At 49.7% G+C, this 57,671-nt stretch carries 39 protein-coding genes (1 of these 39 running past the window's edge); 18 read left to right on the top strand and 21 right to left on the bottom strand.

Features of this window, described 5'->3' with window-relative positions; translation table 11 throughout:
* On the top strand, positions 1-291 hold the end of the coding sequence (locus Enr17x_RS18870) for a TatD family hydrolase (RefSeq protein ID WP_145311274.1). 558 nt of this gene lie to the left of the window's left edge; the window shows 291 of its 849 coding nt (coding positions 559-849); the start codon falls outside the window, past its left edge; its stop codon occupies positions 289-291.
* A gap of 71 nt (positions 292-362) precedes the next feature.
* Here Enr17x_RS18870 and mog read toward each other — a convergent pair whose 3' ends face one another.
* From mog to Enr17x_RS18845, 5 genes are all read right to left on the bottom strand, one after another.
* Positions 363-905: a molybdopterin adenylyltransferase gene (mog, locus tag Enr17x_RS18865; RefSeq protein WP_145311273.1), complete on the bottom strand. Its 543-nt coding sequence runs from the start codon at positions 903-905 to the stop codon at positions 363-365.
* Between the two features lie 179 nt (positions 906-1,084).
* Positions 1,085-2,569, bottom strand: a complete 1,485-nt coding sequence (locus Enr17x_RS18860; protein WP_232100774.1) for a proton-conducting transporter transmembrane domain-containing protein — start codon at positions 2,567-2,569, stop codon at positions 1,085-1,087.
* On the bottom strand, positions 2,566-3,957 hold the full coding sequence (locus tag Enr17x_RS18855; RefSeq protein ID WP_145311272.1) for a proton-conducting transporter transmembrane domain-containing protein: 1,392 nt from the start codon (positions 3,955-3,957) through the stop codon (positions 2,566-2,568). Before Enr17x_RS18855 ends, Enr17x_RS18860 begins: the two co-directional genes overlap by 4 nt.
* Before the next feature lie 49 nt (positions 3,958-4,006).
* Complete coding sequence (locus Enr17x_RS18850; RefSeq protein WP_145311271.1) at positions 4,007-7,120, bottom strand: DUF2309 domain-containing protein; 3,114 nt, start codon at positions 7,118-7,120, stop codon at positions 4,007-4,009.
* A gap of 217 nt (positions 7,121-7,337) precedes the next feature.
* Positions 7,338-7,640 (bottom strand): hypothetical protein, encoded by a 303-nt coding sequence (locus Enr17x_RS18845; RefSeq protein WP_145311270.1) that lies wholly within the window; start codon positions 7,638-7,640, stop codon positions 7,338-7,340.
* A gap of 399 nt (positions 7,641-8,039) precedes the next feature.
* Here Enr17x_RS18845 and Enr17x_RS18840 point away from each other — a divergent pair, with 399 nt between their 5' ends.
* Positions 8,040-8,711 carry a carbonic anhydrase gene (locus tag Enr17x_RS18840; RefSeq protein WP_145311269.1) on the top strand — a complete coding sequence of 224 codons (672 nt, stop codon included), beginning with the start codon at positions 8,040-8,042 and terminating at the stop codon, positions 8,709-8,711.
* A 147-nt stretch (positions 8,712-8,858) separates the two neighbouring features.
* Here Enr17x_RS18840 and Enr17x_RS18835 read toward each other — a convergent pair whose 3' ends face one another.
* From Enr17x_RS18835 to Enr17x_RS18815, 5 genes are all read right to left on the bottom strand, one after another.
* Positions 8,859-10,529, bottom strand: a complete 1,671-nt coding sequence (locus tag Enr17x_RS18835) for a formylmethanofuran dehydrogenase subunit A (protein ID WP_145311268.1) — start codon at positions 10,527-10,529, stop codon at positions 8,859-8,861.
* 63 nt (positions 10,530-10,592) lie between these two features.
* Positions 10,593-10,853 (bottom strand): FmdB family zinc ribbon protein, encoded by a 261-nt coding sequence (locus tag Enr17x_RS18830; protein ID WP_145311267.1) that lies wholly within the window; start codon positions 10,851-10,853, stop codon positions 10,593-10,595.
* A 31-nt stretch (positions 10,854-10,884) separates the two neighbouring features.
* A complete protein-coding gene (locus Enr17x_RS18825; protein WP_198000672.1) occupies positions 10,885-11,877 on the bottom strand; it encodes an ABC transporter permease in 993 nt (330 codons plus the stop codon).
* A 44-nt stretch (positions 11,878-11,921) separates the two neighbouring features.
* Positions 11,922-13,454 (bottom strand): sugar ABC transporter ATP-binding protein, encoded by a 1,533-nt coding sequence (locus Enr17x_RS18820; RefSeq protein ID WP_145311265.1) that lies wholly within the window; start codon positions 13,452-13,454, stop codon positions 11,922-11,924.
* On the bottom strand, positions 13,447-14,604 hold the full coding sequence (locus Enr17x_RS18815; RefSeq protein WP_232100773.1) for a sugar-binding protein: 1,158 nt from the start codon (positions 14,602-14,604) through the stop codon (positions 13,447-13,449). The genes Enr17x_RS18820 and Enr17x_RS18815 overlap by 8 nt, the downstream gene beginning before the upstream one ends.
* 348 nt (positions 14,605-14,952) lie before the next feature.
* On the opposite strand from Enr17x_RS18815, the gene Enr17x_RS18810 reads away from it, so the two are divergent.
* Complete coding sequence (locus tag Enr17x_RS18810; RefSeq protein WP_145311263.1) at positions 14,953-17,880, top strand: c-type cytochrome; 2,928 nt, start codon at positions 14,953-14,955, stop codon at positions 17,878-17,880.
* Between the two features lie 198 nt (positions 17,881-18,078).
* Positions 18,079-19,350, top strand: a complete 1,272-nt coding sequence (locus Enr17x_RS18805; RefSeq protein WP_232100772.1) for a DUF3853 family protein — start codon at positions 18,079-18,081, stop codon at positions 19,348-19,350.
* A 43-nt stretch (positions 19,351-19,393) separates the two neighbouring features.
* Here Enr17x_RS18805 and Enr17x_RS18800 read toward each other — a convergent pair whose 3' ends face one another.
* The 3 genes from Enr17x_RS18800 to Enr17x_RS18790 all read right to left on the bottom strand — a co-directional run bounded on the left by Enr17x_RS18800 (position 19,394) and on the right by Enr17x_RS18790 (position 26,393).
* Positions 19,394-22,288, bottom strand: a complete 2,895-nt coding sequence (locus tag Enr17x_RS18800) for a c-type cytochrome domain-containing protein (protein WP_145311262.1) — start codon at positions 22,286-22,288, stop codon at positions 19,394-19,396.
* A gap of 61 nt (positions 22,289-22,349) precedes the next feature.
* Positions 22,350-24,866 carry a DUF1553 domain-containing protein gene (locus Enr17x_RS18795; RefSeq protein WP_145311261.1) on the bottom strand — a complete coding sequence of 839 codons (2,517 nt, stop codon included), beginning with the start codon at positions 24,864-24,866 and terminating at the stop codon, positions 22,350-22,352.
* Between the two features lie 150 nt (positions 24,867-25,016).
* On the bottom strand, positions 25,017-26,393 hold the full coding sequence (locus Enr17x_RS18790; protein WP_145311260.1) for a DUF1501 domain-containing protein: 1,377 nt from the start codon (positions 26,391-26,393) through the stop codon (positions 25,017-25,019).
* 201 nt (positions 26,394-26,594) lie between these two features.
* On the opposite strand from Enr17x_RS18790, the gene Enr17x_RS18785 reads away from it, so the two are divergent.
* Positions 26,595-27,356 carry an AraC family transcriptional regulator gene (locus Enr17x_RS18785; RefSeq protein ID WP_145311259.1) on the top strand — a complete coding sequence of 254 codons (762 nt, stop codon included), beginning with the start codon at positions 26,595-26,597 and terminating at the stop codon, positions 27,354-27,356.
* Here Enr17x_RS18785 and Enr17x_RS18780 read toward each other — a convergent pair.
* The 4 genes from Enr17x_RS18780 to Enr17x_RS18765 form a co-directional block, all read right to left on the bottom strand.
* Positions 27,353-28,840 carry a DUF1501 domain-containing protein gene (locus Enr17x_RS18780; protein WP_145311258.1) on the bottom strand — a complete coding sequence of 496 codons (1,488 nt, stop codon included), beginning with the start codon at positions 28,838-28,840 and terminating at the stop codon, positions 27,353-27,355. The genes Enr17x_RS18785 and Enr17x_RS18780 overlap by 4 nt on opposite strands.
* 68 nt (positions 28,841-28,908) lie before the next feature.
* The gene (locus Enr17x_RS29685) at positions 28,909-32,031 is read right to left on the bottom strand and encodes a DUF1549 and DUF1553 domain-containing protein (RefSeq protein ID WP_198000671.1); all 3,123 of its coding nucleotides are present in this window, start codon (positions 32,029-32,031) and stop codon (positions 28,909-28,911) included.
* 94 nt (positions 32,032-32,125) lie between these two features.
* On the bottom strand, positions 32,126-33,769 hold the full coding sequence (locus Enr17x_RS18770) for a LamG-like jellyroll fold domain-containing protein (RefSeq protein WP_145311257.1): 1,644 nt from the start codon (positions 33,767-33,769) through the stop codon (positions 32,126-32,128).
* Positions 33,766-34,335 (bottom strand): sigma-70 family RNA polymerase sigma factor, encoded by a 570-nt coding sequence (locus tag Enr17x_RS18765; protein WP_145311256.1) that lies wholly within the window; start codon positions 34,333-34,335, stop codon positions 33,766-33,768. Before Enr17x_RS18765 ends, Enr17x_RS18770 begins: the two co-directional genes overlap by 4 nt.
* A 477-nt stretch (positions 34,336-34,812) precedes the next feature.
* On the opposite strand from Enr17x_RS18765, the gene Enr17x_RS18760 reads away from it, so the two are divergent.
* From Enr17x_RS18760 to Enr17x_RS18740, 5 genes are all read left to right on the top strand, one after another.
* Entirely contained in the window at positions 34,813-36,063 is a 1,251-nt protein-coding gene (locus tag Enr17x_RS18760) for a beta-ketoacyl-[acyl-carrier-protein] synthase family protein (RefSeq protein WP_145311255.1), read from the top strand.
* Positions 36,064-36,372: 309 nt separating this feature from the next.
* A complete protein-coding gene (locus Enr17x_RS18755; protein ID WP_145111109.1) occupies positions 36,373-36,636 on the top strand; it encodes an acyl carrier protein in 264 nt (87 codons plus the stop codon).
* 21 nt (positions 36,637-36,657) lie between these two features.
* Entirely contained in the window at positions 36,658-38,043 is a 1,386-nt protein-coding gene (locus Enr17x_RS18750) for a phytoene desaturase family protein (protein WP_145311254.1), read from the top strand.
* Between the two features lie 248 nt (positions 38,044-38,291).
* Positions 38,292-39,719 carry a phytoene desaturase family protein gene (locus tag Enr17x_RS18745; protein ID WP_145311253.1) on the top strand — a complete coding sequence of 476 codons (1,428 nt, stop codon included), beginning with the start codon at positions 38,292-38,294 and terminating at the stop codon, positions 39,717-39,719.
* Positions 39,720-39,757: 38 nt separating this feature from the next.
* Positions 39,758-40,183 (top strand): 3-hydroxyacyl-ACP dehydratase FabZ family protein, encoded by a 426-nt coding sequence (locus tag Enr17x_RS18740; protein ID WP_145311252.1) that lies wholly within the window; start codon positions 39,758-39,760, stop codon positions 40,181-40,183.
* A gap of 15 nt (positions 40,184-40,198) precedes the next feature.
* On the opposite strand, the gene Enr17x_RS18735 is transcribed toward Enr17x_RS18740, so the two are convergent.
* From Enr17x_RS18735 to Enr17x_RS18720, 4 genes are all read right to left on the bottom strand, one after another.
* On the bottom strand, positions 40,199-41,485 hold the full coding sequence (locus Enr17x_RS18735; RefSeq protein ID WP_145311251.1) for an outer membrane protein assembly factor BamB family protein: 1,287 nt from the start codon (positions 41,483-41,485) through the stop codon (positions 40,199-40,201).
* A gap of 175 nt (positions 41,486-41,660) precedes the next feature.
* Positions 41,661-42,161, bottom strand: a complete 501-nt coding sequence (locus Enr17x_RS18730; RefSeq protein WP_198000670.1) for an FxsA family protein — start codon at positions 42,159-42,161, stop codon at positions 41,661-41,663.
* A 1,001-nt stretch (positions 42,162-43,162) separates the two neighbouring features.
* The gene (locus tag Enr17x_RS18725) at positions 43,163-45,547 is read right to left on the bottom strand and encodes a serine hydrolase (protein WP_145311249.1); all 2,385 of its coding nucleotides are present in this window, start codon (positions 45,545-45,547) and stop codon (positions 43,163-43,165) included.
* A 430-nt stretch (positions 45,548-45,977) separates the two neighbouring features.
* Complete coding sequence (locus Enr17x_RS18720; protein ID WP_261343521.1) at positions 45,978-46,445, bottom strand: DUF4184 family protein; 468 nt, start codon at positions 46,443-46,445, stop codon at positions 45,978-45,980.
* Positions 46,446-46,664: 219 nt separating this feature from the next.
* Between Enr17x_RS18720 and Enr17x_RS30100 the strand changes: the two genes are divergently transcribed.
* The 8 genes from Enr17x_RS30100 to Enr17x_RS18680 all read left to right on the top strand — a co-directional run bounded on the left by Enr17x_RS30100 (position 46,665) and on the right by Enr17x_RS18680 (position 57,577).
* Entirely contained in the window at positions 46,665-48,665 is a 2,001-nt protein-coding gene (locus Enr17x_RS30100) for a GDSL-type esterase/lipase family protein (RefSeq protein ID WP_232100771.1), read from the top strand.
* Between the two features lie 52 nt (positions 48,666-48,717).
* Positions 48,718-49,443, top strand: coding sequence for an NAD(P)-dependent oxidoreductase (locus Enr17x_RS18710; protein WP_145311247.1), 726 nt, complete (start codon positions 48,718-48,720; stop codon positions 49,441-49,443).
* A 407-nt stretch (positions 49,444-49,850) separates the two neighbouring features.
* Positions 49,851-50,975, top strand: coding sequence for a LolA-like protein (locus Enr17x_RS18705; RefSeq protein WP_145311246.1), 1,125 nt, complete (start codon positions 49,851-49,853; stop codon positions 50,973-50,975).
* A gap of 349 nt (positions 50,976-51,324) precedes the next feature.
* On the top strand, positions 51,325-52,467 hold the full coding sequence (locus Enr17x_RS18700; protein WP_145311245.1) for a LolA-like protein: 1,143 nt from the start codon (positions 51,325-51,327) through the stop codon (positions 52,465-52,467).
* Between the two features lie 61 nt (positions 52,468-52,528).
* The gene (locus Enr17x_RS18695; protein WP_145311244.1) at positions 52,529-53,326 is read left to right on the top strand and encodes a hypothetical protein; all 798 of its coding nucleotides are present in this window, start codon (positions 52,529-52,531) and stop codon (positions 53,324-53,326) included.
* Between the two features lie 200 nt (positions 53,327-53,526).
* Entirely contained in the window at positions 53,527-55,233 is a 1,707-nt protein-coding gene (locus Enr17x_RS18690) for a DUF1559 domain-containing protein (RefSeq protein WP_198000668.1), read from the top strand.
* Between the two features lie 50 nt (positions 55,234-55,283).
* Positions 55,284-55,721 (top strand): hypothetical protein, encoded by a 438-nt coding sequence (locus tag Enr17x_RS18685; protein WP_145311242.1) that lies wholly within the window; start codon positions 55,284-55,286, stop codon positions 55,719-55,721.
* A gap of 431 nt (positions 55,722-56,152) precedes the next feature.
* Positions 56,153-57,577 (top strand): cytochrome B6, encoded by a 1,425-nt coding sequence (locus Enr17x_RS18680; RefSeq protein WP_232100770.1) that lies wholly within the window; start codon positions 56,153-56,155, stop codon positions 57,575-57,577.
* The last annotated feature ends 94 nt before the right edge of the window (positions 57,578-57,671 follow it).

Raw genomic sequence — 57,671 nt, 5'->3', positions numbered from 1 at the left:
TTTACTCTGTACCCCGTCACCAAGTGTTCTCCCAAACGAGCCGTGGATATGCTCGAAATGTATGGGCATGAGCGAATCCTGGTGAATTCCTCTGCTGACTGGGGGCCCAGCGATCCCTTTACGCTGCAGCAGTGTGTGGTTCAATTCCGAGCCCGAGGATATTCGGTTCAGGATGCGATCGAAATCTTCCATAACAACCCCGCTCGTTTCCTGGGACAGAATCCGAAATTCGATATTAAACCCATTCAACTGGAAACGATTGAAGACGAGATCAGTTCGAATCTGGTTTAGCTTCGAGCGTTTTGGGGTAAATAATATAACAGGAGCCGCGATGTGAATAGCGGCTCCTGTTTTTTATGCGCTCATTTCTTTTTCGGACGAAATGCAACGAGCCGCGATTCATTAGTTTCCAGGTAAGGGCCTTCAAGCAGATCGATACAATAGGGGACAGCCGGGAACACCGCGTCTAGACATTCCTGAATCGCCTTGGGTTGGCCTGGCAGATTGATAATCAGTGAACCACCCCGAATGACTGCCGTTTGACGGGAGAGAATGGCCGTGGGAACTTTTTCCAGCGAGACTTTCCGCATTAGTTCCCCGAAGCCCGGCATCTCCTTTTCAGCCACAGCCAAGGTTGCTTCCGGCGTGATGTCTCGTTTCGCCGGACCTGTGCCTCCAGTTGTGACGATCAAACAGCACTGTTCCAGATCGGTGAGCTCTTGCAGGGTTTCGGTGATGGTATAAAGTTCGTCGGGAATGACGCGTGCGACAGGAGTCCACTCGCTGCTGAGAACTTCGGACAGATAGTCCACAATCGCAGGGCCACCCCGGTCTTCGTATTCACCTCGACTGGCGCGGTCGGAAACTGTCACGATTCCAATTTTGACATGATCTTTTTTAGACACGAAAGTCCTTTCCCAAAACAGGGTATGATTTGGGGTAATAATAATAAAATTGAATACAACTCAATAGAGTCACTGGAATTAAATTATCAGATTGTCTTCCATACCAGCGTTTGTTGCGATGAGAAATTCTCTGATTCAGCAGAGAGTTTAAAACCGGTGAAATTGAAATAGTGTCGCTGTCATTGATCTTCGTGTAATTTCATCAATGGTTGGGAAGTTTCTGTAAGATCTGTTACACCAATATTGGGATCGGAAGGATGAGTTGAGTCATTGAGTACAGCGCCACGCAGCCGAATCAGTTCCATGGCGGCATGTTGCCTGGATGTCACACCGGGTTGTGGGTAGAGTCCTCCTCCCAGAATGAGGGCTACCAGAATCAGAATTGCTACATGTTCTGACGTGCGTGCACGGAGCGAAATCGTTGCGGTATGCCGTGCTCCGGTAAAGACCCGAAAGTAGGCCTGTAAAATAGCAATACTATTCAACGCGGCGGCAATCACAACGGCTGTTCCGACCAGTGGATAGACTTCAATTGCCCCCTCTATAAGCAGTTCGGTTCCGATAAATCCGACCGTTCCGGGAAAACCGATTGATGCGAGTCCTGTCACCAGGAACAATGCCGCCAGTGTGGGGGTGTGATCGTAGAGTCCGTGGTATTTCACCAGAGAAATTCGTCCAATTCTCGCTTCGATAGAACGGAACGTCAAAGCGAATCCGGCCAGAGAAATTCCGACTGAAATCCAGACACATAATCCTCCTGTCAACCCGAGGGGAGTCGCCATTTCTAATCCGACCAGCACAAGAGAAGAATGGCTTAAAAACAGATAACAGAAGAATCGACGGGCTTCCCGTTGTACGAGTGCCATACCGGCCGCATAGACGGCTGTTGTCAAAGAAACGAGAGCGATTCCCTGTAGTGCCCAGTCGGGGGCTATGGGGAAAACCAGTCTGACCATAGCGTAGGCACCCGTCATCGGAGTTACAAACAGTAAGGCTGTTCCGAAGGTCACTTTTTCAAACAGATCTGTCATCCAGCAGTGTAGCGGAATGATGCCGCTGCGCAGCAGGGCGGCAGTGGTTAAAAGGGCTCCGGCAGTCAGTGAAATTGAATCACCGGCTTCACCGAAATGGGAAAGTGCTCCTCCGACAACCAGCAGAGCAATAAACAGTCCCATGTGCAATACATAGACGCGAGTTGAGAGATGATGGGCCTTTATTTCAAGATATGGTAGTATGGTTGCGACAGAAAGTAATGCGATGATCCCCCACGGCTCCTTACAACTCAAAGTAGCCAACAGGATGGCTTCGGATAGCAGCGCGCTGCTGAAAGGAAAGCGGTGCCCTTTGGTTTTCAGTGTTGAAAGAACTGTAAGCAGGTAAAGCAATGCCGCCAGAGGAAGTAAGGGAGCGCTCAGTTCGTCTATAATGAAGAAATCATTATTGAAGACCCAGTCAAAAATATTAAAGTGATCTCGAGCTTCAAATGTATTTAAGCTTTCAAAGTCAATCCATTCACAGACTGTAGTGAGGAATACGAGTCCGCAGATCAGGAGGCAACGCCGATAGGCAGTGTCACGGTCATGTGTCATTCTGATCCAAATTGCGCCAAACAGCAGAATCAGGATGGATAATTCCATCCAGGGCAGATGGAGTTCAGATATCATAAATATTCCTCCAGAGATTCCGTATGCGGTTTGATTTGATCCGATTTTCTGGATTCACCTTCTGAGAGAAAATTGGTCCAGCGGCGTTCCAGGCCATCACACATGCGGAACAGGGAAAGAAACGGATGCACGATTAATTGATTGCAGAGTATGTCCAGGTAGCCGCGTTCGAGCTCAAATCGATAAAGCCGAATCCGATAACGCCTGGGCATCACGCGAACCCATAAAGAGGGCTTTTGCGACAGGTGTGATCCAATGGCATTTTCCAGTGTATGATAATCATGCAATAATGTGGGAGCTCGGAGAAGTTGCAACGTTCGAAGGCACGCATGACCGATGATATGAATCAGCGCAATGTATCGAAATCCACAGCCAATCTCGACTACGATAATGCCGACTTGAGTCAGAGAGGCAAACGCCAGCGCACTTTTAATATCCGTTTGAACGCGGGCTACAAGGGTTCCAAAAATCGCTGAGATCAAACCCAGAAAAATAACCGCCAGTCGCAGTGTCAGCGAAAGTTCAAGAATCGGACTGACACGCAATAGTAAATAGGCTCCAAGATGGACGGAAAGTGAGCCATAAAACACGGCACTGGATGGGGTCGGTCCTTCCATCGCGCGGGGAAGCCAGCCGGAAAATGGTACCAATGCTGATTTTCCGGCTGCGGCAACGAGTAATAATAACCCGACTAACAGGGCATGTTGTTCGGAAATCGTAGCGTGCCCATCCGGCCATGAGCCCGTTCCCATCAGTCCATCAAAATCACCTGCCCCGGTCAAATGATGTAACATCAACGCCGCGATCAGAAATGCAGCATCTGAAATGCGGTAAATCGACCAGATCCGCAGACCATTGCGAACAGGATTGAGTCGCTCGTGAAAAAAAGCGACCAGTAACGCCGAAGACAAACCGACGAGTTCCCAGCCGAAAAAAAGTGTTTCGATTGTACCGGCCAGTGATGAAACAATCATACCCAACAGAAAAATAGCGTAGCAGACAAAGAAGCGATTATAACCTGATTCACGATGCAAATAGCGACTGGCAAAAGCACCGATCGTTCCGCAGAGAATAAATGATAGAATACAAAAAGGAATTGACAATCGATCAAAAATAAACTTCAGGTGGAAATGAAAGTGTTGTTCGGGGATGACTACCCAGTTTCCGAGTTCGATTGGAACATACCGGATATCGAGTGTAAGCATCAGTCCCAGAATGGCAATCGAAGAAAACAGTCCGATCATCACCATCGTTTGAGTGGCACGCGCCATCAGGCGTTCCCCAATTGGCCGATCAATCAGCGAAGTTACGCCGAACAGCGCTAAGAGTAAAGCAGGGCTGAGCACGACACAGACGCCAAGAAAATGAAATACTGCTTCAGAATTCATCGTTATTCAGTCATTTTGTTAAAGATTAAGAGGAACAGGAGGGCATTCATCAAGACGAAATCTCATGCGTTCGAATGGACGCAAATCCGAGGTGATCGCGCCAGCCTCGATACCAGGCGATGGATGAGTCTACTACAGGAAGTTCTTTTGTTTGCGGTTTGTAGACTTCAAATTCTCCGTTACGGAAAAGATGAATTTGCGATGTTTCAGTATTGAGGACCGCCAGTTGAACCCAGTTTCCGTTTACGAGCTGAGCAATGGCAGGGTTGTTTGCGATAATCCGCTGCATGGCTTCTTTTGTCGTTTCAATCACAAAGAGCAAGCGGACCGGTTCATGGATTTCGACCATTTGCCAGGGCAGGCCGGGACGCAGGTCGCTGGCAGCTCCATCCATTACGCCCAGTAATGAAGTGATATTGTGAGCGAGTTTTGTTCCGCAACCGTATCCCGTCGAATCTACATAGGAAAAATAGTATTCAAGGTTAATACCGGCACAAACAGGGATGACGGCCTGCAGTAATCGTTCCAGAATCGAACTGTTGGAATCATCCAGCGTCGGGTCATAAGATGTCAAAAACGCACGGCGATCCAGATACAGTCCACGACTCCACTCTCTGCGGCCTACGAAGCACAATGAATTTGTAGCATGACCATACTCCGGTCGTGTCTGTGAAAGATCTTCTGCACGACCTTCGACGTGCCGCAGTGCATCGGTTACAGAGAGCTGAAGTTCTGCAGATTCAAAACGTCGACAACGTTCATGAGCGCTGTGAGCTCGGGCTTCATTGAGATCCTTTTCAGCGCTTTCGAACAATGCACGTTGTGAAAGGGGAAGACGATCCAGATCATACCAGGTGATGCTGTCATCGCATGTGTTATGATAGCATCCGACAAAGCTGGTGTCGTCGGGTATGACCAGACTCTGATCCGAAAGAATACGCCTCACGCGGGGATCATTTGCCATTTGTGCAAAAGCCCGTGCGTTAGGACCCCCACGACCCCCACCGCATGCTCCACAATCATGAGCGGCTTCGTGAGGGTTGTTGAGACTGGCAGAACCATGCCCGCAAATGATAACCAGCGGCGAGAACCGTTCCGGTTTCGATAGCCCCAGAGCTCTTAACCCACCTTCAACGATTTTGACCATTTCGTCAATCGAATAACCAAGTTGGTCTTTTTTCGGTCCCGGTTCGAGACCGATCCGTTCCAGACGCAATTGTGTACTGGGAGGCTCAACAATCCGATCAAACATACGACGGATTTGAGCTGTTGTTCGTGGGAAAAGAATTCTGGCGACAAGCGGAAAGGCTGCGAGTGAACCCAGCAGCCCCGTCAACAATCCTCCGATGAATGTTCGGGTTCCTATGTGCGCCTGATGCGTTGCCCGTCCAATCCGCCGCCGTGTCTCGGCGCGCCGCTTGCTGACTTGTGTGAGAGAATAGAGCGTTTCTTCCTGGACGTAGTGAATCGGTTTGATGTTCACCGGACAGAGCGGAGTGTAGTGTGCATCGGCGGCACCACGGTAGTACATGGCGACGCCGAAGAAACCTGCGATTCCGAAGGTCTCACATTCAGGGGCAATTTCTTCCAGATGTCTGCGGAACGATTCTTCGCGTTCGTCAATACAGCAGACAACCTGATAGGCAGGATGCTCTGATTTCAGGGAATCGGTATCAGCTTGTTGTGTGCGATTCCGGGCAGAGTGAACAGCGACTGCGTCCAGAGTTTCATTGCGATATTTTCGTTCGAATGCCAGTTGATAAATGCGCCGGCGTTCCAGGCTTGAAAACAATTCAATCTCTTGAATGAGAGTTGTCCACTGTTCACAGGAAAGATGCAGAAGATCCTCAGGATTCCAGCCACGGACCTGAGCGAGTTGGAAAATCGTAAACGCGCGCTGATTGGTCTGGCAAATTTTCTGTTTACTGATTCGATCGAGTAACTCATTTCGTATAGTATTCAGTGGTCCTTCTGAGTCTAACGAATTCTGCATCAGATATTCGACAGCCAGTCGATCAAGAATCAGCCGTACTGCAAGAAATTCAATCAGGCTGCCTGGAGGAGCAGTATGTGGCATCCATTCGGCATTAGTTTCCATCTGCCAGACCATACCGGCCCAACCCCGCAAGGCAAGGAGTGTCTGAGAGAGGAAGTCTTCCTGGTCTTCGTCGGCGACTCCCAGCAAGGAAAGCGATTCAGCGATCGATTCCAGCGGACCGATGCCGGAAGCATCCAGTCGTTGAAGTTCGCGTCTCAAGCCGGATAGTTCGATAGCCGGGCTGATCTTTGTTTCAGAATACAGTTGGAAAAATGAGCGATAGAACCCCAGATCGCGCTCGGGCAATGACCAGCTGCCAACTCCTTGATCAAGAAAAGCCGCACAAAAACGGATCAAAACATCATGAACAACCAGGTCCGTATCCTCGCCGGTCGCTTGCAACAATAGATTGCGATGTCTGAGAAGTTTCTGTGGATTCTTTGTCTCTACTTTTGAACCTTGTACACCATTGTAGCAGACTCGCCATAAAAAATGTAAAACAAAGGATTCCCACTTCGAATCATTCCACGCTTCAATTGTATCTTTACCAAACTGGCAGAACAGGCTTTCCAGGATGTGCTGTGCTTTCTGTTCACGCCGGTCATTACCATTCAGAAAGTCGCGCATGATCCAGTGACGTGTCGCGCTGATAGTTTGTTCTCTGATTACCGGTTCGACTTCCTTCCGAAAATGACGTAAGGCATCAGTTTCTGCGATGAACCAGCGTAATTCAGAGTCTGGTCCCGAATGCAGAGGGAACTGCAACATTGCTAATCGGAGTGCATACCGGGTTCCGAATCTGCCAATCAGTATGTCAGCGGTTTCCTCCAGATCATCCAGCAAAACAGCTTCAATGTCCTCCACACGAATTCGGTCGTTTAAAAACTTTTTTCGATAACGGTCTTCCGATAAAAATGGATGGCATCCAAATGTCCGCCCTCCTTCGACGACCCCTTTTTCGAATGGCCGATCTTCGAATGCATGCAGTGTATTATGATGCACAAAGACTGTGATGGGGCCCTGAGCGGGCAAGAGGTGAGCGGCATGTTCGATTGCATGACGAAGTTGGGAGTACTTTTCCTGATCAGTCGGTTTTGAAGTCTGAGTATGAGCAGATTCGTTCATTGTTATTCACAGAAATGGAGATCCAGATGTCCGAAATGATCCGCGGTTGAAACCCATCAGTTGAGCGCACGATCTGTAGCAGCAAAAAAAAGAAAATGCCTAACTTTATTTCACGGAACGAAATATTTTTAGGAGCTTCAACTGTGGCAGATACAGAGTGATCAAGTCGAGGCATCATGACGTTGTTAAAATCACGATGGAGAGAGCGGCTGTGGAATTAGCAGAGAGAAGCGGGAGGGGCACGTGAGCTATCTGGGCTTAGCGTGACCACCTTAGAGACAAATGAGGTTTCATGAATCAAAGAATCGATCGATTTTACGAGGACAAAATCGATACTCAGTGTGCGGAAGAGATGAGTTACTGACTCCCATTTTTTCAGTTCTTCCTTAGATTCATTCTCTTCGAGTTTTTCGAAAGGCTGGTTGACGGGAATTTCTTTGCCGTCTTCTCTTGTTACCAGAGACAGCGCTGTGCCAAACAACACCCCCCAAAAGAGAACGAATAAAACAAAGAATTCCATCAAATGTCCCAGCAGCATTATTTGTTTCAGCAGCATTCTTTAACTGAAAATGGTTCAAGACCATTCATTCTAATTAATGCTGGCAAGTTAAGTAGCAACTTGAAGATTGGCGCCAATATAATACTTTTGAAGGGCAACAGCAAGTTCGCTTTCGGAATTGTCGGAGAGCATTCTTGTATATATAGAGCTGTCGCACTGTCTGATCTTTTTTGAGGTTCGGCAAATCATCATTATTTTTGAGAGTGATGTCCTAGAGTCGGAAATTAATCTCGTTTTGGAAGAGATACTCACTAGAATAGAGACAGGGTTAAGTTGAGGGATTTCGAGGCAGTCCACATGTGTGTTCACCTGTTCCGTTCTTCAAGAGTTGACATAGTCTTATAAAGTGGGAGAAAGAGGATGCAAAAGCTCGTCGATGGGATTCACGAGTTTCAAAGAAACTATTTTAGCCAGGATCAAAAACTATTTGAAACTTTGACTGAAGGCCAAAAGCCGCTTGCTTTATTCATTACCTGTTCTGATTCAAGAATCAATCCCAATTATTTGACTCAGACAAAACCAGGTGAGTTATTCATTCAGCGGACTGCTGGAAATATTGTCCCCCCGTATGGAACCGTCCATGGTGGCGAGGCAGCGACAATTGAGTATGCAGTGAGTGCATTGAAAGTGAAAGACATTATCATTTGCGGGCATTCTCACTGTGGGGCGATGTCTGGTCTGCTGGATCCTGCCCTCATTGAAAAAATGCCTGCTGTCAAATCTTATCTGGAACACGCTGAATCAACTCGCAGGATCGTTGACGAAAATTATACCCACATTCAGGAGGCGGATAGACGCCTGATACTTACCGTACAGGAAAACGTTCTCGTTCAAATTAAAAACTTAAAAACTCACCCCTCCGTTGCTGCTGCTGTTGGTCGTGGAGAGTTAAAACTACATGGCTGGGTATACAAATTTGAAACCGGCGAGGTATTCAATTTTCATCCGGACGAAGGCCAGTTTCTCCCGATCCAAGCTGAAGATATTGTCTTGTCAGACTTAGAATTGGATCGGACATTACCTCCCATTTAGAAACTGCGAGTCAGTTCCTGGTAGAAGCCCGTTTCCTGCAGATGCTGTTGAGAACATTTCGTCTGGATTGACTTTCATCTGTGTCAGTCATGCATCAACATGCTGCTCCCTCATTCAGACAACAGAGGGTGCAGCATTTTCTTTGGATCAGTCCGAATTCATACCGCAAGTGACTTCTTCCGCTTGTGGAATTTCCTGTTTCGCAATCTGATAGTTTCGGAACCGGATCGAGTAATTCTCATCGAACCAGTTCTTGATATGCGGCAGAAATTCCTGATCAAATTCGGGCGCTGTATAATATGTTCGGCCGAACTGATGTTCCTGGATTTCTCCATCTGCGACAACAAGTTGACCATCTTTAAAGACCCAGCGCGGGCGTTCGAACATTTCCTGGCGGTTCTGTTGAGGCGCATAGATGGTAATGTCAGCATGCGCTCCCACGCCGAGATGCCCCTTATCCTTCATACCCAAGACACGGGCGGGGGCGGCACGTGTGATGATGGCGATTTCGTAGAGCGAGTATTCACGCTCCAGATCAGCCAATACACTTCGTTCGCGAATATCTTCCGGCATCTGAGACAGAAATTCCTGACGGAAACTACGATCCATTAACAGATAAATGATTTCCGGATAATGGTAAAACGCGCCTCCATTCGGGTGATCGCTGGTCATGATGACTCGCCAGGGATCTTCCATTAGAAGATACCATTCCAGTGCGATGGCCCATTGGACCGCATTAATCAAACTGCGTTGCGGGCGGTATTCAATTGGAATCACGCCACAACTGCTTTCCAGTTCACAGTCGGCGGTATACCATTTGTTGCGGTTAATGTTATGCAAAAATTGACTGAAGGGAGTGTCCCCGGTCATTGAGAGCGTCAATCCGGGGTTGATATGACCGACATCGACAGTGATGTTTTCATGGGTGTTGACATAGTCGACCAGCTTCTGTGTCGCCGAGCAAAAACTGGTCGGGTCATTCGGATCACCGTCATACGAATGAAACTGAACATGTGCCAGATGACCGCGGTGACCTTCCAGCGACTCCATTGTATTCAACGTGGTTTCCCAGTTGCCTGGGATTCCCAGATTATTACAGTGAATATGCACCGAGTGCGGCAGTTGTAATCGGTCGGCAGTTCCCGCCAGGCCGCGTACAATCTGTCGGGGAGTGACACCGAAATTCTGAACGGGAGAATCCAGTTCTTTAATCGATTTGCGGCTGATTTGTTTCCAGTCTTCAACACCGCCTGGATTGACAATTTTGATCGTATAACCTTTGGCCGATTCCAATAGCCAGCTGCAATACGAGTCCAGGGCTTTCTCATCCTGATTTCGCAAATGCTTCATTACGAAATGGTTGTTGCCGAACAGGAGATAAAACCCCTTGTCCAGAATGGGTGTGTCCTGTAGTTCTTCGTGTGCATGTCGTGCGTGCAGACCGGGGATCGCGGCATCCATGGCTGTGGTATAGCCGATACTGGCGAACAGATATCCGGTCGCGAACGTGCTGGGAACCACGCCTCCCGTGCCGGAACGCGTATGTTCGCTACGAAAAATAGGGGGGGCGTTGCGTTTCATCTCGGGCGTCATTTTGCGCCCGGCGTTGACTTTCGGACCGGCGATATGACAGTGCATATCAATGCCACCCGGCATCACCACATAGCCTGTCGCGTCCAGAGTTTTTCCCGAAAAAGTATCTGGATTGGGTGGGGCGGGGATGATCTTGCCGTCCTGAATCCACAAGTCACGTACTTCGCCGTTGACGCCGTTCGCAGGATCGTAGATCGTTCCATTTTTAATTCGGGAAACAGACACAATAAACCTTTAACAGCGACAGAAGAAAAATTCAGGAGCGCAATGACGTGGCGGGGCAGTTAGTTAGTGTTGGTGACGGCAGCAATTGGAACGGCCACATCCGGGATCGGCCATCGGGAGCTGTGACTTTTTGTTGGAACTCTCCCCTTTAAACAGGAGTCCGCCCGAAATCAGGCGTTCGACGGGAGTTGTTTTAGGAGTTTTTGCCAGGGGAATTCCGGCTCTCTCACAGAGTTCTCCCCAGGTCTGGAGCGATTCCGACATGCGATGGCTGACTTCGACAGTTATGCCATTGGCCTCGCAATAATATTCATAAGTAATCATGCTGATTCATCCACGATGTAACGGAGAGAAACTATCCGGAGGTTTGCCTTGCCTGTAGAATCGCTCTGCGTTTCTGGGCATAGCGTTTTACCAGCTCATCTGTGATCACTCCGACTAATATCACTGCTCCAATGATAGCAAATTCCAGTTGGGAGGGAATCCCCAGCATGGTAATCGAATTGCGAAGAACCCGCATCAGGGCTGCACCAATCACCACCCCCAGAATGGTGCCTTCGCCCCCACGAATGCTACAGCCTCCTAAAACAGCAGCTGCTATGGCGTACAGTTCATAGAAATTGCCGATGCCTTCCGGTTGAACAGAGTTAATATCCAATGCGAACAAGACGCCACCCACGCCTGCTAAAAAGGAGCAGATCACGTATGACATGATCACCACCTGGTCCGTTTTAATGCCGGAATAGCGAGCGGCTGCTTCGTTATTGCCGATCGCTTTCAGATAGCGACCAAAAATCGTTTTGTTTAAAAAGAAGGCCGCCACAATGGCCAGACCGAGCATGATCAGAAAGGGAACAGGTAATTTGAAACCTTCCCAAAACGGGATTTCGACTTTTCCGGTTGCTAAATAGCGTAAGCTGGTATATCCCGTTCCAAAGCCTTGCGTCTGATCCTCGGTAATACCCCGGGCAATACCACGGTATATCAGCAGGCCACACAGGGTAACAATAAAAGGTTGTAATTTGAGCTTTGTAATTAATAAACCATGGAACAGTCCGATGGCAATTGAGATTGTTCCTGCGAGTAAAAGAGCACTCGCGATAGAAAATTGTTTTTCTACGATCATATAAGGCAATAAACTACCGACCAGACAGATGACCGAACCAATCGAAAGATCGATACCGCCGGAAATGATCACAAATGCCACACCAATACTAATGATGCCGAACAACGACGTTAACCGGATCACATTTTGCATGTTGTATGCGGAGACAAAATTTTCATTTGAGACCGCCGTCACCACACATACGACAATTAACAAAATTAAAATGCCCAGGATTTTCTTCATGATTCAAACTCTTAAGCGCTGTTCTGTCTTTGAAAAAATTTAGTTCAAGCAGTCACTGCTTTATCTGTTTGTCCTGTCGCCAGTTGCATGATCGCTTCTTCACTCAGTTTGTCTCGCGACAGTTCTCCTGTCAGCCGCCCTTCATGCATGACAAGAACACGATCTGAAATGCCGCGAATTTCTTCCAGGTCACTACTGACGAATAATACTGCCATCCCTGTGGAAGCCAGCTCATTCATCAGATTATAAATTTCTTCCTTGGCCCCCACGTCCACGCCTCGTGTGGGCTCATCCAGCAGCAGAACTTTCGGTTTCATGGCTAACCATTTTCCCAAAACTACTTTTTGCTGGTTTCCCCCTGACAAAAACTGAACGATCTGGTGATCACTGGGAGTCTTGATTTTCATAGCAGCGATCATCTCTTCTGAAATATCTCGCTCTTTTGAAAAATTAATCATCCCCAGTAGTTTCCGGTCACGGGAGAGACTGGCCAGACTCATATTCTCCCGAACGGCCATTTCCAGTACGAGTCCCTGCAGTTTGCGGTCTTCGGGAACCAGTGCCAGACCGGCTTGGATTGCATCCCGGGGAGAATGAATTCGCGTTTCTTGACCATTTACGAAAATCGCTCCCCCTTGAGGGGCATCGATTCCAAACAGAACCTGCATCAATTCTGTTCGCCCTGCGCCAACCAGCCCCGCAATCCCAACGATCTCATTCTTCTTCAGTGAAAAGTTAATTTCGTGTGTTGGGTTTACCGGAGTCCGCAGATCTTTTACTTCCAGAATCACTTCACCTGGTTGATGAGGAGTGTGTGTAAAAAACTGGGACACATTTCGGCCCACCATCAATTGCACCATTTGCTCGTGCGAAATTGAATCACGATCCAGATCGCCTGCATTTTCACCATCGCGCAGTACAACGACCCGGTCAGCCAGATCGTTCACTTCTCCCAGGCGGTGAGAGATATAGATAATACTGACACCTTGTGCTTTTAACTCTCGGATAACAGAAAACAAAGCTTCGGATTCATGAAGCGAGAGAGATGAGGTAGGCTCATCCATGATCAGAATTCGGGCATTGATCGAAAGCGCTTTGGCGATTTCGACCATCTGTTGCTGTCCGACCGTGAGGTTTCCCACCAGTGTATGAGGTGAAACATTTAAACCCACACGTTTTAGCAGCTTTTCCGATTCGAGGTACGTTTGCTTCTGGCGTATGACGCCTGCCGAGTTGGGCTCACGCCCCAAAAATATATTCGCCGCAATATCCAGATTCTCACAGAGATTCAGTTCCTGATGAATTAATGCGATCCCACAGTCAAGCGCATCCTCTACATTGGAATTCGAGATGCGTTTTCCGTCGATCAACAGGTTTCCAGAATCCGGGGGCTGGACGCCCGCCAGAATCTTCATCAAGGTGCTTTTACCGGCCCCATTTTCCCCAATCACTGCCAGCACTTCCCCATGACCTAAAGTCAAGCTAACCTGACTCAAAGCTTTCACACCAGGGAACTGCTTGGTAATCTTCTGCACTTCCAGAAGCGGAGCGGAGTGAGCCGAACTGGAATTACTCATCCGCCTTCGCGTCTTTCTGTTTTTCGGGAGAATTTTCTGTTTCTGCTGGCTTAAGATCGAGTTTGAGATTTTCCGCATTATCCTTCTTGAGTTGATCGGTGTCACTGGTCAGGGATTTCAACTCAGCCCAGTACTCTTTCACATTGTCCTTCGTAATTTTGCGAGCAGGAATATGAATGATTTTATTCTCCGGTACAACAGATTTATCGCCGTTGGCAAGTGCGTTCAGAACACGAACCGATTCATATCCATACTTGTAAGGATTCTGAACAACCGTTCCTTCGACGGTCCCGTCAACGATTCCTTGCAGGCTGGATTCATCTTCATCAAATGAAACCACTTTAATCTCGTTCAGTTTCCCTGCATCACGAATCGCTTCTAAGCATAAGGGGGGATTGTAGGCAAACAGCCCAACCATACATTTCAGGTCAGGGTTATTGGCTATCGCATCCTGAGCATTGGCTTTTGCCTGTGGGAAATCAAAGTCATCCAGACGCGTATCCAGGATCGTGTATTTCTTATTTTTGATGACTTTGCCCGGTTCGTCGTAACGTGTGTTGTCGTGAGAACGCTCCATCAATTCATCAATCACTCCCTGTCGTCGAAGTTTTGCATTAGCCTGTCCCAGACGTCCGACAAACAGCATGATTTCACCGCCATCGGGCAGCGCTTCCTTGACCAGTTCACCACACATGCGGCCCGCTTTGTAGTTGTCCATGCCGATATAACATTGGCGCGGGCTTTCGGGCGCATCGGAATCCTGTGTGACCAGAATGGAGTTGTCAGCGATTTCCTGTAAGAGATCATTCTGATTATCAGGGTCGATCGGGCTAATGGCGATTCCATCAATGCCTTGCGCTAAAAGTTCCTGGACCATTCTTTTTTGATCAGTGACACCTTTAGGAGGCATGCGAACTTCTACATTCACATCCAGATCCTCTCCCGCTTTTTCTGCGCCTTTCTGTGCAATCACCCAGAACGAAGCGATCCCATTTGTGACAAAGGCAACATCATTTTTTTCTGCAGAGTTTGCATCTGTTGCATCAGAATTTTCATTGCCTTTTTGCTGATTGCAACCAGCAAAAAAGAGTGAAATACTTAATAATGTTGCTAAAAAGCGGCCATTCCGAATCAGTTCACGACAAGTCATCAAGTGAGGCTCCTTGTTTGTATGTTGTGCAGAAGATCAGATGTGATTGGAAATAATATGATGATTGACTTCATTATATGATGCAATGATTTCGTAGAAATATCGAGCTTACCTGATAGAAATCAAATAAATAAAAATGAATACAGTCCAGTTTTCAATGCATCAACCAACTGTTATTATGCAAGATAGCGATATTTGGTGATTCGGGTTCCGGCACCAGGAATCCCTTCTTGTTTTCGGATTGAAACGAAATGAGGTTTTCCCGTTTCGAGAGAACGATCAGGCAAACCCTACACCATACTCGGTATTATTTTATTTTCCATTTGACATCGGAGCAGGGGCAGCAACGTGATTCAAGCACTCAGAACTTTATCTATTGCCGTTAGCGCGGTACTGGTCTCGCAGTCGTTAATGGCAGACGACGCCAGTCAGTCGCAGTCAACCCAGAAGTGGACGTTCACTGACAGCGACCATGGCTGGACAGCCTATAAAGATTGTACTTTGGATGTGCAGGATAACGCACTCCAAATTCACAGCACCGGCAAAGATCCTCACTTTGGTCGCGATCTGAAATCTCCTGCCGGCTGGAAAAAAGTCAAACTGCGTGTGCGGTCGACTCAGAGATTGAAGGGGGAAATTTACTGGAAAACTCAAAAGCAAAACGGCTATTCCGACAGCCTCTCGCAAAAGTTTCAGACTAGAAACAACAATAATAACAAATGGCAGGATCTGGCATTTGTCTTTTATGCAGACTCGGAAATAACGGGCCTGCGGATTGATCCTGCCAGTCGAAAGGGACTGGTCGAAATCGAATCGATCTCACTGGAAGATACCGAAGCCCCCGCTTCAGCATCAGCGACGCCTGTCGATCAAATCAAACTGCTCAAGGGGTTCAAAATCGAACTGTTGTATTCTGTTCCTACTGATGTGCAAGGGTCTTGGGTTAGTATGACCATTGATCCCAAAGGACGCTTGATTGCCTCGGATCAGTATGGTGCATTATATCGGATTACTCCTGCCAAAATTGGTTCTCAAGACAACGATACAAAGGTCGAAAAGCTTCCCGTCGATATGGGAATGGCACACGGCTTACTGTATGCGTTTGACAGTCTGTATGCAGTCGTAAATGGCGGCAAGGAACGTCCATCCGGATTATATCGTCTGAAAGATACGAATGGTGACGATCAGTTTGATGACATCAAATTTCTGAGAGAAATCAAAGGAGCTGGTGAACACGGACCTCATGCGATTATTCTTTCGCCTGATAAAAAGTCACTGTATATTGCCGCCGGTAATCATACTGATTTGCCAGCTCCGGAGAAATCGGTCGTGCCTCAAAATTGGGACGAAGACTTACTCTTGCCTCGACTATGGGATGCCCGCGGTCATGCCGCCGGTAAACTGGCACCAGGTGGTTGGATCTGTCGTACCGATCCTGAAGGAAAAGAATTTGAAGTCGTCAGCATTGGGTTCCGTAACGAGTATGACATTGCCTTCAATCCGGAAGGAGAACTGTTTACTTATGATGCTGACATGGAGTGGGATGTGGGTTCGCCCTGGTATCGTCCGACGCGTGTGAATCATGTCACCAGTGGCAGTGAATTCGGCTGGCGCTCCGGTACCGGAAAATGGCCCGATTACTATCCTGACAGTCTGCCCGCGATTGTGAATATCGGTCAGGGATCACCAACGGGGATTGTCTTCGGAACGGGAACTAAATTCCCTGCGAAATATCAGGAAGCTCTGTTTATTTCAGACTGGAGCTACGGAATCATATACGCCGTGCACATGAAGCCACAAGGTGCTTCTTATGTCGCGACCTACGAAAAATTTGCTTCAGCTACTCCGCTTCCCGTAACGGATCTGGTTGTCAATCCCGTGGATGGCGCGTTTTACTTTACCATCGGTGGTCGAAAGACACAGTCCGGCTTATACCGGATTACTTATGTTGGAGATGAGTCCACGGCTCCGGTTGAACCGAAGCCGGATCAGTTGGCAGCCCTGCGGGAATTGCGTCGTGATATCGAAGCATTTCATAGTCAACAGGATGAATCCATTGTCTATTCCGTCTGGCCTTACCTGGGCCACGATGATCGGCACATTCGCTATGCTGCTCGTATCGCATTGGAACATCAACCTGTTGAACAATGGCAGAACTGTGTTCTGTTAGAAAAGGATCCTGCTACGCTGATTAACGCCGGCATCGCCTTGGCGCGAAATGGTAAACCGGGATTTAAAACGCCTTTAATTAACCGGCTGAAGAGCCTGGACTGGAAGGCGTTAAGCCAGACTCAGAAAATGGATTTACTGCGGCTGTATCAGCTCGTATTCATCCGATTGGGAGAACCAACGGAAAAAGAACGCAAAGAAGTGCTCGCACAAATTAACGGCGCTTATCCGGCAAAGAATTCATTCATGAATCGCGAACTGAGTCAGGTTCTGGTTTACTTGAATGTGCCCAAGGTGATTGAACGTACTCTGGAACTGCAGGATAAAGCACTGACTCAGGAAGAGCAGATCCATTATGCCAAAGTGCTCAGCAGTCTGACGACTGGCTGGAACGATGATCTGCGTAAGAAGTATTTCAAATGGTACTTGAAATCGACGGCTCATAAAGGGGGCATGTCATTTAATAAATTCCTCGTCAATATTCGCGCGGAAGCAATTAAAACACTGACAGATGCCGAGAAAGAAACTCTCAAGTCCGTTCTGGAAGTGAATCTGGAAAAAGCGGAGCCCATTGCACAAGGACCGCCACGACCCTTTGTCAAAAAGTGGACCGTCGATGAGCTCTTGAATGCAGCCAATACCGATAAGGTTCAGCGAAGCTTTGATCGGGGACGAGAAATGTTTGCAGCCGCGACCTGTTTCAAATGTCATCGTTTTGCTGGTGAAGGGGGAACGATTGGACCGGATCTTACCGGAGCAGGCGGACGCTTCAATGCACAGAACCTGTTGGAGTCAATCATTGAACCTTCCAAAGTGATTTCCGATCAATACGCTTCAACCATGTTTCTTCTCGATGATGGTCGAGTGGTGAATGGTCGCGTGATCAATCTACACGGTAAGAATTTGATGGTGCTGACTGATATGGCCAACCCCAGCAATTTGACCAGCGTCAATCGGGATATGGTAGAAGAAATGCTGCCTTCCAAGTCGTCTATGATGCCTACTGGTCTCGTTGATACATTGACCAAAGAAGAAGCGCTGGACTTGTTGGCCTATTTGCGATCTGGGGGGAACCCAGATCATGAGCTGTTTAAGAAGAAGGACTAGTTCTGGATAGAACCGTTTTCAGGCCGAATCTTAAAGTCGGTCTGAAAACGGAGAGAAATATGTCTGTTTGCATGTGATCGAACATGCTGCGGCAAAGTATTGAATCTGACTCAAAACGGTCCTGTTTTCTGCGCAAAAATGGGAGCACCCCGGTCTTTGAGTTAATAACTTGAATCTGAAAAGGGCCAAAGTGAAACGATGAAGACTTCCGAACTGATGTCTCGCAGAGACTGGCTGGCCGGCGCAGCTGCCATCGCCTGTGGCGCTACTGTTCAACCTGCAAGAGCAAACACAGCAAAGTCTGTCAAAGTGAAGTCGGTTGCTGCGGTAGTCTCCATCTATGAACCCAAAACTCACGCCGATGTCCTGGTCGGGAAAATCCTGCAAGGTTGGAAACAGGACGGTGGAACAGGTCCGGCTCTTACGTTGTCTTCACTCTACGTGGATCAGATTTCCGATCGGGATCTGTCTCGTCAGATGGCGGCAAAATATAACGTGCCGATTTTCGATACGATTGAAAAGGCAGTTACTGCAGGAATGGACCGAATTCCCGTGGATGGCGTCATCAGTATCGGCGAACATGGGGACTACCCCGTAAATTTCAAAGGGCAGCAGCTTTATCCACGTCGGCGTTTTTTCAAAGAGATTACTGATACCTTTCAGAAATACCACCGCGTGGTGCCGGTGTTTAATGACAAACATCCGGGCCCCGTCTGGACTGATGCAAAATGGATGTATGATCGTGCTCAGGAAATGAAGGTGCCCTTCATGGCCGGTTCGTCACTTCCTTTAACGTATCGAAAACCCGAACTTGATCTACCGCTGGGATCTGAAATCGAGGCCGCGGTGGGAATCGGTTACTCTAATCTCGACCGGTATGGCTTTCATGCACTCGAGTGTTATCAGTGTCTGGTCGAGCGACGCAGGGGGGCAGAAAGTGGCGTGGAATGGGTGCAATATTTAGAAGGCGACTCGATGTGGAATGTCCTTGATGAAGGCCTCGTTTCCCAGAATGTGTTCAATGCCGCGCTGGCGGCGGTACCGAAAGTCAGGCAGGGCGATGTTCGTGACGATCCAGACGCCGGGCTGTTTCTGTTCAGGTACAATGACGGATTTCTGGGAGCCCTGTTCATGCTGCAGTCCGTGAATCGAACTTCAGTGGCGCTGAAACTCAAAGGGCAAGCGAAACCTGTGGCCACTCAGTTTGAAGAGCGAACCGAGCCCGCCCATCCGCATTTTGCATATCTGTTAAAAGGCATCGAACGTATGATTCACACGGGCCGTCCGAGCTATCCCGTAGAGCGGACTATCTTAACCAGTGGCATTCTCGACCGGGCTTTAACCTCACGTTTTCAGGACGGCAAGAAACTGAAAACGCCAGAGCTGGCGATTCGTTATCAACCCGTAGACTATCCCCACGCACCTCAGCCGGATTTGTCTTCGAATCCGTCGCAGCCGTTAGTCAAGTAAAGCATTCCAATCACGTATTTGCCTGACTCGCCTGGCATGCGTTTTACTTCGAACTCGCTGCCAGCTTATCTCTCCGTTTGACATGCAGTAACACGGGAATGGAAGTCTGTTTTCCATCCTGGGCGGCTTGCAGATGGAACAGTCGTGTGGTTTCGGGCACCCACTTGGCAGCGGTCAGATAAAAGGTTCGTTCCTTCATGTTGTCTAAGAGGAGCAGACCGTTCAGGCCGATATTGTCTACGTAGACTCCGTGCGGCAGATTGCGTCCCGCGTACTCACGACCAAAGCTAACCACGCCATTGTAGCCGTTCCGTAACAGCAACACCTTTGCAGCGATGGTTTCACCAGGATGAATCGTCAGCTCCAGTGGTTTGTCTGGGATTTGCTCCAGGTTGTCACCGGCTACGGTTAATGGATTGGTCTTCAGCGATACCATGCGGATGATTAACTTCGGTTTCGGGAGCTGTTGAGCGATTCCCAGGGGATTCACTGCATGGGTTAGTTTCACACCTGCGATGGTGGCGGATGCGGTTGCCTTAATCGGAGTATAGCGGGCATCGTCGGGACGGGATGCGACCAGTGGACCCTCAGACGCTGGAATCGGATCAGCAGAAATTACGCCGTAAGCACGGTCATGGCCGGCTTGAATGATTATTGGAGTGGTCACATGAAAACCGGGTGGGATATCGAAAAGATCAACTTGAATCGGCCCATCAAAGCCATCCAGTCGCTGGGCGACCAGTTCAAACTCTTTACCGCTGCCCGCGTTGACCTTGGGATTGGCGCCTTTCAAGGTGACTTTAAAGTCTGGTCTTCGAGGTCGGACCGTCAACTCGTAATGGAAGTCTTTTCCCTGAAAGCCGCGGACATCGGAAACTCGCACGTAATAGACGCCGTCTTTCGGGGCTTTGAAGATCAATCGCGAATCATCACCTAGCTCGCGGCGGCCGTCATCGTTGTTCTCGTAATAAACAGTGAAAACAGGCAGACCGTTGGGAGGTAACTCGGTTCCCACCGGATGTGGCTCTACGATATAGCACGGTTCGTGTAGTGCATGCGTGATCGGGCTGGTCCCAAAATAAGTATAGCGCTTACCGCCGCTACCGGGATAAACGTTGAAGCCTGAATCGGGACCACGGGGATAGAGCCAGAGCTTGACGATTTCGCCGTTGGCATACAGGTATTCGTTTAATTCCATTTCCTGCCAGTTATGGATTCGAAAATCATTCAGGATATTCGAGTCTTTTCCTCGGAAGGTAAAATAGGAATCACGGACGGCCTGCAGTAAGACGCGTGGAATTTGCTTTCCGTCTGCATCGAGCACTTCAATTTTCGAGTCGAGTTTTGATTTTTTGCGTGCGGCGTTGGTTTCAATGAGCCATTCTTCACCCGCCTTGGATTCAAAGCGATACAGGTCCAGGTCTGTTTGGTTTTGTTGCGTGGGCTGAATTACACCGCTGGCAACAACGGAGGGTGAAGTCAACACAGTCGCCTGATTGGTGTGGTTATTGGGTTCCGCTTCTTTGATCTGAATTGCTTTGGGGATGTCTTTTCGAAGTGAGGAGGCTGTAGAATCGGATTTCGCGACTTGCTGCTTTCCCGTTCGAGCAGCCAGCGTGGCTGGTAGCGGAAACCGTTTTAAGAGTCCGTTACTGAATCCAACAATTGCCGTTTTAGAATCAGGAGCAAACGCAACCGAGGTCGGAATGGTAGGCAGATTTTCGATCACATGTAAGAGCTGAAGCTGATTCGCATCCCAGATCTTTAGAGAAAGGTCATCGGAAATGGATCCCAGCAGTTTTCCATCAGGAGAATGTACAATTTGAATCACTGGATTTTCATGGGCAAACCGGGCATAAGTCAGCGGATTGATTTTTGCTGATTTACGAGAAATAAATTTCCATTTACGGATTCGGTTGTCGGCACCAGCAGCCAGAATCGAGTTGCCATCCGGGCTGAAAGCAACTGTGACCTGTTCCTTGAGTGGTTGGCTGAGTGTATCCAGGCGATTGCCGGTCGCAATCTGCCAGACTTTAACTGTGGAGTCGGCAGACGCACTGGCCAGTGTGGAACTGTCCGGGCTGAATGCCAGATCAAAGACGGCCCCATTGTGGCCAGTCAACAATCGAATTTGTTTCCCTGTTGCCACATCCCACAGAATAATATTTTGATCGTAGCTGCCCGTCGCCAGCGTTTTTTTATCTGGACTGATCTGGGCAGCATACAATACGTCTCGATGTCCAACAAATTCTTTCAGTTTCTTGCCGGTGGCTACATCCCAGATATCAGCCTGTCCGAATAAACCGGTCGTTCCCGATGATGTGATCAGCCATTTTCCATCCGAGCTGAAACGAACGGAATTGACTTTGCCGGGGAGGCCTTTAATCGTACGGACAATTTTGTTCGAGGCTCCCGAGAGCAGATCGACTTCAGAATAACGGGCAATCGCAATCAAATCGTTGGTCGGTGACCACGCCAGCGAGGCAATGGGTTTGGGAACCGTTTTTGACGGTGCGATTTCAGGCACCGTCAGTTCTCTGCGAGCAGGAGTCTTCCCGGAAGGCCCTTTCGCTCCCTGCTTAACCCACTCCGTCAGTAATGTAATTTCCCGGGAAGTAAGTTTCTCTCCACTGTCTTCCGGCGGCATCACCGGTTTGGCTTCACCCGTGATCATGCGAATCAGGCGGCTGCTTTTGCTGTCGCCCGGGAGAACTGCAGGTCCGTGCTTGCCCCCTTTGAGCAGACCGGCATAGGAATCGATGGCGAATTTTCCTTCCGCATCATCGACACTGTGACAGCCTTCGCAATATTTTCGAAACAGGGGGGCGATCTGTTTTGAGTAATCAATCTGCGTTTCGGCGGACTGCAGAGAATCTGCCGGAACGATCAACAAAATGAGCGAGCAAAGCAGGGTGGTTTTTGACAGGAGTTGTAACATCGATGACCTCAAGTCAGTTATATAAAGTGTGTATGATAATTGATGAGTCTGTCTGAAAGCGTTAGTGGTTAAACAGAAACTCGCGGCTGCTCAGGATGCCCCAGAATAAATCTTCTACAGCTTGGCGTTTTTCTGCTTGCGGCGTTTCTGCCAGCAGTTTCGTCAATTCGGTTTCTTCTTTTTTCGTCGGCTTGCGGGACAGACAGAGCATATAAATATCCGCAATCAATTCCTTGTCTGATTTTTGGGCATCCAGTAGTTCCGTAACACGACTCTCTTTGGCTTTGAGCTTGTTGTTGATCGTATCACCGTTCGAAAGGTGCAGGACTTGCACCATTGTGGGTTCTTCCGTCCGTTCGCATTCACAGGTAATCATCCGCTCATTCCGCCCGAAGGTTTTCAGGAAGTAGGAGATCACAGAGGAGTCATATAGCTGAATCGCCCGGGTCCCTTTGGGGTAAAAGTCCGTTTTTTGCGGGTTCGGTTCAAAATACTTTGTGAACTCGTCGGGGACATCGGTGACTTGCGAAATGGCATCGAGCAGTACCTCAGCCATCATGCGGCGGGGATAATACCGCGAGTAAAATCGCTTTTCATCTTTATTCTCCGGTAGGGGCTGACTGCTGCGTTGGTAAGCCGCTGATTGCAGTATGGCTTTCATCAGTGCTTTCAAATCAAACTGCTGCTGAACCAGATAATCAGACGTCGCCGCCAGTAGTTCTTCATTGCTGGCCGGGTTTGATTCCCGCATGTCATCGACAGACTCGACCAGTCCTACGCCGAAGAAGTTAGCCCAGATCCGGTTGGTAATCGAACGGCTGAATAAGTGATTCTCTTTCGAAGTCAGCCAGTTGGCCAGATAAACGCGGCGGTCTTCCGGGGCATTGATGTCAATCGGCGTTCCATCCAGTGGAGTCGGTGGCTGCGGTTTGCCCGTCAATGGTTGTACCAGATCTCCTTCGGTCGCCACGAACAGGGTCCGGATGCCATCGCCTGAACTTTTACTGCCACCCCAACCTTTGGCACGAACACGAGAAAAGAAATTCGCCATCGCGTAATATTGATTATTCGTCCATTTCTCCAACGGATGGTTATGGCATTTCGCACATCCGATTGCCAGCCCCAGAAAGGCCTGGCTGACATTTTCGGTCATCGATTCCGGATCCTGGTGGATCGCGTAAAAATTGGTAGCGCCGTTTTCGACACTGCTTCCCTGCGCGGTGATCAATTCACGCACCATCTGATCCCAGGGAGTATTCTGCTTCACATGCGAGTGAATCCATTCGTGATAGGCTTTTACAGCCTGAGGGCGAATGAGGGCTCCGTTAACCAGTAGCAGATCCGACCATTTGTAGGTCCAGTAGTCTACAAATTCCGGACGATCCAGTAGTTGGTCAATCAGTTTATTTCGTTTTTCGGAACTGTTGTCGGTAACAAACGCCTTCACTTCTTCTGGTTTGGGTAGCGTGCCGATGGTGTCGATGAAGGCTCTGCGGATAAAGTCGGCGTCATTCGATTGAGGAGAAGGGGGGAGGTTTAACCGTTTTAATTGTTTAATCACCAGCTCATCGATGAAGTTGTATTTCGGCGACTGAGCATACAGTGCGGGATCGATTTTCTGTTCGTAAGGCGATGTGATTTTGGAGATCGCGATTTTACTGGAGAAATTACAGACAATCGCCCCTTCTCCAAAACCGGTGACTTTAACTGTTCCCAGTGCGTCAACGGATGCCACGCTTTCATTGACCGAGGAAAACGCGGTCCACTGTGTTACATCGCGTACTGACTGATCGGAATAGTGTGCCTGCACGAGCAGGTTTTGCGTTTGGCCTTTCGTCAGGATGGAGCGGGCCGGCAGGACTTCCAGGCGTTCGATGACCGGATCGGTTTCAGCGGGAGCAGGGGCACCTTGCGCAATCCATTCCGACAGAATACGGTATTCGGGTGAATCGGTTTCGAAACGCACGCCCCCTTTGTGAGGCACAGCGCCCGTCGGTTTGATCAGAAACAGGCTGCGTGCCGGGTCGGACAGTTCAATTCGGCGTCCGCGTGACTGTTTCACGATGGTATGAAAGTCTCCCTTAACATCATAGGCTTTCAATGACAAACGAAAACCGCCTTTGCCGGCGAGGGCCCCATGGCAGGGACCGGAATTACAGGCTGCTTTGGTTAAGACGGGCTGCACATCGTTACGGAAACTCCATTGATGCGGTTTGTCGATTCCTGTAACAGTGACCTGACTGCTCGTCTTCAATTTTCCCAGCGTTGCTGTTACGATCGCCGTTCCATTCCCAACGGGAACAACGGTCTGACTGTCAATCTTAACCACCGCAGGATTGCTGGAGACGAGTTGGGATTCCGCCGTGACTGGCCCTGCAATTTCGTTGTCCTGGTTGATTTTCTGAACCGAAACGCCATGCCGTGCTTCTTTGCCGGAGAGGTGAATCGTTTCTGGAAGCAGGACGGTTTTCTCAACAGCATCCGCAGCACGGAGAGAGCCCGAGTGTAAGCCGGGCGTTAGCAGTCCGGTCAGAATCAAAAACAGTGTGAAACGTGTGACTCGTCTGGCAGGAAACATAGAGCACTTCTCTTTGGAGTAGGGATAGTTTGCTTTGAGTGATGACGTAACGGGAGTGTTTACAGGAGTATGGGGCAGACTCCCGGTACGATTTGGTGAAATCGTAATTTATATTAACATCAGCCGTTCAACAGGTCTGATGGTCTGTTGCTAAAACAGCTCGCGGATTTCATGCTTGCCCACATCAACCAGTGGGAAGGGGCGGCCTGAAGGACCGGGCAGCACAGTATGCAAATCGAAGCCGAGGCTATGATAAACGGTTGCTGCCAGATCACCGGGAGAAACAGGATGATCTGCGGGAACACCACCGATCGGGTCACTGCTGCCGACAACACGTCCGCCTTGCACGCCGCCACCGGCAAAGTAGGTGGTGAAACATTGAGGCCAGTGATCTCGCCCACCGGCGGGATTGACTTTCGGGGTGCGACCAAACTCAGCCACGTTGCAGACCAGTGTTTCGTCCAGCATGCCTCGATCATAAAGATCTTCAATCAATGCGCTATAGGCCTGATCATACATCGGAGCCACAATATTTTTCATGCCTTCAATGGAAGTGAAGGGCTTGGAACCGTGAATGTCCCAGGTGACTTCGTTGAAGACTGTCAGGAATGTATTGATAGTCACAAAACGCACGCCCGATTCTACCAGCCGACGGGCCAGCAGACAGCACTGACCGAAACGGTTCATGCCGTACCGTTCCCGGACCTTGTTCGGTTCTTTAGCCAGATCAAATGCTTCGCGCGCTTCTTTACTGGTCATCAGACGGTAGGCGGAATGGAAATTTCCGTTCAGCAGCTTGGCGTCTTCGGTAGATTCAAAATAGTCGATTGTATTATCCACAACATCACGGATTTTCTTGCGACGTTCCAGACGGGCCGTGCCGATCTCTTTGGGAGGCAGCATGTCGGGAACCTTGAAGTTGGGCTTAGACGGGTCTGCCATCAAGGCGAATGGATCATGGGCTTTTCCCAGAAAGCCACCTGCTTGACCATTGGGAAGATTTCCGCCACCCCGGCCCATGGTTTCAGGCAGAACCACATTCGCAGGGAGATCGGTTTTACGGCCACGGAGATAATCAACGACAGAACCGATATGCGGGGTATTGACTCCGCCGGTAAACAGGCGACCGGTCTGCATCATCTGCCAGCCAGCATCATGGACGGCGGCGGCGTTATGGTAACAGGAACGGACCAGCGAAAATTTATCAGCAACTTTCGCATGCAGAGGCAGAATTTCAGAAATATTGATGTCAGGGGATGCGGTGTCAATTGGTTTGAAAGGGCCTCGGATTTCCGCCGGGGCATCCGGTTTCATATCGAAGGTATCCAACTGGCTGGGGGCACCCAGATTGAAGATCATGATTGCCGACCGGTTATCGTTCTTTTTGTCGACCAGCCCCTGGTCTTTGGCTTCCAGATATTGGGGGAGAGAAAGTCCCATCGCACCCAGTGTGCCGACTTGCAGGAAGTCTCTGCGTGTAACTCCGCTACAGGTATGTGCTGTGCCCTGACCAGTAAACTTCAGCATAATGCACCCCAAGATATTAAATTTAAAAACAGAATCAGACGGTTTAAAGTCGATTCTGTAGTGTGATTCCGAAGAAAGAATTCAAAAGCATCGATTTCGATGATGCGCAAGAAATTCCTTATTCGTTTATTTTTGCATATAGTAGACGGCCAGATCAACGTCGTCTTGTAGAAAACACGCATAAATTTGTATTATTTACGCATGACTGATTCGCAGCAATTTCGGAACGATTTTATCAAACGGCTGGATAACAAGCTCCATCTGGAAGAGTTATTCAATTATATTCCGGACGCGTATTTCTTTGCGAAGGATTCTGAAGGCCGGTTTATCAAAATCAGTCGCACCTGGATGGACGTTCGCGCGATCCCCAGAGAAGAAGATATCATCGGTAAGACCGATTTTGATATTCATCCGAAAGATTTAGCGCAACAATATGTCGCTGAAGATCAACGCGTGATGGAATCGGCGGCTCCCCTCGCCAATCAGGTCTGGCTAATTCCCGATCGAAGTGGAAACTTAAAATGGTATCTCTGTAGTAAAATTCCTCTGTTCGGGGATGGTGGTAAGGTAATCGGCGTCGCGGGAGTCTTACGTGATATTAAAGTCGCGGGTGCTGAATTCCAGTCTTATCAGGAATTGGATAAAGTCATTGCCTATGTTCTCGAACATTATCATGAACGGATACAGATTTCGGATCTGGCCGATTTGATCTATTTATCCGTCAGCCAGTTGGATCGTAAATTCAAAAAGCTGTATCAGATCACGCCACAAAAATATATTTTGCGTGTGCGAATCAACGCCGCCTGCCAGTCGTTGACACGGACAGAAAAAAGGATTTCTGAAATCGCACTCGAATCCGGTTTTTATGATCAGAGCTATTTTACCAAACAGTTTGTAAACCTGATGGGTGTTTCGCCTTCCGAGTATCGTCGCAGATTCAAACAGTCGGAAACAGATTCCTAAGCGATGATTTTATCGATCACATGTCCGCCGACATCGGTTAGCCGGAATCGTCGTCCGCTGTAAAGATAGGTCAGCTTTTCGTGATCCATTCCCAGCAGTCTTAAGATGGTGGCGTGCAGGTCATTCACGTGGACCTTATCCTCGGCGGCTTTGAAGCCGATTTCATCGGTGGCCCCATAGGTGGTGCCCGCTTTCACTCCGCCGCCTGCCATCCAGGTGGTGAAGGCATGCGGGTTGTGATCGCGTCCGGGAGTCGCTCCTTTCTGGGCGATCGGCAGGCGGCCAAATTCTCCGCCCCAGATCACCAGCGTTTCATTGAGTAATCCGCGCGATTCCAGGTCAGCCAGCAAAGCAGCGATCGGTTGGTCTGTTTCCGCGGCGAATCCACTGTGATTGCCTTTGATATCCGAGTGTCCGTCCCAACTCCGCTGGTTTTCCATACCGCCTGAATAAATCTGTACGAAGCGGGTGCCGCGCTCCACCATTCGTCGAGCGATCAGGCATTGTTTCGCGAAGTGCTCACACTTTTTTGTACCAATGCCGTATTGTTCCTGCAGATGTTTGGGCTCTCGCGAAATATCTAGTGCTTCCGGGGCAGCGCTCTGCATCCGATAAGCGAGCTCAAAACTTTCAATTCGCGCGGCCAGTTCCTGGTCGCCTTCATTCTGCTGTAGGTGTTGACGATTCAAAGACTTGAGCAGGTCAAGCTGTGAACGTTGTCGCCCTTTTTCTGTCAGAACGGAGGGGGGCTGCAGATTATCAATGGGTTCGCCTGTAGGACGTAAATAAGTGCCTTGGAAAACACTGGGAAGAAATCCGGCGCCCCAGTTCAAGCTGTGTCCTTTGGGAAGTCCTCTGCCGAGCGGGTCCGACATCACAACGAAGGCCGGCAGGCTGTTGCTTTCGGAACCTAAGCCATATGTCACCCACGAACCAACACAGGGGTGACCCATTTTGGGAACACCGCAATTCATCATGAATAACGCGGGGCTGTGATTGTTCGATTCCGTATGACCGGAATGGATAAACGCCATTTTGTCCACGTGCTGCGAGAGGTTGGGGAAGATATCAGAAACCCATTTCCCTGATTCGCCATGCTGTTTAAATTTAAACGGACTTTTCATCAAAGGCCCGACGGCATTCTGGAAGAACCCGGTTTTATTATCGAAGCCTTCCAGTGCGACGCCATCCCGTTTTTCGAGTTCTGGTTTGTAGTCCCAGGTATCGACGTGGCTGGGACCGCCGTTAATAAACAGCCAGATGACGGCTTTCGCTTTTGCCGGCATGTGAGTCGGCTTCGGCGCCAGGGGATTGGTGGCTTTGATTGATGGAGCAGCATCGGCGGATTCCAGCATGCCTTCCTGTTTTAACAGGCTGAGCAGACCCAGCGTACCCAAGCCCCCGCCGGCTCGTTTGAGTAACTGCCGTCGTGCCAGGAGTTGGTTCAAGGAGATTGCCGGTAGTTCTGAATAAGATTGTGTCATTTTACTTCCCCAATGAAAAATGTTGGGCGATTTATTTTGTTGTTATGCTTTGGATTCAAATATTGGTATCAGTTTGGGTATACAAATTCGTTGGTGCTTAATAACGCGTGTGTGAAATCGGTCAGCGCCAGCAAGGTTGGCTCAGGCAGCTTTTCGGCTGTATATGACTTTTGATGTTGTTGAATGAACGCCAGTGAAACCGCGGATTCATTAGCACTGGGAGCACGTCCCAGAGCGATTTGATAGGCGGCTTCAATCGATTTCTCCAGGGAATCCGGATGCTGCTTTTGAACTCGTTTTGCAAATGACCTGGCACTTTCACGAATGAATTTGGCATTCATGAACAGCAGTGCCTGCGGTGCAATCGTGGTGCTGGAACGCTGCCCGATGCTGACTAACGCTTCGGGGGCATCAAACAGCTGCATCATGGGAATAAGTTTGCTGCGTTTGATTTTGAAATAGATGCTGCGACGCTGGCTGTCTTGCTGCAGAGTTCCCGGCCCGTACATCGTTGTATCAAGCCGATTGCCAATGTAGAGAATCGAATCGCGAATGGCTTCCCCTTCCAGTCTCTGAGGCGAACGGCGCCAGTGCAGCCTGTTTTCCGGATCCAGTTTTGATTTTTCCTCATCGAAGTCGGTGGACTGCCGGTAGGTCGCACTCAGCATGATCTGCTTATGTAACGGTTTCAGATGCCAGCCGTGCTGAATGAGCTGATTGGCTAAATAATCGAGCAGTTCCGGATGAGTCGGTCGCTCTCCCTGCAGGCCGAAGTCGTTGGGAGTCGCGACAATTCCACTGCCGATATGGTGCTGCCAGACCCGGTTGACCATCACACGGGCCAGTAATGCACCCGCACCCTGTTTGGTGTCTGTCATCCAGTTCGCCAGTGACGTGCGGCGGTACGAGGTCGTCGCCGATTTGGGAGGGGCTTCGATCCACGCTTTTTCCTGTTGGGGAGCACGCATCAATACCTGCAGGAAGCCTTGTTGGGCAACGTCCCCTTTTTGCTCCGTGTCTCCGCGAGTAAGAAAATACGTTTCGTCAAAGAAATCTTTGCCTTGCGTATGATGCCGCACCGGTTTGATGTCCGGTCCTTCGCTGCAGATCATGACTTTCGTCAAAGCCGGCTGAGGTTCCGTTTTGAGATGCTGATTGACTTTTGTAGACAAGGCGACCCATTGGGAATCTTGCTCACGAAAGCGGCGTTCGAGAATCTGTTTCTGAGCGTCAGTTAGTTTTTCCGGGTGCCCCTGTTCTACTAATTGCAGGGCCTGTGAAAGTTGCTCGGGACTGCCGGCTCCTGTTTTGATGGAAGGAGAACTTGAGTTGCTCACCGAAAAACGCGGGCGACCGATGCTGTGATTCACATTGTTTGTGAACGACATGGTAATGGTCAGCTCGGTCTCACCTTCTATTTCCAGAGGTGTTTCCAGGTCGAACACAATTGCCTGATCTTTCCCGATGCCTCCAAAATCGACGGCCCAACCGGAACCGTATTGTCCGTCAATGGCACTCGCGGCTGAGAGAGTGGTCTTGTTCTGCTCATGCGTCGCCCGGGCGTTGGTCAGTTTAACGTCTTTCGCGGCTCCTTTTTTCTCTGTAACAGATTTCGCTTTGACTTTAAATGCGGTGAGAGAGAAGTTACCGTTCACGGCCCGGCCCGGCCCCTGTTTCGGTAAAGAGCGATGGCTTAACGTTTCGAGACGAATCGAACGGATCGGCGTGACATTGGTTCGCAGCTTAAACGTGTACTGATCCTGATTGATATTGGGGCCACTAACCAGCACCGAACCATCTTCCAGTGTTTCGAAACGGGCTTTCCCTTTTGAACTGTGGCTCATAACGTGGGGCACAATCCATTCATCAAGTTGCGACGCATCAACCTTTCCCTGTTTCAGCCAGTCAGCAAACTTCGGTTTGATCTGGCTGGTTTCATATTCCTGTAATGCTTTGACCAGCGGTGCGTGTGCCTGATCAAATTTGGCTTTGTCCTGTTTGTATTTTTCGGGGTCCAGATCGATTTCGATTTCCGTGCGGACGGTCGTTGTGAATGTGGACAGCATGCGGTAATAGTCTTCGCTGCCAATCGGATCAAACTTGTGATCGTGACACCGCGCACATCCCACGCTCAGTCCCAGCATCGCCAGGCCGGTCGTATTCAACATGTCGTCGAGTGCATCATAGCGGGTACGCTCGACTTCGTTGGCGGTGATCTGTGTGGGGAACACGCCTGCGCCGAGGAATCCGGTTGCCATCAGAGCCAGCGGATCATCGGGGGCGATCTCATCTCCGGCCAACTGCCATTTTACAAATTGATCGTAGGGCATATCCTGGTTCAACGCTTTGATGACAAAGTCCCGATAGTGATAGGCAAAGTTGCGATCGTAGTCGTGTTCAAAGCCATGACTCTCTGCAAAGCGGGCGATGTCCAGCCAGTGCCGGGCCCAGCGTTCGCCGTAACGGGGGCTGGCCAGTAACCGGTCAATCAGATTTTCATAAGCATCGGGGGACTGGTCGGCAAGAAATTCATCAACTTCGGCCGGAGTCGGGGGGAGGCCAATCAAATCGAAATACGCGCGGCGGATATAGGACCGCTTGCTGACGGGATCGTTCGGCGTCAGTCCTTTTTCTTCCTGCTTTGCCAGAATAAAAGAATCGATGTCATTCTGACGCCAGCTTTGATTTTTGACTTTCGGGACGGAAGGAGAGCTCAGAGGTTGAAATGACCAGAATTTACGGTCGTCGTCTGTGACGACCAGTTTACCTGAGTCCGCTTTATCCGATGTTGCAAGAGGTTTGTCATAAGGGGCGCCCAGATCAATCCACTTGGACAGATTGGCGATTTCCTTCTCCGAGAGTTTCTTTTCCTTGAGCGGCATATTGGGTTCTTCGCGGTGCTCAACCAGCGCCATCAGGTAGCTCGCTTTCCCCGTCTTTTCGATCATGCCACTGTCGAGCAGGAATTTGCGGTTGGAAAGATCGAAGTCCCCTTTGACCGATTTGCCGCCATGACATTTCAGACATTTTTCAACTAACAGCGGCCGCACTTCTTTTTTGAAGAGCTCCAGTCCCTGTTGCATGCGTTTCGCATGATCGGGTGGAAGGGCTGGTTTCTTTTCTGCCGCAGAGAGAGAAACGGGTAACAGGATACCGACCAACAGTATGAGCGCGCTTGTCGAATTCCGCATCAAAGCCTCGTCGTCTTGAATGTAAAGTCAGGTGAGATTTCAGGGAGTGAGTATGGTTAATCTATATGTCACAACAAATTCGTTGAGAAATCAATCAGGAATTGGGTTTTCCGGACTGATACAGCTTCAAAATTTCGTCTGCCGATAAGGCCCGTCCAAATAACGCAAATTCATCCAGGCGGCCGTTTAAACTTCGGATGGAATGTTCGCCCGTGTGCTCCTGCGGTCGCCAGTTGCCGATTTCGGCAGGGCCAATCACCAGTGGAATCGGGTTTTCAATTTTATGATGGCTGACGGGAACACCATCCAGATAGTGCACGACTTCTTTGTTCTGGTGATCATATACGGTCGCCAGATGAATCCAGCGGCCCAGGTCGGTGGGCTGTAAAACGACGGGTGAGAAAAAGTTCTTCCCGGGGCCGGTTTTGACGCCCAGAATGATTTCGCCTTTATCACTGAGCTGCCAGTGCGGGTTGCCCGCATTGTATCCATCGGTGAGCATGAGCGAGCTGAGCCAGCGATCGAAACCTTCAATACGGACCCAGGCCATCAAGGTCAGTGACTCATATTCGCCCGGAACATGCAGACGAACGCGGTCGCTGGTGCGTTTAAATTCTAACGCTCGTTTTTGTGGCCAGCGGCCTGACGTCCATTGGCAGCCCACAATGGCGCCATCGGCAGAGGACGCTTCCAGTTTTTTATTCTTGAGTGTGCGTAACCAGTTCGAGGATTCTTCGAAATCGTAATAGGCGATCAAAGATGGATCCGCTTTGAGGGCGGCATTCTGTTCCTGCCAGCGGGTGAATTGCTGTGCCTGCTGTTGTTCTGCCAGGTGCGAGAGTTCTTCTGGATTGATGAGCGGCATCATTGCTTCGGTTAAACGGTTGATCGAACCCCGTTGATCAAACTGAACGCCTTCTCCGGTTTTTAGACTTTGAATCCCGGAACGCGTTGTCTGTTGATCGGGCGAATGCAGTTCCACTTCGCCGTCAATGACCTGTACCTGTCCGTTGCCGGTCGCATCAAGAGAGAGCGTGAATTCGGTTCCCAGATCGACGACGTTCAATCGCGACGTTTGAATCGTAAAGCCATGCGCCTGTTCGGGGACCGATGCCCGGACTTTGCCGTATTGACAAAAGGCTTTGAGTGGCGAAATCAATTCGAATGCAGCGGGCCCTTCAATGAGGACCGTGGCACCGCTGATCAGTTCCACCTGAATCGTGCCGCGTTTCAGTTTCAACCACCCCGCGGATAAGCCGGCGCCGGTCTGTAGATTACGAGGCGTATCCCACACCACACCGACGGCTTGCGTTAACAGTGCGATGTGATCCGTTTTAGGCACATTCGTTTCGGGTTCCGGTATATTTTCAGGAGAATCTGCGATCAACGGCTCATGGCCTGAACCGGTATTCCAGCCGGCATAATACGCCAGTGAAAGTAAGAGTGTCGCCGCTACGAGTGACGTCACCAATAAGAGCAGAAAGCGGGGAGTCCCTAATTTTGTATGTTGTTCTGGCTGCGTGGGATGGGGAATCCAGTCTTCAGACTCATTCGTTTCCGTCGCCCAGGTTGAGAGCCCCGAATGCACGCGCATATAATCGACGTAAAGCTGTCGCTGCTGTGGATCTTCTTTCAGACGCCGTTCCAATGCGACATGATCTTGCGGGCTGATATCTCCCTGCAGGAATGCGTCGATCAGTTGGATGAGTTCGTGATTGTGAGGAGTTGTATTTTTCATGAGCCCGCCTCCGCTGAATGGAGCGACTGTTGCATGCAGTCCATCAGTCGCAGTCGTAAGCGAGAGAGCTTTTTGTAAATCGCATCGCTGGACCGTCCCAGATGTTCGGCGACTTCTTTGATCGTACGTTGACTGTGATAACAATCCCGGATGAGCTGTCTGTTCTCGCCTTCCAGTTTCTGGATACAGTTTTCGAGTGCCTGTTTTTCTCGATCCGTTTCGGGAAGCGTGCTTGTCTGGTGTTCTGCAATCAGTGACAGCACTTCGTCAGAAAAATAGAGCCGATCCCGACTCTGCACCCGTTGAAAATTTTTGACCTCGTAAAAGGCAACTCCACAGGCCCAGGAAGAAAAACTCTGTTTTGAGTCAAAAGTATTCCATTTTCTCCACAAAACCAGACACGTTTGCTGAAAGACATCTTCGGCATCGGTCTGGTGAGGCAGCAGGGTTCCTATAAAACCACGAATCAGGCTGTGATGCCGCGCCAGCAATGAGACAAATTGCTCATTAGGGACCGGTCCCGGGTCTGCTGCTGTGTCTGGTTGTGATTCCAATGAATTGTCCATATCAGTAATCGTACGCAAATGCACAAAACGGACGGAAAGAAACCGCGTTTTTTTCTTAAACCGAGGGCTGCTATGATCAGGACTCGATGTAAGTCCCTGAATTTGCGGAATTTATGCTCTGGATTTGGATTCGTGTTTTTTCGAGGAAATTGTTTACTTCACTCGAAAATGAGTGATGGTTGTATTACTTTGAGATTGTTCCAATTGTCATCCTTTATCTTACCCGGCTTCTGAGGAAATGGGAGATCCATTTCCTCGGTTCCACAAAGTGCGAATTACCTATACAGAAAGTTTTTTGGTACTGTCGTCTATTCTACCGGTAATCGCAAATCTCATTTGCCGCGCCACTTGCGAGTTTATTGTAGAACGGGTAATCTCCTTGGGTTATTATTTATCATTTCCCCTGCTCGGCTGAACCGGCTGAGTGGCCTATGAATATTCACCGCATTAGTAAATCGATCAGAGTGGTATAAATCCATGCAGGAATCAGTGGACCCTCAAAGCCGCATTGTCATTACTGGAATTGGCTTGACGGCTCCGAATGGAAACAATCTGGAGGAATTTCGGCAAAACCTGCTGGAAGGTCGTTCGGGTGTCGTTGATTATAACATTCGCTATATGGGCGATGTTCTCGCCGGTGTTTGCGATTTCGATGAATTACGCTATCAGAAACGCAAAGAAGTTCGTCGGGGAACACGGGCCGGCTCAATCGCCATTTATTGTGCAAATGAAGCCGTCAATCAATCGAAGCTGGATTGGGAAAATGTCGCCCGCGATCGGGTAGGCGTTTATCTTGGAATTACCGAACATGGAAACGTAGAAACCGAGAATGAAGTCTACGAAATTTCTCAGTTCGACTACGATACCAAAGTCTGGTCGCATCATCACAATCCCCGAACCGTTGCAAATAATTCCGCCGGTGAAGTCACGCTGAATATGGGAATTACCGGTCCGCATCTGACATTGGGAGCGGCTTGTGCAGCAGGGAACGCCGGTTTTATTCAAGGCGTGCAAATGCTCCGGCTGAATGAAGTCGATATCGCATTGTGCGGCGGTGTGTCTGAAAGTATCCATACATTCGGTATTTTTGCCAGCTTCCAGAGTCAGGGCGCACTGGCAACCAACGCAGATCCTGCGAAAGCCTGTCGGCCCTTTGATGTGAATCGCAATGGGATTGTCGTTGCTGAAGGGGGTGCGGTTTGCACGCTGGAACGTCTGCCCGATGCACTGGCACGCGGAGCAACGATTTACGGGGAAATCGTGGGTTACGCCATGAATTCCGATGCCAGCGATTTCGTACTTCCAAATTCGAATCGACAGGCAGAATGTATTCGCCTCGCACTCAAACGCGCCGGATTACAACCGGAAGATATTGATATTGTCAGCAGTCATGCCACCGCGACGACACAGGGAGATATCGAAGAAGCCAAAGCTTTGGCGAGCGTCTTTGCTGATTGCCCTGATCTGGCGATTAACAATACCAAAAGCTTTATCGGGCACGCGATGGGAGCCGCTGGTGCGTTGGAAATGCTGGGGAATCTGCCTGCACTCGAAGATGGCATCGCTCATGCGACTCTGAATCTGGATGAGCTCGATCCGGAATGTCATTTACCACAACTGGTTGCCAACCAGCCACGGCAGATGGATCGGGTCGAATGTATTTTGAATAACTCGTTTGGGATGCTGGGAATTAATTCTGTTCTGATCATCAAAAAATATTCTGCCTGAACAGATTGCTTAACGGAATTCGTTTGAGGAGGAATCGCTGCGCTCAGCATGATTTCCCTCATGAGATATGACGCTTCTGTGTAGATTTTCTGAAAAACTCTGATTTCTCAAGGGTTCAGTCGGTTTAAATCGTTTCGTACGCGCTATAGTATTCCATATAAGGGGCGGGTTTTTATCTCCCGGCTTCTGGCGGGGGTTTTGTTTCTTTGGTATAAGAGGCTTCCCCTCACTAAAATTCGCAGTGAAAGCCGTGAGATTCACTGATCGAAATCGATGTTATAGGATTTTTAGAAAGTTTGGAGTTTCTGCATGGCGCCGGAACAAATCAGATCGGTTATCTTGGATATTTTAGCGCGAATTGCTCCTGATGAGGATCTTTCGGAGCTTGACGATAGTGTTCCTTTTCGTGAACAGATGGAATTAGACAGCATGGATTTTCTGGATATCGTCATGGAGTTGAGAAAACTCTATCGCGTTCAGATTCCAGAAGAAGACTACGGTGAACTGGTAACAATGGACAGCACTGTTACTTATCTCACACCTCTCCTGAAGGATGCGGAAAGCACCGTCTGATTCCCGTAGATTCCCTCCGCCATGAGCTACGATTCAATCATCATTGGTGCCGGTCTCTCCGGCTTGGCTGCGGGAATCCGCCTGGCTTATTACGGAAAGAATGTGTGCATTCTCGAAAGGCACACGACCATTGGTGGTTTGAATTCCTTCTATCGCTTGCGCGGTCGGAATCATGATGTCGGCTTGCATGCGATTACGAACTATTCGCCGCCCGGCGGTAAACGGGGGCCACTCAATAAAATTCTCCGGCAGCTTCGCTTTCAATGGGAAGACTTTGACCTGAGCCCGCAATGCGGCTCCTCTGTCGTTTTTCCCGGTCATACACTCCGATTCAATAATCAGTTCGATTATTTTGAAGCCCAAATCGCAGAGCAGTTTCCTCAGCAGGTTGACGGTTTCCGGCAACTGGTTGCGGAAATCGATACGCACAATATCGGCGACCTGGGGCAGATCAGAATCTCGGCCCGTGAGCGCACGGCCGCTCATATTTCTGATCCACTGCTGATCAATATGTTGCTGTGTCCGCTGATGTTTTACGGTAGCCCAACCGAGCACGATATGGACTTCAATCAGTTCGTGATCATGTTTCGCAGCATCTACCAGGAAGGCTTTGCCCGCCCATATAAAGGCGTGCGACTGATCCTGAAAAATCTGGTTCGCAAGTTCAAATCGCTGGGGGGAGAACTCAAACTCCGTGCCGGCGTCAAGGAGTTGCTTACTGACGGCAATCATGTCTCGGGCGTGATGCTCGATGATGGTTCGATTCTCGAAGGAAAACAGGTGCTTTCCTCAGCCGGTTCCGCAGAGACACTACAGATGTGCGGCGCAGAAGTACCACAAGATGATCGCTTCACCCCCGGCGAAATTTCCTTCGTCGAGACCATCTCTGTACTCGATCAAGAACCAAAATCATTCGGGCACGACGAGACCATCGTGTTCTATAACGATTCGGAAGACTTTTACTACGAACAGTCTAAAGAGCCGTGTGACGTCCGTAGCGGTATTATCTGCTCGCCGAATAATTTTGAATACGATCAACCGCTGGAAGAAGGTTCGATTCGCATTACGGCGCTCGCAAATCCACAATACTGGATGAACCTGTCCGAAGAGAAATACATTGCGGAAAAGAAATACTGGTACGACCAGATTCTGGAATCCTCGATGCGATTCATCCCCGACTTCCGACCGCATGTCATCGACGTCGATACCTTTACGCCGCGAACCATCAAAAAATTCACAGGTCACATCAACGGTTGTGTGTACGGGGCGCCGCAAAAAATTCTGGATGGAACGACGCCATTCAACAATTTATTCTTGTGTGGCACTGATCAGGGGTTTCTTGGAATTATCGGTTCGATGCTCTCCGGAATCAGCATCGCCAACCTGCATCTGCTGAATCCCAAATAGCCGCTCAAAGTGACTTGATTCATGCTGTACTCTTGCATCATCGCTTGGGAAAACGTTCATTTTATTCCGTTGCTGCGTGCTGAATTGTCACACTTTTGTCATAGAAACCTGAATTACTTCGGTTTAGTAGACAAAGTCTCGTAATTTCGATAAACAAGAGAAGAAATGTAATGTCATTAATACAGGATTTGTGAGGTTTCACTGTCCTTTTATCTTCTCTGCTGAACTGTATACGACGCTGAATTATCATGGCCAAAGATTTTCTGAAAGACGCAAAAGACGAATATGATGTCATTGTCATCGGCAGTGGTTTAGCCGGAATGACATCGGCCAACATCCTGGCCCGTCAAGGATATTCCGTACTGCTCCTCGAACATCATTACCAGCTCGGCGGCATGGCCACCTGGTTCAAACGCCAGAACGGTCACATCTTCGATATCTCGCTGCACGGCTTCCCCTATGGAATGCTTAAGAGCTGTCGTAAATACTGGACGCAGGAAATCGCCGACAATATCGTTCCGCTCCGAGGCGTCCGTTTCGAAAATCCGCAGTTCTCGCTCGAAACGACATTTACGCGAGACGACTTTACTCGTCTATTGATCGAGAAGTTTAATATCGAACCGGAGACGGTCAAAAACTTCTTTGACACCGCCCGCAAAATGAACTTCTTCGATGATCAGGGAAAAACCACCCGCGAACTGTTCGAAGAATTCTTTCCCGGTCGCGATGATGTCGTGCGTCTGCTGATGGAACCGATTTCCTACGCCAACGGTTCGACGCTGGAAGACCCCGCGATTACCTATGGCATCGTCTTCTCCAATTTCATGCAGAAAGGCGTCTACACCTTCCGTGGCGGAACGGATCATCTGGTCAAACTCATCAAAGCAGAATTGGAACATAACGGCGTTGACGTTCGCATTCGAACGCAGGTCGAGAAAATCGAAGTCACTCCCGATCGCAGAGTCACCGGTGTGGTTGTTAATGGCAAACGTATCGGCTGTAAAGCCATCATGTCGAACTCCAACATCAAAGGCACAATTCTGAATCTCGTCGGCGAAGAGCACTTCGATCCGGACTTCGTCGAAGAAACCAAGGCCGTGCGGCTCAATAACAGCAGCACGCAGGTTTATATCGCTTTGAAGCCCAACGACGAACTCAATTTCTGTGGCGATCTGCTGTTTCACTCTGAGCATAAAGGCTTTGATATCGAAGCCATGCTCAGTAAAAATGTCAGCAGCCGCACTTTTTCATTCTACTATCCAGAAACACGGCCCGGCAGTAATCGTTCTTTAATTGTTTCGTCCACCAACGCGAACTTCCGCGACTGGGCTGATCTCCCTGAAGAACAGTATGAAGCCGATAAAAATCATCTGATCGAAACGACCCTCGATTGCCTCGAACAGTATGTGCCCAATATTAGGGATCGCGTGGATCATCTGGAAGCCTCGACGCCGCGCACATTCCAGCGCTACACGCAGCATCTGCAAGGTGCTTCGTTTGGTACCAAGTTTGAAGGTCTCAAAGTCAGCAAGGAACTACCCGAACAGATCCAGGGATTGTATCATGCCGGTTCGGTCGGCATCATCATGTCCGGCTGGCTCGGTGCCGTCAATTACGGCGTGATTGTCAGCAATGATGTCGATAAATATCTGACTCCCGCAGCCGCCCGCATCTGATTTCCAATCTCAAACGATAAAAGAAACGGATCAATCTCGTGAATCTGGATGAGATCAAAGCCTGTATTCCGCACCGGGAACCTTTTTTGTGGCTCGATGAAATCGTCGCGCTGGAAGAAAACAGCATCCATGCCCGCAAATTCGTCTCCCCCAATCTGGATCTGTTTCAGGGACATTATCCCGATCATCCGGTATTACCCGGCGTGATTCTGTGTGAAGCTGCCATGCAGGCTGCTGCCGTCTTCATCGCCAAGACCGATGCCCCCGATGCCGGCAAAGTCCCCGTCGCCACGCGCCTGAATAACACCAAGTTTCGCCGTATGGTCAAGCCGGGAGAAACCCTCGACATCCATGTGACGCTCACCGAAAAACTGGGCGGCGCTTACTTCTTTACCGGCAAGATCACTGTTGGTAAAGAAACCGCCGTGCGACTCGAATTCGCCGTCACTACCGCCGACGGTTAATTGTACTTGGCTCACTTACTTCTGCTGTGACGGGGCTTCGATCCGATACAGGAAATGCTCGGTTCGCAGAATGATCGATTTCCCTGCAATCGCCAGCGATGCAACGCAGCCTTCCTCGAGTTTATTAGCGGCCAGTTCCTTGTATTCTTTTCCGGGAACAAACACCCGCGTCACACCTTCCCGATCGGGGGCGTAAATCTTGCCATCTGCAAAAATAGGCGAAGCAGAAAACGAACTGCGGTCCATCCGTTCTTTCCAGATCAGCTTACCGGTCTTTGAATCCAGGCAGGATGCGATGCCTTTATCATCTACCATAAACAGCAGACCGTCGATCAACAGCTGTGAAGGCTTCGAAGGGATTCCCTTCTGTTCGATCCATTTCACGTGTGTTTTCGTTACGTCCCCTTTGCCGTCCGGAGATACTGCATACAGATGCGCTTTTCCAAAGCCGGTGCCGACGTAGATCTTTTCACCATCATACAAGGGGCGATTCGCGGCCGAATGTTGTGGGTAATAAAACTTCCAGTATTCATCCCCCGTTAGCGGATTGTAGGAAACGGTGGCTTTTGCCGCCGGGCTGATTAACTGCACGCGGCCGTCATGTTCGATAATGCGAGGCGTCGCAAACGCTTTCTTGAAATCGCCGTTCTTGGTTCCGTATTCGATGTTACGATCTTTCTTCCAGACTTCCTTGCCCGTTGCCTTATCTAGCGCAACGACGTACTGATAGTCGTAGCCATCAAACTGCAGGATCAATAGATTCTGATAAATGATGGGCGACGAGCCCGCGCCCCGCCAGTGATTGCACGGATAATCGCGGCGGCTCCAGAGGACGTCTCCCGTTTTCGTATCCAGGCAGGCGGTTCCATATGCACCGTAATGCACATAGATCCGACCCTCTTCAATGATCGGCGTGCTGGAGGCGTGCGAGTTGCTCGGGTCAATATACTGAGGCTTCTCGACGTCGAAGATTTTCTTGTCTATCAGAATCTTGCCGGTGTTGAAATCGACACAGACCACACCCAGCTCTTTACCGTCTTTCGTCGATGTTGTCACCCAGACCTGATCTTTCCAGACCACCGGCGAGGACCAGGCCCGACCATGAACGGGGGTTTTCCAGACGATATTCTCTTTCTCGCTCCATTTCACCGGAAGTCCCGTCGCTTTCGAGGACCCATCGGCGTGAGGTCCGCGGAATTGATTCCAATAGGGTTCGTCTGCCGTAGCGAAGGACGCTGTAAAAATCATCGCTGCAAACAAGCAGAACGCGGAGAACAGACTTCGGATTTTGATCGCAGCCATGACGGATTCCTGAGTTGAATAAAACTGAGCGGGAAGGCTATCGGGAATTGATCTAACGGCTCCACGCGCCGCAGAATCAGAGGGTAATAACTAAAGGAAGTTAATTAGCAACGCACATTTCCGTCGCTATTCTGATTATAAGAGCCGGCACCCCTGATGCAATTGTAAAGCCGCTTCAATCTGTTTCTGAAGATTCTTTACGAACGAACTCCACATCGATGATCTCTTCTTCGGGCGTGGACGTAGTCGTCTGTTGAAACTCCTGATAGGTTCCATCGCTGGAGCGAAAACTGGTGTGAGATTGAAATTGCATCATCGCCCGCTGTTTCAGCCATTCCCCCACGCGAAGCTTTAAAACCTCGCGTACCATGGGGATCAGTAAGGCAAAACCGACCATGTCGGTCATGATCCCGGGAGTAATCAGAAACGCTCCGGCGATCAGAATCATCAAGCCATCCAGAAGCACGCCGGTGGGGGGCTGTCCCTGCACCATATGCTGTTGAATTTTCTTCCAGGCCTGCGATCCCTGTTTCCGCGCCAGCCAGGCACCCAGAATCCCCGTCACCACCACCAGGCCGAACGTAACGGTCGGGCTGGTCAGCGAACTGAACCACAGCAGCAGCCACAGCTCGGCGAGCGGAATGATCGTGAATAAAAGAAACAGGCGTAGCAGCACAGTCAGTCACCATCGTGAAAACAGAAAAAGGAACGCTGACTCTCATTCTATACCAAACCGACGTGGCTGAACATCCCCACTCTCGGATTCGCTAGTCACGAATTTGCCAGAATTTCACAGACTTCTTACGCGTATGTAATCGACGAAACAGGTTGATATTCGTGCTCCTTTACAGAATATTAACTGAAAAAAACGATCTAGACAGCAATGCGACGTTCACGAGAATGCGGAGATAACGTCGCGCGCGCGAGCAAAACCACTTTATGCACTGGAAACCGGCACCCCTGAGAATCTGCTCCCCATAAAACTGCCTCGTTTGAGAGCGATTTTTCCCGCGTCGCTCTGACTGGTTCCAGTTGAGCACCTCGCATCAAACGACATCGAAACGCTATCATGGGATATCCCCTGGAGATCATAGAACATGAGAGGTATTTCATAAGTGGTTTGCAGAACAAAAAACGAATTCCCTGTTGACGTCCCCACGCCTCGAGCGATGATAGCAAATATCAAAACAACACAAAGCAGAAACCAAAACCAACAGAAGAAACATATCAGTAACTATCCCATACATCATTCAGTAACCCCCCCCCAATAAAATAAGCGGCACGCTGCCAACTGCCGTTTCCGAACGGGAAACAAAATACAAACCCGCAATCCAGATCCTACCCGATATCCTCCAACATCCCACAGATGAAAATCCCACAACTGAAGTAAAAGCAGGGGAGCAGAAAAGCAGCGAAAAGATAAGTAGGGTGCGGCCCCATGTGTCAGCCCGCCTGATGAGGTTCGAACGGAATTCACTCCAGCTATGGAACCAGATTCACCATTCAAGCGGTACCTCTCTAATCACGTTGACCCCACGGGGAGACACATGGGTCTCCCCCTACTTTTTCAGTTGATCGGGACGTTTTCTTATTCACTGTTGGCAAGCCAACGGTGTCACACATGCGAAGAAACTATTTTGTGTTTTTTCGTGTCTTTCGTGGTATTAAAAATCAGAATCAGCGTGCTTGATCGATCTCTTCAAAGGTCTGGTTGCCGATGCGGTATTGTTTCCAGTCTTTGAAATCGAAGTGCCACCATTCGTATTGGAAGACGGTGAAGCCTGCGGATTCCATCGTTTGCCGCAGTAGCTGGCGGTACCAGCGCTGGCGGGAGGTGCCGCCGGGGTAGAGTGGAAAGGAGCGGGGGGAGAATTCGTCGTAGCCGGCGACCATCTGAATCGGTTCGCCGGTTTCAAGATCGTACAGTGTCAGATCGACGGCGCAGCCGCGGTTGTGTCGTGAGCCGTTGGCGGGGTTGGCGACGAAGTCTTTGAACTCACCCGGCGTCGCGTCCCAGAACATTTTGGTCACATGCCAGGGGCGATAGGCATCGTGGATTAACAGACCGAGACCACGCTCTTTGAGACGGGCGTTCGCACGGACGACCGCTTCGGCTGCAGGGCGCTGCATGAACGCACGCGCCTGTTTGTAGAAGACGGCGCCGGTGAAATTATTCTCGGACGCGTAACGGATATCGAGTTTGATTGTCGGGTCCAGCGTTGTCAGGTCCACCAGTTCCGGCTTCCGATATTGGCCCGGCTCAGGCGGGGGAGACGCGGCGAGTGCTGCAGCGCGGAGATCATCGACCGGTTTGACAGGCGTGATGCGAAACGTCTCGCCATCTTTGGTGCCGACTTCGCGGCGGTCAAACTTTACCTCGGCGGCGACAACTGCGGTGGCGGTGTCATCACTGCCGCGTGTGAATTTCAGACCTTCACCGTGATACAGGCCGTAATCGGGAAACTCAAATGTATTGCGGTCGATTTGCTTCAGTGGGTAGTAATAAAACCATTCGATCAATGCGTACAACCGACCTTCATTTTCCAGAATATACAGCGTATTATGATCCCAGCCGTATTCGCCGATCAGGCCTTTCCAGTCGGCCGGAATTGGCGGCGGTGGTGTGTCTATGGCGCGCTGAAAATTCATCGAGCCAACCTGAAGGACGTCTTTGCCTTCCAGCTTGACTTCGGTACCAAAGCCGATGGCGTCGTCGGTCAAAATGGTGCCGTCATCAGCGGAGGAGCGGAGATCATAGCGAAAAGTGCCGCGATGTAAAAATAAGTTGCCGTTGAGTTCAGTGATACGGGCCAGTTTGTTTTCCTCTTTGTTGCGGTACAGCCCGACCAGTTCTTTTGCGCGTTCTGTGGGAACCGAACCGGTCATGCGATACTCGGGAAGCGTCTTGCCGTCCTGAGTCGCCAGCATCAGACGTAACGCATAATCAGCCAGCCGACCGACGACGCCGTTTGTGCCATCCAGCGACGCGACGGCGGCAACCCCCAGCTTGCGTTCGGGCAGTGCTTCCAGTTGTGTCGAGAATCCGTAGACGGCACCCCCGTGACCGACTTTGGTGAAACCGTCAAAGTCCTGAATATGAAACCCGATCCCAAAACGTTGCGGCTTGCCATCTGCGTCTTTCTGAGGTGTGAGCATCGACTGAAAGGTCTCTCGTTTCAGAATCTGACCGTTTTTGAATTGTCCTTCATTGAACAGACAGGTCAGGAACTTTGCGAGATCGATGACGTTCGAGTACAGATTACCGGCAGGACCTGTGCCCAGAAGAAACGTCGGTGCGACAAAGCGTCGTCCGTCGTTGGTTCTCATCCAGCCGGTCGCAAGATGATCTTTGACGGCGGGCGTTACTGTGAATCCACTGTGTTCCATGTTTAACGGATCGAGAATCTTCTGATGCACCTGACTGGCGTGGGAGACATCCAGCTGTTTTTCCAGGATCGCACCGACAACGGCGACCGCCGCGTTTGAGTATTTTGTTTTGGTGCCGGGCTGGTAGACAAGAGAGGTTTCGTTCAAGCTGGCGACGGTCTCTGCCAGTGATGGTTCCGTTGGATCGAAGTAGTTGCCGACCGGTGATTCACGAACGAGTCCCGAACGGTGTGTCATGAGTTGCAGAACCGAAATTTCGCCGCCAAAGGGGTTGGTCGGTTTGAACTCAGGGAGACAGGATTGTACGTTCGCGTCCAGGTTGAGGTCGCCGGTTTCGACCAGTTGCATGATGGCAATGTCGGTGAAGAGTTTCGAAACCGAACCGACACGGTAAACCGTATTTGCGGTAGCATGGATTTGCCGGTTCTTGTCCTGAAAACCAAATCCGTCTGCCCAGACCATTTTATCGCCATCGACGAGCGAAATGGAGAATGCGGGCAACTGCTTTTGTTCGACCTCATGTCGAATGGCTGATTTCAAACGCGCAATGGCAGGGGAGTAGTCTACTTTTTTTTCATGGGAAGCCTGCGGTGAAAGGTTCGGTTCCTCAGCGCTCACACCGATTACCAGTCCCAGTAAGACAAAAACAACAAGCGATCGGTGGAAGAATTTCATGATTACCTCATTTGGTGTTTATCAGGCAGCGGCACCTTTCGATATGACGGTGCTGTCTCTGGCATCGTAAATCGGTTGAACCGTCGAGTCAAACAGGAAACAGAAAGATCATCCTGATCTTAACTCTTGTTGTAATAAAAACGAACGTTCTTATTCCGTCTTCTATTCTGAAAAGCAGGGTGCGGACCCATGTGTCCGCACGCCCGGTGGTGTTCGATGTGAAATTCACTCTTGGGATGGAACCAGATTTACCATTCAAGTGATACCTCTCTCATTACGTCGATCCCACGGGGAGACACATGGGTCTCTCCCTGCTTTTTCAGTTGACCGGAGCGTTTTCTTACTCACCGTTGGACAAGCCAACGGTGCCACCCCGAGTGAGTTCGTTTTCGTGTCTTTCGTGGTAAAAAAACGAAACAGAATTCGCTCCTTACTCCCGCAGGAGCAGCCAGAAGATCAACCCGAAGAAGCCGATCGCTGCCAGAGTGATATGCAATGCAGGCACGCTGATGATTCCCACCAATGCGTTCCCCTCAGCCAGTGGCCAGAAAGGATTCATTTCCTCGTGCATCAGGCTGTCAAGCAAAATGTGTGATACACCGCCAATGACGCCAGCCAATAATGACTGGCTGAGCAACAGACGTCTCGGTGTTTCTGCCAGACGCTCTCTCCAGCGCGAATCAGCGGGTAGCAAGCGACGAATCATCTGAACGGTGCCGAACATCACAAGGCCAGCAAGCACTCCCATTGCGAGCCCCCCAACATAAGTATGCAAATATCGATGGAGTGGCGGCTCATTTCTGCTGAGGTAATACAACACTTCCAGATCGATCAAAACATTCGCTGCCACGTACGAAGTGAACCAGAAATGACGAGCGCCGAATGCTTTCGCAAATATCCCGGGACAGAAATGAAATGGCGGAAGCGGAATCGGTTGGTCTCCCTGATTTAATGACAGGATTGGTCAGGCCGTAGTGAAATTCAGCAGACAAACGAGTCGAAAGCAGTTACAATACAACCTCAGCTATTCTAACTCTGATCACTTATTTTAAAAGCGCAAACGGAGATTCTTGTGAACGGGCAATTTTTTCTCGGTAACCGACAACGATTTTGGTTTATGTCCCCTGTCATGAAAACCGTTTTACTGCTGGGTGCAATCTTAACTGCCAGCATTCCCATACTGTCAGGAACTGCATCAGCGGGTGAACCAACTGAGTGGAATTACACACCGGAACTCATGCAGCCATTCTGGCAGGGAGAGACCATCGAAGGGGAATCGGTGCTGTTTATTCGAGATCCCCAGACTGGAATTGCGAGCGCGTCGGTCCTGTTTCCGATCGAAGGCGTGCTCAGCGTTCGTAATTCCGCGGGGGACATTTCCTATGACGAAGGCCGGGATTATCAGTGGAAACCGGGAACTCGTGAGATCACTCTCCCGAAGGATTCTCGAATCGTTTCTTATACACTTGCTGACCTGCGTCGTCCTGATAATTCACAACGCCACAAACTGACACACCGCGATGGGAACGGCGAAATCTTTTTCGGCGGTAAACTCGAATATCACAACATGCAGACCTGTATTACCTACAAGCACAAGCCTGTTGACTGGCAGGCGATCGTACCAACGTTCGATGAAAAAGCCTTGCCGCGCACGATTCAAAAACTGCGCAAACACGATACCGTTTCAATCGTGCTGCTGGGAGACAGTATTTCTACTGGCTGTAACGCTTCGGGCTGGGCTGGTGGCGCCCCCTATCAACCCGCGTTTCCCGATCTGTTAAAAGAACATCTGCAGAACCGCTATCAAAACAGAGTTGAAATGGTAAATCCTTCAGTCGGCGGCAAAGATACACGCTGGGCACTGACGCAAGTCGACAAGGTCGTGGAGTCCAATCCCGATCTGGTGATCATCGCCTTTGGCATGAACGATTCGGCGGGCCGTTCTGCAAAAGAATATCAAGCCAATACGAAAGCTCTGATGGAACAGATTCGCAAGAAACGGCCTCAAACCGAATTCATTCTTTTGGCACCGATGCTGGGTAATAAGGACTGGATTCGGCTCAAACATGAGTTGTTCCCTCAATACCGCGATGCGCTGGCAGAACTGTGTCGACCGGGAGTCGTACTGGCAGATATGACATCAATCTGGACCGAGTTTCTCAAACAAAAACAAGACTGGGATCTGACCGGAAACGGCGTCAACCACCCGAACGATTTCGGCCATCGCGTTTACGCACAGGTATTATCAACACTGCTCGTACCGCCACAGGAAAAAACGGAGACTGCTAAGAAGACCAGCCTTCCCCCCAAAGTCGTTTCACTCTGGAACGGGAAAGCCCCGACGGGCAACGATCAGTTCGAGAAGACTGATGTAAAGATCACAGTACATCAGCCTGAAAAAGGCAACGGCGCCGCGATCGTTATCTGTCCGGGCGGCGGTTATCAGCGACTGGTGACCGGCGGTGAAGGGCACCGCATTGCCCAATGGCTGAATCAACACGGGATTACCGGAGTCGTACTGGAATATCGGATGCCAGACGGGCGTTCGTTCGTGCCTCTGATGGATGCCCAACAGGCCATCCGCATGGTCCGCGCGAATGCGAAGCAGTGGAACATCGATCCCCATAAAATCGGCATCATGGGCTTTTCTGCGGGGGGGCATCTCGCATCAACGGCGGCAACACATTTTGACGCCGGCGATCCCCAGGCAGCCGATCCCGTCAAACGCCAGAGCAGCCGCCCCGACTTTGCGATCCTGGTTTACCCCGTAGTCAGCATGGGTACAACGACTCATGGCGGCTCGAAAAAGAATTTGCTGGGAGCAGATCCTTCGCCGGAACTGATCGAATTGTTCTCCAACGAAAAACAGGTTACCGCAAAAACGCCGCCGATTTATCTGGCGCATGCCGTCAATGACAAACCCGTACCCATTGAAAACAGTCGCGCCCTGTATCGCGCATTACAGGCGAAAAGGATCCCGTCCCAGTTGCTGGAACTCCCCTCGGGAGGGCACGGCTTGAATGGCTATAAAGGCCCAATGTGGGATGCCTGGCAGAAGCAGTCAATGGAATGGCTGGCGAAACTGAATTTCATTCCCGCACAGGATGCGAAAAAGTAACCCTGCCTCGCTGAAAAAGTGAATGCAATCAAATTCCTAAGAAAGAAACAGTATGACCACCCTTGTCGTAGGCGCTACCGGTGCTACCGGTCGTCTGCTTGTGGAGCAGTTACTACAGCGTGGTGAACAGGTCAAAGCCATTGTTCGTACGCCCGGCACGTTTAATGAATTCATCACTGGTCATGAAGGGTTTTCCGAAATCCAGGCCGGTGTGTATGATCTGACCGACGAAGAAATGCAGCAGCATGTCACCGGCTGTGATGCAGTCGCTTCCTGTTTAGGACACCAGATGTCGTTTAAGGGCGTGTTTGGCAAGCCGCGTCTGTTGGTGACCGATACGGTGCGTCGTCTGTGCGAAGCGATTCAAACCACGCATGCAGAGAATCCAGTCAAGTTTGTCCTCATGAATACCGCAGGCAACAGCAACCACGATCTAAATGAACCGATTTCGTTTGCACAACAGTGTGTCATCGGATTATTACGACTGCTCGTGCCGCCGCTTTCTGATAATGAGAAGGCCGCCGATTATTTACGTACGCAAATCGGCCAGAACCATCAGGCAATTGAGTGGGCCGCATTACGACCGGATTCGTTGCAGAACGAGAATGAAGTAACCGAATACACGCTGCATTCCTCGCCAACCCGCAGTGCCATTTTTAACCCCGGCCAGACCAGTCGTATCAACGTCGCCCACTTCATGGCGGAACTGGTGACGAATGAGAAAACATGGAATCAATGGAAAGGGCAAATGCCTGTGATTTACAACAAGGAAAAATGAAAAGCCATTTGAACAAAGCGCCGTTCTACTTAGTTGAGTGGCACTGTTGACTTGCCAACAGTCTATGAAAAACGTTTCGATCAACTGAAAAAGTAGGGGGAGACCCATGTGTCTCCCCGTGGGGGCAACGTGATTAGAGAGGTACCGCTTGAACGGAGAATCTGGTTCCATCCCAAGAGTGAATTCCGTTCGAACCTCGTCAGGCGGGCGGACACATGGATCCGCCCCTACCTCTGAGAGTCATCACCTGTTTTGTTTATTTCTACTAAAGAACACGAAAACTCCCCTGTTTGTGGTACTTTTATGAAGGTAGCATCAATGAAATGGACCATAATGGAGACGTGCTTCGTTTCCATGTAATACACAATACCGTTCATCATGCGTCACCATTTGACTGGAGTGTGAAGATGTTGATCCAGAAAATTAAGTTGATTCGGCATGCCGCTTCGATTTGCATTGTCTCACTCCTGACCGCCGTCTTCATGCCGCTGTCTGCGCAGTGTGAAGAGAACGGAACGGCTCAAAGTGAAAAACTGCAGAAACTGATTCGCGAAGTCGAGAAATACGAGGCGACTTATCACGCTCTCAAGCTCAATCTGACCAGCACCAAGAATGAGCAAGACACCTTTTTCATTCCCGACGCGCCGAAGCCGATCATTGCTGAGACGCAGATCGCACTCGATGTTCAGGGATTAAATTTCCGCCAGGAAGAACAGTCAAAAGGGCGATTCATCGTGATTGTCCAAAGAGCCTTGGGCGGTCTGAAGCAGGATCCTGCCAATGCCAATTATACGCAATCAGGAACCAAAGAACGGATTACTGTGTCTGACGGAAAGACGAGTCGTTATTTCTGGAAGGAAGATGTTGTCGCTGAAAAGAAAGGACAACAGCGAGAGACATCAATTCAAGGTGGAATCTCCGACAAGCCGATGCACCTGCCTAATCTCGCCCGGCCGCATATGTTTTTGATGGAAAATGGAGGGCCGCAAGTTCCGCTCTCGACTTATCTCAAAAGCATTAAGGCAATCCACTCCTTTCCCGGTCGTTACTACTTGCGAAAAGATGCAACACTGAATGTACAGATTCTCGGTACAGAAGAGTTCCAGGGGCTGGAATGCACCAGAATCATACTCGAGATCATCGACCCCAAGGGGACGCCCCGAACTCGGCGCGAACTTTGGCTGGCACGCGACCGGAATCTGATTCCCGTACGAAGTTTGGGGTATACTTACCGCGACTCGAAAGAGATGCCTATCTCGGAAGCGATTGTCGATAAATGGCAGGAAGTTCGTCCCGGTGTCTGGTTTCCGCGCCAGGCACATTACAAACGTTTTGATTCCTTCACAGTGAGACGTAAAGGGCAGCAGAAACTTTCGTGGCAGGTCAAATATAACATCAACAGCGTCCACCTCGATCCCCAATTTCCTCCTGATGTATTTACCACTCTCAAATTCCCGTCAGGAACGAAGGTGACTGTTGTGAAAGACGGAAAAATAATCAAGACCATCGATGCAGAGGCGAACGAGTTATAATCAGTAGTCAGAAAACGTACTTTCCAGAATAAAGTACAACGCACACACCAACCGTGCTATCGATCAAGTTCACTCACACTCAGTTGAACGTCCTGACTGGTCCCATTCAAAGTCAGACATGATCTCCTTCACCAGACGGGGGGATGTATGGATCCGCCTCTCACTTTAAGTGGCATTACCTGATTTATTATTTACTACCATGAAATTCGCGAAAGACACGAAAAATTCCCTGTTCGTGGTGCTTTCATGAAGGTAGCATAAATGGAACCGGCCATGATGGAGACGTGCTTCGCTTCCTTGAAATGCACAATCTGTCTGCCATGTGCCCCCACAGAACTGGAGAGTAAAAATGCTGATCCAGAAAATCATGATGACTCGTCTCGCAGTTTCGATTTTTGTACTCTCAATCCCGATGGCAGTTGTATTGATGCTGCTCTCCGCACGAGGCGAACCACAAAAAACGGTGCTCAGCGAAGAATTACAGAGTCTGATCCGAGAAATTGAGCGAAACGAAGCACTCTATCACACTCTCAAACTCAATCTGACGACCAGCAGAAGTGAGGAAGGGATTCGGTTCCACAGTGATGAGCCCAAACCGAAACCGATTCAAAGTGAGTCGCAGTCTGATCTCATCACGCAGGGGTTGAAATTCCGAGAAGAAGTTCAGTCGAAGGGACGTTTCATTGTGCTGGTGTCTGGTTTCGGCTCGGGAGAAGTGAGGCGGAATATTAGCAATGCCAATTATACGGAGGTGGGAACCAGAGAGATGATTCTTGTTTCTGATGGAACGACCAGTCGTCATTTTGGGGAGGGAGATGTCGTCGCTGAAAGGCAGGGGAACCAGCCACAGAAGTCAAGCATCGGCGGAATTTCAAACGAGCAGTTTCGTCTCCCGAATCTTGCCCGACCGCACATGTTTGTGCTCCGCTATGGAGGGGCCCATGTTCCGCTCTCGACTTATCTCAAAGGCATCAAGGCGATCGGAGAGTTCCGGGGGGCACCGCCACCCAATCTGCGTGCAGGCACGGTATTCAAAGCACAGATTCTGGGCACGGAACAGTGCCAGGGACTCGAGTGCACAAAGCTGATGATTGAGATCGTCAATCCCGGTGGAACTCCCCGAAGTCGCAGGGAACTCTGGTTGGCCCATGATCGAAACCTGATTCCGGTGAAGGATTTATTCTATCTCTGCAGCAACTCGAACGAGATCCCCTTTGCGGAGGCGATCATCGATGAATGGCAGGAAGTACGTCCCGGCGTCTGGTTTCCCCTCAAGGCACACTCGAACAGATTTAGCTCATACTTAATCAAACATGAAGGCCGGCAGAAACGCATACAGCATGTCAAATACGACTTTAACAGTGTTCAACTCGATCCCCCAATTCCCCCGAATGAATTTACCTCTCTCAAGTTCCCGCCGGGTACCGAAGTGAGTATCAGGGAAGACGGAAAGATTATTAAGACCTTCGTTGCAGAGGCGAACGAGTTATAACTGGTCGCCAATCGTTCAAACAGAAACGGGGCTCATTTCACGCGTTTCAGGTCTTATTACCATGCTGTATCTCATCACCTTTATTCTCTTGATTCTCATCGTCGCTGTAACCCTCTGGTCAAATCGCAGTGACTTGTCACCTCGTATACTCAACGATCCCCTCGCCCCCAAGCCACTTGAAACTCTGTTCGACAAAATCGATTCCACTCCCGATTCTCCCGTTGGCTTTGGCTATAAGATCTCCTGGCTTGCCATCAAAACGCCTGATGCAAAAACCGTCCTGGATACGCTTCACATCGAGAACGTCCAACCCGCAAACTGGAATACGGGAGTCATTGCCGCCTACAACGGCCACACTTTCATTTCTCCTCCCATCAATGGCTGGGTACTGGTCGTTTCCTACCATCTGCCGGAACTTGGCAAGGAACCCGAACCGGATGGCCTGACACCGCTCCTGACCATACTCTCGCAAGAATTCGGCGAAGTGCAATATTTCGGGACACATCGCGTCGTGGAATATCATGCCTGGTCACGCTATATCAATGGTTCTGAAATCCGCGCATTCGCGTATCTTGGCGAAAGTGACGAGATACTTGCTAACCGGGGAGCAGATACAGAGGAAGAAGAAGAACTCGGTTACGAATACTTTGATCCTGATTCACCAGACGCAGATTCAGATTCGTATTGGGAACGAGAGGATCTGTGTTATCCCGATGAAACGCATGTGATGGAAGTCGCCGGACTCTGGAGCGTCAACCCAACTGCTCTTGAAGATCTGGAACTCCCCAACAGCGCTGGCTGGATCGGGAATCTGGTTGATCTGTCTGACGAAATGATGCCACAAAAAACAGTCAGTTAACGGGCGAGTATATCGATTCAAATCACACAGATTCAAAAGACCTGATTTATTCTAAGCAAATCTGACAGGCAAAGAATCTGTTTCACCGGTCAACATTTTTGCATTTCATAGTTTCTATCCCTTCCTGGCGCTACTATACTCCCTTAAGTGCACATCCGACCAAGATGGCAAATTGTTGGAATGAACCCTGGGAGACCCTGATGTTAACTGTACTGCCCCCCTTTCGAAATTGTTTCCGCTTGTCTGTTCTGAATTCTCTACTCATAACAGTAGTCATCGCAAGCAGTCTGCTTGCTGCCGGTTCTCAAGATTTGCAAGCCCAGGGAAAGACATCGCGAGACTCAAAGCCGGAAGCGGCAACAACCAAACTGAAACCGTTTCGCATGGATTTGGTCCCTGAAGATGCACTGGGAGTCCTGGCGGTCCGCCCTGCACAACTGCTGGGGGAAAAAGCAATGGCGCCAGTTCTACAATTGATCAAACAGGAACAACAGAAATATTCTGACTATAATTTTCTGGGAGTGGATCCGACCAAACTGGAGACGATTACAATTATGTATCTTCTGGCGGAATCTGGCAAGGTTGGACAGAAGCCGGTCGACTTTGTTTCCGTGTTAAATTCAACACAAAAATTAGACCAAAAGCTGGTACGGAAAAAATTCACTAAAACCAATCTCATAGAATCCCGTTACAAGGGAAAAACATTCCTGACAAACACGTCACCCGATGGAGACGCATTGTTATTCCTGGATGAAAAGTCCTGCATTATCTCAGATAAAGCCAGTGCTCTGAAAAAGGTAATTGACAGTATGCAGGATCAAAACAACCATACCTGGACTAAGCGACTGCAGCCGGTCGAAACGGCTTCCATTGCCGGCGCGGTCAACATGCAAAAAGCACGATTGCTTATGGGAGGTATGGTTCAGGCACTCTCTGTTAAAATCCCTATTTGGCCTCTAATCTCGCCGGTATGGGATCATTCCGAGATTGTCGCTTTAGGTATCACATTACAACAGAAACTCTCCCTGGATCTGGCCTTTTCCCAAGAGAAAAACAGTCCCGAAATCAAACAGGCATTACAAGGTCTGCTCGGTCTGGGGCAGAATATGCTGCAGCAGATGAATGCAGCGAGCAAACAGACAAACCGCCCCCTTCAACCGGCTCAGAAATCTCAAATGAAACTTGTAGAACAGATTCTGGGTTCCACTCGAGTTACTCAAAATGAAGATCTGGTGAAATTATCGACATCGTTGAACAGTGAAACCTGTACCAATATGGTTGCGGCCATTCTGCCCGGCATCTTACACGCACGCGAAGCGGCACGCCGTTCGGTATCGAAGAATAATATCAAACGAATCATGCTGGCATTACACAATTATCATTTCACACATAAGCATTTTCCCCCGGCAGTCGTAATGGGCCCGGATGGAAAAACGCCTCACAGCTGGCGGGTCGAACTGCTACCTTATCTCGATCAGCAGGAGCTGTACGATCAGTATCGTATGAATGAGCCGTGGGACAGCCCGCATAATCGCAAAATTGCAGAGACCGTCGTTTCTGCATTCAACAATCCGAATTCAGAAAAGTCCACAAATGCGTCATACTTTGTGGTGACAGGTCCAGGAACTGTATTTGGTAATAAAACGGGCATCAAACTCAGCGAGATCCTGGGCGGCACAACAAATACCATTGCCGTTCTCGAAGCGAAACGAGATATTCCCTGGACGAAGCCGGCAGACATTCCGTTTGACGGGAAAAAAGTACCTGAGTTTGGCGGTTTCCATACAGGGGGGTATCATGTCGGTTTGTGCGACGGTTCTGTGAAATTTTTAATAGAGTCAATCGACAAGGACCTCTTAAAGACGCTGCTTACCATCAGTGCTGATCAGAAACAGCCGGCTCCCTAGTCTGCTCGGTCTGAAGCGGTTCAAAATCCTGATTCCCATAGGAGAAACACATGCGTTCCCATAGAAGAAGCACGCTCCTGAGTTTTGCAGTCATGTCTCTGCTGTGCATCACAGCTACAAGCACCGGCTATGCCATAATGGGAATCAAACCCGTCTCACAGAAACTGGCAAAAGAATTGGGAATCGAAGTCCGGGCCAAGGCAAACGGAGCGGAACAGGTCTGGGTGACATTGGAATTCAAACCCGCAGGTGAGATAAAACAATTCGATCACGTCAGTCTGGAAATCGGGGATGGTAAAGAATTCCTGGTGGGATATGCACCGCTGCAAGCCAGACGCACAAAATCGGGAACGGTTGTCTGCGGTTTTCTCGCGAATCGGGCCTACCTCGAGAAAGTCACATTGAGAATTGTCGTCGGTCCTCCCCTGAATAAGACCGGCTACGATCTGCAGCTGAAAAAGTTTCTTGATCTCAAGAAATCTCCCTGATTTTCCACTAAGCAAGTTTTTCATCTGCACAAAATGTGAATGAAGAAGCCGAGTCCATCATCTTGACTCGTAGTGCTTCAAATACCACATACAGTTCGTGCTGGCTTCTCATGCGCCACTCTGATCGGAAATCAACCGCATCGATCAATTCCTTTTCCTGCACAGAAAAAAGACAGCCTTATTCAGCAGAAATCTCTTGCATCAAATCGGGCTGTCATTTGGTTTATCATAAATTCACGGCATCGTTTTTGTCAGGCATTGGCATGATATATGCTGTTTCTGTTCCTGACTATGGTTATCACTCGACCGACCCGGAATGCACTTTCAGTTTAGCGGGCTCTGAAAGCGATCGTTTCATCGTGCCGTTCGAGAATTGAGCCATGGACGTGGTATCAAAATCTGATGAACCGACATGAATAAGGAACAAAGCAATGAGACAAAAGCAGATCAAAAGAATGATCAGGCTCAGTCTGCTGACCGGTGTGCTGAGCGTATCACTGATCACCGTACTGAAATCACAGGAACCAGACAAAACGCAATCCGAGCTTCCCGATCAGTCTTATATGCCGGTGGTGAGTGACAAACCTTTTGACGAAGTCATGCAGAGTGATGTCGCACAAAAACCGGAAGTGATGGAGAAACAGCAGAGTCTGTTCGAGCAACGCTATGACTTGAGCGATCAACCTTCGGATTTGAAGATGTCTGCCGGCCGAAAAGCGGTTCAGGAGGGCGTTCGTGTCAAGCTCCCCGAGGGAGTCACGTGGGAGCAGCTGTCGGCTGCCGCACCCGAGAGAGTTAAAGAGACAAATTCCTTTCCCTACGGCTTCCGTCCTCTGCCTCACACCAAACACCCCGTGGGAGGACAGGTTTTCCCAAAGAAACAGATCGATGCAATCCAGAAACTGGAAAAACGTGATCTGTCTCGTTTTGACGTCGACTTCGATTTACCCGATCACCTGACTCCTGAGTTTCCGCCGCCGATCTTTCTCTCCAGCCGTCCCGATCTGGGTGATGTTTCTCAGGGACAGGTTCTGTCAATCAAGAATTATTATCGCTTACTCAAAGGAAAACTGACTCCGGTTCAGATGGAAGGGATGCGGCTGTTGCTGACGCCGTTCCCCCAGCAGCAATTCAACCAGACTGGAGACCGAAAAGTAAAAGAAGCCAGTCTGGGAGTCAGTTGTCTCGACTGTCATGTGAATGGCCACACGAATGCCGCCTATCACTTGAATCCTGATACACGTCCTCAGGCAGCGCGGTTTCGGTTAGATACCGTCAGTCTGCGGGGGATGTTCAATCAGCAGATTCACGGCTCGAAACGCTCTTTGCGGAGTGTCGAAGATTTTTCTGAATTCGAGCAGAGAACGGCTTATTTCGATGGCGACCATGTGATCGCCGCCAAGAAGGGAGTGCACCTTCCCAACCGTAGTGATGCCGTCTCCATGATGGCGCAAATGCAGAATATGTTTGATTTCCCACCCGCCCCAAAACTGGACGTCTTCGGGAAACTGATCCCCGAAAAAGCGACCGAGTTGGAGCTGGAAGGCCAGAAAGTCTTCTTTGGGAAAGGTCGTTGTGCCGAATGTCATCCGGCACCCTTTTATCTGGACAACAAAATGCACGACCTGCATCTGGAACGGTTTTACTCGCCGGAAATGATCGCGGGACAGTACAACATTGCCGATGGTCCGATTAAGACCTTTACGTTACGTGGGATTAAGGACTCTCCTCCGTATCACCACGACGGTCGACTACTGACACTCGCCGATTCCGTTGAGTTCTATAACCTGGTTCTGCAGACCAACCTGACGGAACAGGAAAAAGCGGCGCTGGTGGCATTCCTGAAATGCTTATAATCAATCAGTCTGGAACCAATTGGTCCAGATGCGGGAAACAGATCATTTCTGTTTCCCGTTTTTTGTGTCCCCGTGGTTCACGCATACTGGTGCA

This window comes from Gimesia fumaroli, from assembly GCF_007754425.1.
Lineage (GTDB): Bacteria > Planctomycetota > Planctomycetia > Planctomycetales > Planctomycetaceae > Gimesia > Gimesia fumaroli.
The sequence above is the reverse complement of the archived record's forward strand: the minus strand, read 5'-3'. Positions and strand labels throughout refer to the sequence as shown.

What these genes read in the sequence shown, in the direction of transcription:
- Enr17x_RS18860 (WP_232100774.1), bottom strand. Translation starts at nt 2,569, where the DNA reads ATGATATCTGAACTCCATCTGCCCTGGATGGAATTATCCATCCTGATT.
- Enr17x_RS18855 (WP_145311272.1), bottom strand. Translation starts at nt 3,957, where the DNA reads ATGAATTCTGAAGCAGTATTTCATTTTCTTGGCGTCTGTGTCGTGCTC.
- Enr17x_RS18850 (WP_145311271.1), bottom strand. Translation starts at nt 7,120, where the DNA reads ATGAACGAATCTGCTCATACTCAGACTTCAAAACCGACTGATCAGGAA.
- Enr17x_RS18845 (WP_145311270.1), bottom strand. Translation starts at nt 7,640, where the DNA reads ATGGAATTCTTTGTTTTATTCGTTCTCTTTTGGGGGGTGTTGTTTGGC.
- Enr17x_RS18840 (WP_145311269.1), top strand. Translation starts at nt 8,040, where the DNA reads ATGCAAAAGCTCGTCGATGGGATTCACGAGTTTCAAAGAAACTATTTT.
- Enr17x_RS18830 (WP_145311267.1), bottom strand. Translation starts at nt 10,853, where the DNA reads ATGATTACTTATGAATATTATTGCGAGGCCAATGGCATAACTGTCGAA.
- Enr17x_RS18825 (WP_198000672.1), bottom strand. Translation starts at nt 11,877, where the DNA reads ATGAAGAAAATCCTGGGCATTTTAATTTTGTTAATTGTCGTATGTGTG.
- Enr17x_RS18820 (WP_145311265.1), bottom strand. Translation starts at nt 13,454, where the DNA reads ATGAGTAATTCCAGTTCGGCTCACTCCGCTCCGCTTCTGGAAGTGCAG.
- Enr17x_RS18815 (WP_232100773.1), bottom strand. Translation starts at nt 14,604, where the DNA reads ATGACTTGTCGTGAACTGATTCGGAATGGCCGCTTTTTAGCAACATTA.
- Enr17x_RS18805 (WP_232100772.1), top strand. Translation starts at nt 18,079, where the DNA reads ATGAAGACTTCCGAACTGATGTCTCGCAGAGACTGGCTGGCCGGCGCA.
- Enr17x_RS18800 (WP_145311262.1), bottom strand. Translation starts at nt 22,288, where the DNA reads ATGTTACAACTCCTGTCAAAAACCACCCTGCTTTGCTCGCTCATTTTG.
- Enr17x_RS18795 (WP_145311261.1), bottom strand. Translation starts at nt 24,866, where the DNA reads ATGTTTCCTGCCAGACGAGTCACACGTTTCACACTGTTTTTGATTCTG.
- Enr17x_RS18790 (WP_145311260.1), bottom strand. Translation starts at nt 26,393, where the DNA reads ATGCTGAAGTTTACTGGTCAGGGCACAGCACATACCTGTAGCGGAGTT.
- Enr17x_RS18785 (WP_145311259.1), top strand. Translation starts at nt 26,595, where the DNA reads ATGACTGATTCGCAGCAATTTCGGAACGATTTTATCAAACGGCTGGAT.
- Enr17x_RS18780 (WP_145311258.1), bottom strand. Translation starts at nt 28,840, where the DNA reads ATGACACAATCTTATTCAGAACTACCGGCAATCTCCTTGAACCAACTC.
- Enr17x_RS29685 (WP_198000671.1), bottom strand. Translation starts at nt 32,031, where the DNA reads ATGCGGAATTCGACAAGCGCGCTCATACTGTTGGTCGGTATCCTGTTA.
- Enr17x_RS18770 (WP_145311257.1), bottom strand. Translation starts at nt 33,769, where the DNA reads ATGAAAAATACAACTCCTCACAATCACGAACTCATCCAACTGATCGAC.
- Enr17x_RS18765 (WP_145311256.1), bottom strand. Translation starts at nt 34,335, where the DNA reads ATGGACAATTCATTGGAATCACAACCAGACACAGCAGCAGACCCGGGA.
- Enr17x_RS18760 (WP_145311255.1), top strand. Translation starts at nt 34,813, where the DNA reads ATGCAGGAATCAGTGGACCCTCAAAGCCGCATTGTCATTACTGGAATT.
- Enr17x_RS18755 (WP_145111109.1), top strand. Translation starts at nt 36,373, where the DNA reads ATGGCGCCGGAACAAATCAGATCGGTTATCTTGGATATTTTAGCGCGA.
- Enr17x_RS18750 (WP_145311254.1), top strand. Translation starts at nt 36,658, where the DNA reads ATGAGCTACGATTCAATCATCATTGGTGCCGGTCTCTCCGGCTTGGCT.
- Enr17x_RS18745 (WP_145311253.1), top strand. Translation starts at nt 38,292, where the DNA reads ATGGCCAAAGATTTTCTGAAAGACGCAAAAGACGAATATGATGTCATT.
- Enr17x_RS18735 (WP_145311251.1), bottom strand. Translation starts at nt 41,485, where the DNA reads ATGGCTGCGATCAAAATCCGAAGTCTGTTCTCCGCGTTCTGCTTGTTT.
- Enr17x_RS18725 (WP_145311249.1), bottom strand. Translation starts at nt 45,547, where the DNA reads ATGAAATTCTTCCACCGATCGCTTGTTGTTTTTGTCTTACTGGGACTG.
- Enr17x_RS30100 (WP_232100771.1), top strand. Translation starts at nt 46,665, where the DNA reads ATGTCCCCTGTCATGAAAACCGTTTTACTGCTGGGTGCAATCTTAACT.
- Enr17x_RS18710 (WP_145311247.1), top strand. Translation starts at nt 48,718, where the DNA reads ATGACCACCCTTGTCGTAGGCGCTACCGGTGCTACCGGTCGTCTGCTT.
- Enr17x_RS18705 (WP_145311246.1), top strand. Translation starts at nt 49,851, where the DNA reads ATGTTGATCCAGAAAATTAAGTTGATTCGGCATGCCGCTTCGATTTGC.
- Enr17x_RS18700 (WP_145311245.1), top strand. Translation starts at nt 51,325, where the DNA reads ATGCTGATCCAGAAAATCATGATGACTCGTCTCGCAGTTTCGATTTTT.
- Enr17x_RS18695 (WP_145311244.1), top strand. Translation starts at nt 52,529, where the DNA reads ATGCTGTATCTCATCACCTTTATTCTCTTGATTCTCATCGTCGCTGTA.
- Enr17x_RS18690 (WP_198000668.1), top strand. Translation starts at nt 53,527, where the DNA reads ATGTTAACTGTACTGCCCCCCTTTCGAAATTGTTTCCGCTTGTCTGTT.
- Enr17x_RS18685 (WP_145311242.1), top strand. Translation starts at nt 55,284, where the DNA reads ATGCGTTCCCATAGAAGAAGCACGCTCCTGAGTTTTGCAGTCATGTCT.
- Enr17x_RS18680 (WP_232100770.1), top strand. Translation starts at nt 56,153, where the DNA reads ATGAGACAAAAGCAGATCAAAAGAATGATCAGGCTCAGTCTGCTGACC.